Origin of the sequence: Streptomyces albireticuli (assembly GCF_002192455.1) — a bacterium.
GTDB lineage: Bacteria > Actinomycetota > Actinomycetes > Streptomycetales > Streptomycetaceae > Streptomyces > Streptomyces albireticuli_B.
Genome location: NZ_CP021744.1, coordinates 342,265 through 397,831, shown reverse-complemented (window position 1 = coordinate 397,831; position 55,567 = coordinate 342,265). Strand labels below are relative to the sequence as shown.

General features: G+C 72.7%; 52 protein-coding genes and 1 pseudogene (1 of these 53 cut by a window edge). 24 read left to right on the top strand and 29 right to left on the bottom strand.

What is annotated here, in order from left to right; genetic code table 11:
* The 4 genes and pseudogenes from SMD11_RS01750 to SMD11_RS01735 all read right to left on the bottom strand — a co-directional run.
* Positions 1-624, bottom strand: the 5' portion of a protein-coding gene (locus tag SMD11_RS01750; protein ID WP_087924705.1) for a DUF5825 family protein. 48 nt of this gene lie to the left of the window's left edge; 624 of the gene's 672 nt are visible here — the first part of the coding sequence; the start codon lies at positions 622-624; the stop codon falls past the left edge of the window.
* A 31-nt stretch (positions 625-655) separates the two neighbouring features.
* Positions 656-2,607: pseudogene (locus tag SMD11_RS01745) on the bottom strand (RiPP maturation radical SAM C-methyltransferase).
* A gap of 435 nt (positions 2,608-3,042) precedes the next feature.
* A complete protein-coding gene (locus tag SMD11_RS01740; protein ID WP_087924704.1) occupies positions 3,043-3,570 on the bottom strand; it encodes a GNAT family N-acetyltransferase in 528 nt (175 codons plus the stop codon).
* Between the two features lie 165 nt (positions 3,571-3,735).
* A complete protein-coding gene (locus tag SMD11_RS01735) occupies positions 3,736-4,467 on the bottom strand; it encodes a TetR/AcrR family transcriptional regulator (RefSeq protein WP_418952401.1) in 732 nt (243 codons plus the stop codon).
* Positions 4,468-4,623: 156 nt separating this feature from the next.
* Here SMD11_RS01735 and SMD11_RS01730 point away from each other — a divergent pair, with 156 nt between their 5' ends.
* Both SMD11_RS01730 and SMD11_RS01725 read left to right on the top strand, forming a co-directional pair.
* Positions 4,624-5,829, top strand: a complete 1,206-nt coding sequence (locus SMD11_RS01730; protein ID WP_234365846.1) for a cytochrome P450 family protein — start codon at positions 4,624-4,626, stop codon at positions 5,827-5,829.
* A gap of 150 nt (positions 5,830-5,979) precedes the next feature.
* Positions 5,980-6,438, top strand: coding sequence for a cupin domain-containing protein (locus tag SMD11_RS01725; RefSeq protein WP_087930231.1), 459 nt, complete (start codon positions 5,980-5,982; stop codon positions 6,436-6,438).
* Between the two features lie 52 nt (positions 6,439-6,490).
* On the opposite strand, the gene SMD11_RS01720 is transcribed toward SMD11_RS01725, so the two are convergent.
* Positions 6,491-7,105, bottom strand: a complete 615-nt coding sequence (locus tag SMD11_RS01720) for a DUF4291 domain-containing protein (protein ID WP_087924703.1) — start codon at positions 7,103-7,105, stop codon at positions 6,491-6,493.
* A 318-nt stretch (positions 7,106-7,423) separates the two neighbouring features.
* Here SMD11_RS01720 and SMD11_RS01715 point away from each other — a divergent pair, with 318 nt between their 5' ends.
* The gene (locus tag SMD11_RS01715) at positions 7,424-7,840 is read left to right on the top strand and encodes a hypothetical protein (protein ID WP_087924702.1); all 417 of its coding nucleotides are present in this window, start codon (positions 7,424-7,426) and stop codon (positions 7,838-7,840) included.
* A gap of 133 nt (positions 7,841-7,973) precedes the next feature.
* Here the strand turns inward: SMD11_RS01715 and SMD11_RS01710 are convergent, their stop codons facing one another.
* Positions 7,974-8,909 (bottom strand): LysR family transcriptional regulator, encoded by a 936-nt coding sequence (locus SMD11_RS01710; protein WP_087924701.1) that lies wholly within the window; start codon positions 8,907-8,909, stop codon positions 7,974-7,976.
* 207 nt (positions 8,910-9,116) lie between these two features.
* Between SMD11_RS01710 and SMD11_RS01705 the strand changes: the two genes are divergently transcribed.
* Both SMD11_RS01705 and SMD11_RS01700 read left to right on the top strand, forming a co-directional pair.
* Positions 9,117-10,250, top strand: coding sequence for an FAD-dependent oxidoreductase (locus SMD11_RS01705; protein ID WP_087924700.1), 1,134 nt, complete (start codon positions 9,117-9,119; stop codon positions 10,248-10,250).
* An 82-nt stretch (positions 10,251-10,332) separates the two neighbouring features.
* Positions 10,333-11,265, top strand: a complete 933-nt coding sequence (locus SMD11_RS01700) for a VOC family protein (RefSeq protein ID WP_087924699.1) — start codon at positions 10,333-10,335, stop codon at positions 11,263-11,265.
* 89 nt (positions 11,266-11,354) lie between these two features.
* Here SMD11_RS01700 and SMD11_RS01695 read toward each other — a convergent pair whose 3' ends face one another.
* Both SMD11_RS01695 and SMD11_RS01690 read right to left on the bottom strand, forming a co-directional pair.
* Positions 11,355-12,176 carry a MerR family transcriptional regulator gene (locus SMD11_RS01695; RefSeq protein WP_087924698.1) on the bottom strand — a complete coding sequence of 274 codons (822 nt, stop codon included), beginning with the start codon at positions 12,174-12,176 and terminating at the stop codon, positions 11,355-11,357.
* 144 nt (positions 12,177-12,320) lie between these two features.
* The gene (locus SMD11_RS01690) at positions 12,321-13,199 is read right to left on the bottom strand and encodes a YwqG family protein (protein WP_087924697.1); all 879 of its coding nucleotides are present in this window, start codon (positions 13,197-13,199) and stop codon (positions 12,321-12,323) included.
* A gap of 250 nt (positions 13,200-13,449) precedes the next feature.
* On the opposite strand from SMD11_RS01690, the gene SMD11_RS01685 reads away from it, so the two are divergent.
* Both SMD11_RS01685 and SMD11_RS01680 read left to right on the top strand, forming a co-directional pair.
* Positions 13,450-14,271 carry an SDR family NAD(P)-dependent oxidoreductase gene (locus tag SMD11_RS01685; protein ID WP_087924696.1) on the top strand — a complete coding sequence of 274 codons (822 nt, stop codon included), beginning with the start codon at positions 13,450-13,452 and terminating at the stop codon, positions 14,269-14,271.
* 292 nt (positions 14,272-14,563) lie between these two features.
* On the top strand, positions 14,564-14,998 hold the full coding sequence (locus tag SMD11_RS01680) for a VOC family protein (RefSeq protein WP_087924695.1): 435 nt from the start codon (positions 14,564-14,566) through the stop codon (positions 14,996-14,998).
* 90 nt (positions 14,999-15,088) lie between these two features.
* Here SMD11_RS01680 and SMD11_RS01675 read toward each other — a convergent pair whose 3' ends face one another.
* Positions 15,089-16,729, bottom strand: coding sequence for a trypsin-like peptidase domain-containing protein (locus tag SMD11_RS01675; RefSeq protein WP_159395182.1), 1,641 nt, complete (start codon positions 16,727-16,729; stop codon positions 15,089-15,091).
* Between the two features lie 601 nt (positions 16,730-17,330).
* Here SMD11_RS01675 and SMD11_RS01670 point away from each other — a divergent pair.
* Positions 17,331-18,440, top strand: coding sequence for an FAD-dependent monooxygenase (locus tag SMD11_RS01670; RefSeq protein WP_087924693.1), 1,110 nt, complete (start codon positions 17,331-17,333; stop codon positions 18,438-18,440).
* A gap of 37 nt (positions 18,441-18,477) precedes the next feature.
* On the opposite strand, the gene SMD11_RS01665 is transcribed toward SMD11_RS01670, so the two are convergent.
* The gene (locus SMD11_RS01665) at positions 18,478-19,035 is read right to left on the bottom strand and encodes a hypothetical protein (protein WP_087924692.1); all 558 of its coding nucleotides are present in this window, start codon (positions 19,033-19,035) and stop codon (positions 18,478-18,480) included.
* A gap of 131 nt (positions 19,036-19,166) precedes the next feature.
* On the opposite strand from SMD11_RS01665, the gene SMD11_RS01660 reads away from it, so the two are divergent.
* The 5 genes from SMD11_RS01660 to SMD11_RS01640 all read left to right on the top strand — a co-directional run bounded on the left by SMD11_RS01660 (position 19,167) and on the right by SMD11_RS01640 (position 23,135).
* A complete protein-coding gene (locus SMD11_RS01660; protein WP_087924691.1) occupies positions 19,167-19,436 on the top strand; it encodes a cupredoxin domain-containing protein in 270 nt (89 codons plus the stop codon).
* A 514-nt stretch (positions 19,437-19,950) separates the two neighbouring features.
* Complete coding sequence (locus SMD11_RS01650; protein ID WP_087924689.1) at positions 19,951-20,514, top strand: GNAT family N-acetyltransferase; 564 nt, start codon at positions 19,951-19,953, stop codon at positions 20,512-20,514.
* A 318-nt stretch (positions 20,515-20,832) separates the two neighbouring features.
* The gene (locus SMD11_RS36785; protein WP_267896794.1) at positions 20,833-20,967 is read left to right on the top strand and encodes a hypothetical protein; all 135 of its coding nucleotides are present in this window, start codon (positions 20,833-20,835) and stop codon (positions 20,965-20,967) included.
* A 150-nt stretch (positions 20,968-21,117) separates the two neighbouring features.
* Complete coding sequence (locus SMD11_RS01645; protein WP_087924688.1) at positions 21,118-22,563, top strand: glyceraldehyde-3-phosphate dehydrogenase; 1,446 nt, start codon at positions 21,118-21,120, stop codon at positions 22,561-22,563.
* A 203-nt stretch (positions 22,564-22,766) separates the two neighbouring features.
* A complete protein-coding gene (locus SMD11_RS01640) occupies positions 22,767-23,135 on the top strand; it encodes a bleomycin resistance protein (RefSeq protein ID WP_087924687.1) in 369 nt (122 codons plus the stop codon).
* A gap of 174 nt (positions 23,136-23,309) precedes the next feature.
* Here the strand turns inward: SMD11_RS01640 and SMD11_RS01635 are convergent, their stop codons facing one another.
* Entirely contained in the window at positions 23,310-24,209 is a 900-nt protein-coding gene (locus SMD11_RS01635; RefSeq protein WP_087924686.1) for a hypothetical protein, read from the bottom strand.
* A gap of 29 nt (positions 24,210-24,238) precedes the next feature.
* A complete protein-coding gene (locus tag SMD11_RS01630; RefSeq protein WP_087924685.1) occupies positions 24,239-24,607 on the bottom strand; it encodes a hypothetical protein in 369 nt (122 codons plus the stop codon).
* Positions 24,608-24,682: 75 nt separating this feature from the next.
* Between SMD11_RS01630 and SMD11_RS01625 the strand changes: the two genes are divergently transcribed.
* From SMD11_RS01625 to SMD11_RS01610, 4 genes are all read left to right on the top strand, one after another.
* Positions 24,683-29,530: a CHAT domain-containing protein gene (locus SMD11_RS01625; protein WP_107421919.1), complete on the top strand. Its 4,848-nt coding sequence runs from the start codon at positions 24,683-24,685 to the stop codon at positions 29,528-29,530.
* 53 nt (positions 29,531-29,583) lie between these two features.
* Positions 29,584-30,183 carry a hypothetical protein gene (locus tag SMD11_RS01620; RefSeq protein ID WP_087924683.1) on the top strand — a complete coding sequence of 200 codons (600 nt, stop codon included), beginning with the start codon at positions 29,584-29,586 and terminating at the stop codon, positions 30,181-30,183.
* 207 nt (positions 30,184-30,390) lie between these two features.
* Positions 30,391-30,837, top strand: a complete 447-nt coding sequence (locus SMD11_RS01615; protein ID WP_087924682.1) for a hypothetical protein — start codon at positions 30,391-30,393, stop codon at positions 30,835-30,837.
* 150 nt (positions 30,838-30,987) lie between these two features.
* Positions 30,988-31,725, top strand: coding sequence for an SDR family NAD(P)-dependent oxidoreductase (locus tag SMD11_RS01610; protein WP_087924681.1), 738 nt, complete (start codon positions 30,988-30,990; stop codon positions 31,723-31,725).
* A 69-nt stretch (positions 31,726-31,794) separates the two neighbouring features.
* On the opposite strand, the gene SMD11_RS01605 is transcribed toward SMD11_RS01610, so the two are convergent.
* The 3 genes from SMD11_RS01605 to SMD11_RS01595 all read right to left on the bottom strand — a co-directional run bounded on the left by SMD11_RS01605 (position 31,795) and on the right by SMD11_RS01595 (position 34,852).
* Positions 31,795-33,276 carry a glycoside hydrolase family 47 protein gene (locus tag SMD11_RS01605; RefSeq protein ID WP_087924680.1) on the bottom strand — a complete coding sequence of 494 codons (1,482 nt, stop codon included), beginning with the start codon at positions 33,274-33,276 and terminating at the stop codon, positions 31,795-31,797.
* A 170-nt stretch (positions 33,277-33,446) separates the two neighbouring features.
* Positions 33,447-34,547 carry an ACR3 family arsenite efflux transporter gene (gene arsB, locus SMD11_RS01600; protein ID WP_087924679.1) on the bottom strand — a complete coding sequence of 367 codons (1,101 nt, stop codon included), beginning with the start codon at positions 34,545-34,547 and terminating at the stop codon, positions 33,447-33,449.
* Complete coding sequence (locus tag SMD11_RS01595) at positions 34,544-34,852, bottom strand: ArsR/SmtB family transcription factor (protein WP_087924678.1); 309 nt, start codon at positions 34,850-34,852, stop codon at positions 34,544-34,546. The genes arsB and SMD11_RS01595 overlap by 4 nt, the downstream gene beginning before the upstream one ends.
* A gap of 131 nt (positions 34,853-34,983) precedes the next feature.
* On the opposite strand from SMD11_RS01595, the gene SMD11_RS01590 reads away from it, so the two are divergent.
* Positions 34,984-35,397 carry an arsenate reductase ArsC gene (locus tag SMD11_RS01590; RefSeq protein WP_087924677.1) on the top strand — a complete coding sequence of 138 codons (414 nt, stop codon included), beginning with the start codon at positions 34,984-34,986 and terminating at the stop codon, positions 35,395-35,397.
* A gap of 25 nt (positions 35,398-35,422) precedes the next feature.
* Here the strand turns inward: SMD11_RS01590 and SMD11_RS01585 are convergent, their stop codons facing one another.
* From SMD11_RS01585 to SMD11_RS01555, 8 genes are all read right to left on the bottom strand, one after another.
* A complete protein-coding gene (locus SMD11_RS01585) occupies positions 35,423-36,367 on the bottom strand; it encodes a GNAT family N-acetyltransferase (RefSeq protein ID WP_087924676.1) in 945 nt (314 codons plus the stop codon).
* Positions 36,368-36,505: 138 nt separating this feature from the next.
* Positions 36,506-36,682 carry a hypothetical protein gene (locus tag SMD11_RS35255; RefSeq protein WP_159395181.1) on the bottom strand — a complete coding sequence of 59 codons (177 nt, stop codon included), beginning with the start codon at positions 36,680-36,682 and terminating at the stop codon, positions 36,506-36,508.
* Positions 36,683-36,888: 206 nt separating this feature from the next.
* Positions 36,889-37,659 (bottom strand): alpha/beta fold hydrolase, encoded by a 771-nt coding sequence (locus tag SMD11_RS01580; protein WP_087924675.1) that lies wholly within the window; start codon positions 37,657-37,659, stop codon positions 36,889-36,891.
* Positions 37,660-37,830: 171 nt separating this feature from the next.
* Entirely contained in the window at positions 37,831-38,436 is a 606-nt protein-coding gene (locus SMD11_RS01575) for a signal protein (RefSeq protein ID WP_087924674.1), read from the bottom strand.
* Between the two features lie 117 nt (positions 38,437-38,553).
* Entirely contained in the window at positions 38,554-38,994 is a 441-nt protein-coding gene (locus SMD11_RS01570) for a hypothetical protein (RefSeq protein ID WP_234365845.1), read from the bottom strand.
* 215 nt (positions 38,995-39,209) lie between these two features.
* Entirely contained in the window at positions 39,210-40,439 is a 1,230-nt protein-coding gene (locus tag SMD11_RS01565; RefSeq protein WP_159395180.1) for a hypothetical protein, read from the bottom strand.
* 263 nt (positions 40,440-40,702) lie between these two features.
* Positions 40,703-41,173 carry a hypothetical protein gene (locus SMD11_RS01560; protein WP_087924672.1) on the bottom strand — a complete coding sequence of 157 codons (471 nt, stop codon included), beginning with the start codon at positions 41,171-41,173 and terminating at the stop codon, positions 40,703-40,705.
* A 109-nt stretch (positions 41,174-41,282) separates the two neighbouring features.
* Positions 41,283-42,008 (bottom strand): tyrosine-protein phosphatase, encoded by a 726-nt coding sequence (locus tag SMD11_RS01555; protein WP_087924671.1) that lies wholly within the window; start codon positions 42,006-42,008, stop codon positions 41,283-41,285.
* A 115-nt stretch (positions 42,009-42,123) separates the two neighbouring features.
* Here SMD11_RS01555 and gshB point away from each other — a divergent pair, with 115 nt between their 5' ends.
* Positions 42,124-43,059, top strand: coding sequence for a glutathione synthase (gshB, locus tag SMD11_RS01550; protein ID WP_087924670.1), 936 nt, complete (start codon positions 42,124-42,126; stop codon positions 43,057-43,059).
* Positions 43,060-43,093: 34 nt separating this feature from the next.
* Here gshB and SMD11_RS01545 read toward each other — a convergent pair whose 3' ends face one another.
* Complete coding sequence (locus tag SMD11_RS01545) at positions 43,094-43,495, bottom strand: hypothetical protein (protein WP_087924669.1); 402 nt, start codon at positions 43,493-43,495, stop codon at positions 43,094-43,096.
* A 3-nt stretch (positions 43,496-43,498) separates the two neighbouring features.
* Positions 43,499-44,146: a DUF6545 domain-containing protein gene (locus SMD11_RS37185; protein ID WP_087924668.1), complete on the bottom strand. Its 648-nt coding sequence runs from the start codon at positions 44,144-44,146 to the stop codon at positions 43,499-43,501.
* A gap of 239 nt (positions 44,147-44,385) precedes the next feature.
* Between SMD11_RS37185 and SMD11_RS37180 the strand changes: the two genes are divergently transcribed.
* Positions 44,386-44,787, top strand: a complete 402-nt coding sequence (locus tag SMD11_RS37180) for a hypothetical protein (RefSeq protein WP_418952400.1) — start codon at positions 44,386-44,388, stop codon at positions 44,785-44,787.
* On the opposite strand, the gene SMD11_RS01530 is transcribed toward SMD11_RS37180, so the two are convergent.
* Both SMD11_RS01530 and SMD11_RS01525 read right to left on the bottom strand, forming a co-directional pair.
* Positions 44,771-45,415, bottom strand: a complete 645-nt coding sequence (locus SMD11_RS01530; RefSeq protein ID WP_087924666.1) for a hypothetical protein — start codon at positions 45,413-45,415, stop codon at positions 44,771-44,773. The two genes, SMD11_RS37180 and SMD11_RS01530, sit on opposite strands and share 17 nt — an antisense overlap.
* Positions 45,416-45,599: 184 nt before the next feature.
* A complete protein-coding gene (locus SMD11_RS01525; RefSeq protein WP_199843780.1) occupies positions 45,600-46,082 on the bottom strand; it encodes a hypothetical protein in 483 nt (160 codons plus the stop codon).
* Positions 46,083-46,737: 655 nt separating this feature from the next.
* On the opposite strand from SMD11_RS01525, the gene SMD11_RS35245 reads away from it, so the two are divergent.
* Positions 46,738-47,070: a hypothetical protein gene (locus SMD11_RS35245; protein WP_159395178.1), complete on the top strand. Its 333-nt coding sequence runs from the start codon at positions 46,738-46,740 to the stop codon at positions 47,068-47,070.
* A gap of 110 nt (positions 47,071-47,180) precedes the next feature.
* Here the strand turns inward: SMD11_RS35245 and helR are convergent, their stop codons facing one another.
* Positions 47,181-49,352 carry an RNA polymerase recycling motor ATPase HelR gene (helR, locus tag SMD11_RS01515; protein ID WP_087924664.1) on the bottom strand — a complete coding sequence of 724 codons (2,172 nt, stop codon included), beginning with the start codon at positions 49,350-49,352 and terminating at the stop codon, positions 47,181-47,183.
* A 775-nt stretch (positions 49,353-50,127) separates the two neighbouring features.
* A complete protein-coding gene (locus SMD11_RS01510; protein ID WP_087930228.1) occupies positions 50,128-52,608 on the bottom strand; it encodes a helix-turn-helix domain-containing protein in 2,481 nt (826 codons plus the stop codon).
* Positions 52,609-52,821: 213 nt separating this feature from the next.
* On the opposite strand from SMD11_RS01510, the gene SMD11_RS01505 reads away from it, so the two are divergent.
* The 3 genes from SMD11_RS01505 to SMD11_RS01495 all read left to right on the top strand — a co-directional run bounded on the left by SMD11_RS01505 (position 52,822) and on the right by SMD11_RS01495 (position 55,543).
* Positions 52,822-53,892: a BTAD domain-containing putative transcriptional regulator gene (locus SMD11_RS01505; RefSeq protein WP_087924663.1), complete on the top strand. Its 1,071-nt coding sequence runs from the start codon at positions 52,822-52,824 to the stop codon at positions 53,890-53,892.
* Positions 53,889-54,605, top strand: a complete 717-nt coding sequence (locus tag SMD11_RS01500; protein WP_234365844.1) for a DUF6585 family protein — start codon at positions 53,889-53,891, stop codon at positions 54,603-54,605. The genes SMD11_RS01505 and SMD11_RS01500 overlap by 4 nt, the downstream gene beginning before the upstream one ends.
* Before the next feature lie 182 nt (positions 54,606-54,787).
* A complete protein-coding gene (locus tag SMD11_RS01495; protein WP_087924662.1) occupies positions 54,788-55,543 on the top strand; it encodes a PE-PPE domain-containing protein in 756 nt (251 codons plus the stop codon).
* Positions 55,544-55,567: the final 24 nt, after the last annotated feature.

Below are 55,567 nucleotides of genomic sequence, written 5' to 3'. Positions count from 1 at the left end.
CCACCAGACGTGGTCGCCCACCTCGATCGCGAGCTCCTCCTGGAGGAGATCGGCCAGCACGGCGCGCGGCACGGCGGTGGCCTGTGCCCCGTCGGCAAGAGAGGCGATCGCCTGCCGGTAGCCCGGGTCGTCGATCGTGAACCGGCGCAGCTGCCTGCGGCGCCGGTCGCGGACCTGGAGGAAACCGGGCCCCCTGCGGTAGGCGCACTTGCAGAGGTAGAAGCTGTCGTGCCACTGGCTCAGAGCACCCTCCGCGTCCGCGGGTCCGGACAGGGCGCCGGGAGGGTGGAGATGGCTCAGCGGTATCCAGGCGTCCGGGTCGTCGGAGGCGATACGGGCCTGCCAGTCGACCGCGACGGCCAGGCCGGTGAGCGCGCCGATCAGGCTCAGCGCGCGGACGGCCCACGCGGGATCCGTCGCGCCGGTCACGTCCACCGGCCGGGGGAGGGCCACCCGCCGGGCGCCGGCGTCGAAGAGCGCGTTCGCGCCGTCGACGACGGGTCCGGAGGGCACCTCCAAGGTGCCCAGCTCCATGCCGGGCACCCGGCACACCGAGCGGTCGTGGTCACGCCACGCGGTCACCGCGAACGCGGTGGCGGATCCGGGTCCGGCGCTCGTGGTCATCGTCCTCCTCCGGGCCGGTGGCCGGCCGCCGTCATGCGGGCGCCGACTGGAGCCGCGCCGCGAGGTCCGTGGCCTCCCGGGCGTCGTTCTCCTTGAGGTAGCCGAGGCGCAGCAGCTCCTGGTTGACGGAGGCCGGCGCCACGTGCACGTACTGGCCGCCGTCCTCGTAGACCAGCCCGAGGCTCCGCCAGTGCCGCAGGGTCTCCCGCACCCGGGCCTCGGCCTGCCTGTCGGGGCCGGGGGCGGCCCCGGGGGCGGCCCGCTCGGTCCCGGCACGTAGTTTGCGCGCGGCGGCGGCGACCGTGTGCGGCTGGTCGAGCAGGCGGAACAGCGCCGTCTCCTCCGGGCCGGTCAGCTCCAGCACGGTCCAGTCGAACGCGCGCCGCCTGCTGACCAGAACGATCCGGTCGCCGAAGTCGCTGTGGGTCAGGCGGCTGCCCGCGTAGGCCTGCTGCCAGGCGGTGATGGCGGCGTTGAGCCGTTCGACGACCTCGTCGGCGATGCCGCGGGGCGGTACGTCGAAGATGTACGCCAGGTCGAACATCTCCGCTTCGGGCAGGTCGTAGATGAATCGATACTGCTGGGCCGGCCGGAGGTCGGAGAAGCCGAGGCCGGGGTTGTTGAAGTACGGGCTGAACCGTTCGATGGCGATCCGGGCGGACTGGCTCGCGGGTGGGTTGAGGTGTTCCAGGGCCGGCATCTGGGCGACGGCGTCGTCGTAGTCCCCGGCCTCCTCGCCGGGGAAGCCGTGCAGGTAGTTCCAGGCGACGGTGAGACCGACCGTGGCGGCGTCGCGCAGCATGCGGACGTTCTGGCAGCCGGTGACCCCCTTGTCCATCAGGGCGAGCACCTTGCTGTTGAGGTTCTCGATCCCGGGCTGGACGTAGACGACCCCCGCCTCGACGAGCGTGCGCAATTGGTTCCGCCGCATATTGGACTTGATCTCGTACTGGAGCCTGAGGTCGTAGCCGCTCTCCTTCAGCCGGGGAAGCAGCGACTTCAGATAGTTCATGTCGAGGATGTTGTCGACCACGTACATGTCCAGGACACGGTGTCTGCGGGCCAGTTCCACGATCTCCTCGAAGAACACGGCCGGGTTCTTGCTGCGGAACTGCATGGAGGAGCCGTTCAGACCGCAGAACGTGCAGTGGTGCTTCTCCCCCACCAGCAGCCGCGGGCCCCTTCCACGACGAGCTTGGGCTCGACCCAGGAGCGGGCGGCGGAGGACGCGAGGCGTTCGAAGTAACCGGTGTAGTCGGGCGGCAGGATCGCAGCGGGCGGCAGCGGCCTGGTGTTCATGGGATTGACGACGGAGCGCCCCCGCCCGTCCCGCCAGCAGACCCCCTGCACATCGGTGGGCTCCTCCTTACGGCCGATCGCGGCGAGCAGGGCCGGGAACGACTCCTCCGCCTCACCCCGCACCACATGGTCGACAAAGGTGAAGTTGCGGTGGAGCGCTTCGCCCTGCTCGCCGTCGCAGTTCGCGCCGCCCAGGACGGTGACGATGCCGGGGGCGAGCAGTTTGACGTGCCGCGCGGCCGCCAGCGCGGCGGTGTTCTGCTGGAAGGTGGAGGTGAACCCGACGACGTCCGGCGCCAGGTCCACGATGCGCCGGGCGGTGTCCCGGACGAACTCCTCGGCCACGGTGTGCAGTATCCGGGCCTGTTCCAGCCGTTCCCCGGAGAGCCGTTCGCGTGTCGCCTCGGCGAACTCCTCGACCCGCCATCCGGGGTCGCCGTACAGGGCCGAGGAGAACACCCAGTCGCCACACCCGAGGAAGTACGAGGCGAGGGAGTAGTACTCGTAGTCGCGAAGTGTGAATTCGGTACGCCTGGTCACCCAGTCGACATAGTCGATGTTGGCGTGCATCACATCGGCGTGGGCGTCCGGGACACGCTCGTCGACACTGCGTTTCAGGATTCCGAGGGCCAGCGACGGGAGGTCGATGGAGGCCCACGGCATGTTCACCAGGAGTATGTGCACGATCGACCTCTTTCACGGGTCGTCGGTGATCCGGGAAACGTGCGGTGGCGGGGCGTGGCAGGGCCTCAAGGCGGAAGGCCAGGGGGCGGCAACGCGGAGGGGCGGGCCAGGATCGCCTGGCCCGCCCCGGCCCGCGTTACTCCCGAACCGCGGGAATCGGGATGTCGATGAGGCGCATACCGGTCTGGTACTCGCCGTCCTCGGCCTCTTCGAGTGGATCGTTGTGGATGATGTCCTTCTCCATGCCGTCCCCTTTCGCTCGGCGGGCAGAGGCGGTGCCGGGGGATCCGGCCCAGTGCGTAGGGTGCGCCCCGGCCCGTGTTTTTTGAAGGGGCGTCACATACGGAACACAGGTGAAGAGTGGAGGGCCGACGTCCGTCTGGACGGGCCGCGCCCGGCGCCGGCCGTGGGACCCGGGGACGGCACCGGGCCGTTTCAGGCCAGCGGGAGCCACATCATGATGTCGTCGCGGTAGTCACCCTCGCCGAGGCGCAGTCCGCCGGGCACCCGGCCGACCTCCTTGAAGCCGTAGCGCGCGTAGAAGTCCTCGATGCCCTCGCCGCCGCGCACCTCCAGCCGCAGCGCCTCCAGGCCGAGCGAGCGGGCGAACGCGATCGTCTCCGTCAGCAGCGCCCCGCCCATGCCGGTGCCCTGGAGCGACGGGTGGATCATGACGAGGACCACCATGGCCCAGTGCCTCATCTTGAAGTCGGAGTTGAGCTTGAGGAAGGTGGTGCCGACGAGGCGTCCGTCCGCGCCGCCCTCGTAGGCGCCCAGCATCCGCTGCTCGCCGGAGCCCACGACCCCGGCGACGCGCGCGGTGGCCGAGCGGACGGCCCCGGGGTCGACGGGGGGAACGAACCCTACGGCGCCACCCGCTTCGGAGACCTCGAACCACAGCCGGAAGAACGCCTCGCGAGCCTCGGGGGTGAGCTGCGGGTCACGGAGAAAGGTAAGCGTCATGCGTGCGATGCAAGCATTACGGGCGAGGGGTGCGCAACCGAGGACGCAGATGAGACGGAAGGCCCCGGCGCGGCCGTGACGCGCGGGTGGTCCGTGGCCAACCCCGCCACGGGCGAAGGTGGTTGAGGGCGTCCTGCACGGGCCGGTCCGCTCTCCGCGCGGTTGTCAGGCGTCGGCCGGGCGGCCCTGGGAGGCGAGGGCCTGGAGCGCCCCCGTGAGCTGTCCGGGGGTGAGCGGCGGTACGGGCAGCGGGCGGGCGGCCCCGGCCCGCAGGCCGTCCAGGAGGAGATGGAGGTGACGCCGCCAGGCGCCGGGGACGACGGCCTCGGAGGCGGGCACGACCCGGCCGAGGGCGGCCAGCGCGAAGAGCAGGTCCTCCACGACGACGTCACCGCGCAGCGTGCCCTGGTCCTGGGCGCGGCGGAGCAGCAGGGCGACCGTCTCGTGGTGATGGGCCTTGAGCGCCTCCAGGGAGGGGATGCCCTGAATGCCGGTGGTCATCAGATCGTTGGCGCCCCGGTCCTCCGCCAGGCCCGCGAAGATGTACTCGAGGTAGCCTGTCAGGCCCGCCCAGGGGTCCTCGGCGTGCCGGGCGTCCTCGCCCCGGCGCAGGGTGTCGGTCAGCCCCTCGCCGAAGACCGCCTCGATGAGCGCGCCCCGGGTGGGGAAGCGCCGGTAGAGGGTGGCGTTGCCGACGCCGGCGCGGCGGGCGATGTCGTCCAGCGGGGCGTCCACGCCCTGCTCGGCGTAGAGCTCCCGGGCGGCGGCGATGAGCAGTTCGCGGTTGCGCCGGGCGTCGCGGCGCAGGGGGGCCGGGCGCTCGCTCCCGGCTGATGCCGCGTCGTTCCGTGTGCCGTCACCGCTCACTGTCGTGCCCCGCCCCATGTCGCGTCCCATGCCGTCCCCGCTGTTGTGGACAGCACCTTAGCAAGAAAGCGTGGACCACTCCCCGTTTCGTTGCTAGCGTTTCGACCGTCAAACGGGGAGTGCTCCCCGTTTGGCGGGTCGTGGCCTGCCCGGGGTCGCGACCGGACGACGAAAGGGCGGCAACTCATGTCCACCATGCCCGCGTTCGAGGCCCTCGCCCCGGCAGGAACGGACTTCACCACCGACCCGTATCCCGTCTACGCCCACCTCCGCGAGAAGGGTCCTGTGCACCGCGTGGCCACCGAAGGCGCCGGGGACATCTGGGTGATCCTGGGATACGACGAGGCGCGGGCCGCGCTCACCGACGACCGGCTGAGCAACGACGTACGCCACTCCTCCCGCTGGGCGGACGACGGCGGCCACGCCATCGGCCGCAACATGCTCCAGACCGACCCGCCCCACCACACCCGGCTGCGCCGCATGGTCGCGGGGGAGTTCACCGCGCGCCGCATGGAAGCCCTGCGACCGCGCGTGCGACAGCTGACCGACGAACTCCTGGACGCCATCGCCCCGCTGGGCGGCGCCGACCTCGTGGAGTCCTTCGCACGGCCGCTGCCCATCGCGGTCATCTGCGAGCTCCTCGGCGTGCCGGCCGAGGACCGCAAGGCGTTCCACGAGTGGTCCCACGAGATGATCTTCCCCGCGACCGCGGAGGCGGGGGCCGCCGCGGCCGGGGCGATGACCGACTACCTCACCGGCCTCCTCCGCGCCAAGGACCGGTCACCCGGCGACGACCTGCTGAGCGCGCTGGTCCGGGCCCGGGACACCGACCACGGCCGGCTCTCCCCGGAAGAACTCCTCGGCATGGCGTTCCTGCTGCTCGTCGCGGGCCACGAGACCACCGTCAACCTTCTGGCCAACGGGGCGTACGCCCTGCTCACACACCCCGGACAGCTCGCGGCCCTGCGCGCCGAACCGGCGCTGCTCGACGGCGCGATCGAGGAGATGCTGCGCCACGAGGGCCCGGTGACGTCCGCGGCGTACCGCTGGACCACCGAACCCGTGGAGATCGCCGGCGTGACCGTCCCGGCCGGCGAGGCCGTCCTGATCCTGCTGGGATCGGCCTCCCGGGACCCGCGCCGCTTCCCCGAGCCGGACCGCTTCGACATCCGCCGCCCCCGCGCGGGCGGCGGCCACCTCGCCTTCGGCCACGGCCTCCACCACTGCCTGGGCGCCCCACTGGCCCGCCTGGAGGCGGCGGTCGCCTTCCCCGCCCTGCTCACCCGCTTCCCGGACCTCGCCCTCGCCGTCCCTCCTGAGGAGGTCCCCTGGCGCCCCGGCCTGATCCGGGGGCTGTCCCGCCTCCCGGTCCGCTACCGCCCGCACGCCTGACGGACCGGCAGGCGGCCAGGACGCGTCCGGCCGGTGGCGGGCCGGCACGTCGGGGCCCGGGCACGAGGGGTCCCGGGCCCCGGCGCGAATCGGCCGGATTACTCGCGGGAGAGACGGCGCGGAACGAGAGCCGTGCGCCAGACTTGCGACATGACTGCCGACAACGCGGAGCCATCGGAGCTGGTGGAGACTCTCGGCCTTCGGCCCCATCCTGAGGGCGGGTGGTTCCGGGAGACGTGGAGGACCACGGCGGAGGCGCTTCCCGACGGGTACGACGGGGTGCGGGCCTTCGCCACCGGCATCTATTACCTTCTGCACCCCGGGGAGACCTCGCGGTGGCACCGGGTCCGTTCCGACGAGCTGTGGCTGTGGCACGGCGGCGGGCCGCTCCGGATGCGGCTGGGAGGGGACGGCGGGGCACCGCGCGCGGCGGGCGCCGTCGAGGTGACGGTGGGAGGCGCCGTCGGCAAGGGCGAGCGGCCGCAGTTCCTCGTCCCCGGACGCTGCTGGCAGACGGCCGAACCCGCTGGGCACGAGCCGGTACTGGTGACGTGCGTGGTCGCCCCGGGCTTCGACGACGCGGACTACGAGGAGATTCCGGCGGAGTGACCGCGCGGCCGGCGTCCGCGGCCCGGTGCCGTCGCGCGACCGGGGCGGGCTGTTACGCGCGGGGGCCCGGGGCATCACCCCGGAGGTGGGCGAGGAGTTCGTCCCCGCTCTCGTACGGGCGCTCCTCCGGGAGCAGCCGCCGCGCCGCCGCCAGGTCGCCGGCGGTCACCAGGGAGTGGATCTCGCGGGCGAGCGGGGTGACGTCCGTGATGGACACGGTCCATTCTTCGGCGTAGCGGCGCGACGCCTCGCCGGCGAGGCCGAGCTGGAGGGAGCGGTGGGGCAGCGCCCGCAGGCGCAGGTCGCGCTCGGGGTCCCACTGCACCCTGGCGGGCGCCGACTTGAGGGCGTGCTTCCAGGCGTCGTGGCCGGCGTGCACGGTGCGGTCGTAGTGCGAGAGGCAGGCGTTGCCGAGCGCCCAGTCGAAGCCGGCGCGGTCGATCTCGACGGCCAGCACGCACTCCTGGTCGGCCTTGGTGGCCCAGCCGCAGCGGTACATCATCCACAGGAACGACGGCTTGATCCACGTCATCCGGTCGCGCTTCCAGGCGGCCGGGAAGCGGCCGTCGCGGGCGGCGGGAAGGCCGAGGCGGGGCGAGTACGCCTGGTAGACGGTGATCGTGGTGGGGGTGTGGGTCGCGCGGATACGGCGGTAGGGCTCTTGCATAGGGGCGAGTATCGGCCGTACGGGTGAGTGGGGAAAGCGAATTACACGGGTCGGGGAAAGGGCCCCCGCCGCACCCGGCGTCGGCCGGTTCCGCCGGTCAGGCGATCCGGCCGTGTTCGTCCGCCGGCTGTCGGGAGCTGTCCTCCGGACGGCTCCGGCGGCTCCGCCGAAAGGGTGGATTGCGATGAGCTTGTCGGGCAACAGGCTTTACCTACGGTCGGGCCGCCCCCTGAATCAGAGGTGGAGGACGGTGCACACGGCGGGGGCGCTCCGGTCCCCGCGGGCCCGCCCTCACGACCCCGCCGGGAGGCGACGAGTATGGACGCGCACCACGAGAGCCGAGCCCACCGCCCCACCCTCCTCGACCGCTCCGTCCGCCGCAGACGTTCCGGCGTCCTGCCGGGCGCGCTGGCGCTCGCCGCGGCGGCCGCCCTCCTGGGGACGTACGCCGCGGCCGCACCCGCGTCCGCCGCGCCGGTGCCCGCGGCCGACCTGTGCCCGGCGGGGAACCTCTGTCTCTACGTCGGCGGCATCGGCGTCCCCGAGCCGCTCCAGATCCGCCAGTGCCAGAGCCGGAAGTTCGACCAGCCGTTCCGGGCCAGGAAGGTCGAGAACAACACCCGGGTGAACGCGAGGATTTCGACGGGCGGAGGCGAAACCGTCATGGTGCAGCCCGGCCAGGCGGTGAACTTCGCGCCGGACCTGCGGGTCGCCTCGGCGGGGACGCCCTGCTGAGACCGGTCGCCGAAGGCAGGGAAGAGGCCGGGACACTTCCGTGCGCGTGAAGGGCGCCGGCGTCGGCCGCGGTGACCGGCCGGCGCCGGCGGACGACCGGGCCTCACCAGGGCGTGCACCCCGGACGAACAGGTCAACGCGCCCGGCCACGAGGCGTGTCCGCCGTGCCGGCGACCTGCGCCCCGACACGGGCGACGAGATCCCGCAGCCAGATGTGCGCCGCGTCCCGCGTGTGCACGGGGTGCCACCACATCGCCTCCCGGAGCGGCACCGCCTCGAAGGGGCACGGCAGCACCCGTACGGCGGCCAGGCCGGCCACGCGCCGGGCCAGCCGTTCCTGGAGCATCGCGACCCGGCGGGTGCCCTCCACCAGATAGGGCAGCAGCTGGAAGTACTCGGCGGACACCTCCACCCGGGGACTGACGCCGATCATGCTGAGCTGGCGGGCCGCGGGCGCGTCGTACGGGCGCTTGTAGACGGCCCAGGGCAGGCGGGCCAGGTCGTCGAGGGTGAGTTCGTCGCCCACGTCGGGGTGGTCGTCGGCGACGACGCACACCCAGCGGTCCTGGAGCAGCTCCACGGAGGGGAATCCGTCGATGATGCCGTGCGGCATCACCAGGCCGTCGACGGTGCTCAGCGCGGTGGCGGGGTTCTCGACGACGGCCGGACCGCACTGCTGGAAGGTGACGCGGATGCCCGGTGCCTCCTCGTGCAGGACGCGGGAGAGCGCGGCGCCGAAGACGGCCGCGCCGTAGTCGGAGCCGAGGAAGGTGAACTCGCGGCTCTCGGCGGCCGGGTCGAACGCGGCCTGGCTGGTGAAGACCCGGTCCAGCAGGTCGCAGGCGGTGGCGCTGCGGTCGCGCAGGACGACACCGAGCGGCGTGAGCACGTAGGTGTTCCCGACGCGGGTGAGCAGTTCGTCGCCGAAGTGCCGCCGCAGCCGGGACAGCGCGGCGCTCATCGCGGGCTGGCTCAGGCCCACACGCTCACCGGCCCTGGTGACGTTGCGTTCGTCGAGCAGCGCGCGCAGGGCGACGACGAGGTTGAGGTCGAGCCGGGAGAGGTTCACCGGGGAGCACCTGCCCTTCCTGCGGATATCCACGGCATGGATCTCCACCATAGAGAAGATTGATTTCCCGGATCACACGGGGGAGGCGAGAGTGGTCCCGAGACCCCGGTAGAGGAAACCTCACCGCGGGGCGACCGCCCACCACGGGAGCCGTCGCCGGCTCTCCGGCCGGCCCGACAGCCGTGACGTAGCCAGGAGGCACCTGACATGACCGAAACCCGCCGCACCGTCCTCGTCATAGGCGGCGGCACCTCCGGCTGCGTACTCGCCGTACTGCTCCGCGGAGCCGGCATCACCGTCGAACTCGTCGAAGCCCGGGCCGACTGGAACGCCACCGCAGGTTCCGGCATCACGCTCCAGGGCAACGCCTTGCGCGTCATGCGGGAGGCCGGCCTCTGGGAGCGGGTGCGCGAGCACGGCCACAGCGTCGACGGTGTCACCGTCACCGACCCGGACGGCACCGAGGTCTTCACCCGGCGGGACCTGCGCACCGGCGGCGACGACCTCCCGGCCGGCCTCGGACTGGGGCGCCCCGCGCTCCAGAGGATCCTCATCGAGGCCGTACGCGCGTCGGGCACCCGGGTCGGGCTCGGCCGCACCGTCGCCGGGCAGACACAGGACGCGACGGGCGTCGACGTCTCCTTCACCGACGGCACGACGGGCCGCTACGACCTCGTGGTCGCGGCCGACGGCCTGAACTCCCGTACCCGCGAGCTCATCGGCATCAGCGACAAGCCCGCGCCCACCGGCCTGGCGGTCTGGCGGACCTCCGTGCCGCGCCCGGCGGACGTCGACCGTACGCACCTCGCCTTCGGCGGCCCCGCCTGCATCGCGGGGTTCTCCCCGACCAGTGACACCACGATGTACGCCTATCTGGTCGAGCCGAGCCGCGACCGCGCGGCCGTCGACCCCGCTTCGTACGCCGACGAGGTGCGCCGCCTCGCCGCGGGCTACGGCGGCCACTGGGAGGGGATACGCGCGTCGGTCACCGACCCGGCACAGGTCAACTACACCTGGTGCGACAGGCACCTGGTGGAGGGCGCCTGGCACCGCGGCCGTGTCGTGCTCGTCGGGGACGCCGCCCACGCCTGTCCGCCGACCCTCGCGCAGGGCGCGGCCATGTCCCTGGAGGACGCCGCCGTCCTGGCCGAACTGCTGGGCACGCACGACGCCTGGGACGACGACCTGCTGACCGCCTACCGCGACCGCCGCATGCCGCGCGTGCGCATGGTCGTCGACGCCTCCGTGCGGATCGGCCAGTGGCAGCTCGACGGGGCGCGCGACGCCGACGTGTCCGGTCTCATGGGCCGCACCATGACCGCCCTGACGGAACTCCCGTAGTCATCGGCGTCCGGCCGGACCGCCGCCGGCTTCCACGCCGTACGCGGCACCGGCGCGACAGCTCTCCTCCGGAAGGAACGACATGCGTCTGCTCACCCACTTACGGCACGTCGACCTCGCCGTGCCCGACCACGACAAGCAACTCGACTTCTACGCCGGCGTCTGGGGCCTGACCAAGGTCGCCGGGGACTCCGGCATCTCCTTCCTGGCCGCCGAAGGCTCCCCCGAGCAGTACGTCGTACGGCTGCGCGCAGCCGCCGAGAAGCGTCTCGACCTGATCTCGTACGGCGCCGCGACCCCCGCCGACGTCGACACCCTCGCCGAACGGCTGCTCGCCGGCGGCGTTCCTCTGATCTCCCGGCCGGGGAAGGCCGACACCCCCGGCGGCGGCTACGCCTTCCGCTTCTTCGACGTCGACGGCCGCACCATCGAGGTCTCCGCCGACGTGGCCGCCCGGCGGCACCGGCGGATCGAGGAGAGGGAGGCGATTCCGGTCCGGCTCTCGCACGTCGTCCTCAACTCCACCGACCCGGGTCGGACAAGGCGGTGGTACGAGCGGCACCTGGGCTTCGCGCTGTCCGACACGCTCCGCTCCCCGCACCTGGGCGAGATCATGCACTTCATGCGCATCAGCGGCCAGCACCACTCCATGGGCTTCGCCCGGGGGCCGCACACCTCGCTCCACCACGTCTCCTTCGAGATGCGCGGCCTGGACGAGTGCATGCGCGGCTCCGGGCGGGTGATGCGCGCCGGGTTCCGCAAGATCTGGGGCCCCGGCCGGCACCTCGCGGGCGACAACGCCTTCACCTATTTCCACGACCCGCACGGCAACGTCGTCGAGTACACCACCGAGATGGAGGAGCTCGACGAGGACACCTGGCACCCGCACGTCTACGACGTGTCGAAGCCCGAGGTCACCGACCAGTGGGGCACCGCCGGCGTCCTGAACGAACTGGTCGCCGAGGAGTCGTTCAACGACGTCGACCCCGGCGTCTTCGTCGCCCCGCCGGTCTGACGTCCCCCGAGCCCCGGGCGGGAAGCTCGCGAACCCCCGGCCGGGCAGCCGCGGATCGGACCGTCACCGCGGACTGCCCGGCCGTAGCGTCAGGGCTTGGTCACCGGCACCTGGAGTTCGGTCACCCAGTCGTCGCGGTCGGCCGGGCACTCCAGGCTGATCTCCCGGGGGTATCCCATCGACCGGTACCCGTTCTCGTCGGTCCACAGAGCCAGGGCCTGGGCCGTGGGCAGCACTGTGTCCATCGAGCCGCGGTGCACGATGGTCGCCGCCTGCTCGACGGGCGGCAGGTCGAGCACCCGGAAGGCACCGTCCTGGAGCGGGGCCGCGACCTGGACGCCGGCGTGGACGCTGATCCTCCCGGCGCCCTCCGGGGAGTCCTCGTAATAGGCGACACCGGGACCCGTGGGCGTGACGCCCGCCGCGTCCAGGCGCCGGAACAGCTCGTCGTAGAGCGGCCCGATGACCGGGCCGATGTCCTCGGGCCCGAAGCTCGCGGCTGTCGAGGTCAGCTCCGCCACCCGGATCGCCGGGACGCTCTTGATGACGACATCATTCGTGGGCATGTGCCCCTCGCTCTCGATCGACCGGAGCCTCGCCTCGACCTGGACCAGCCGCGCCGCCCCCGCCGCCATGGCGGCCTCCAGTTCGGCCCGCCGCAGCCGCAGCATGGCGCGCAGTTCCTCGGTGGTGACCTTCTCGTCCAGGATCCGCCGGACCTGCTGGAGGGTCAGACCGAGGTTCTTCAGCGCGATGACGCGGTTGAGGCGGGCGAGCTGGGCGGCCGAGTAGTACCGGTAGCCCGTGACGGGGTCGACATGGGCCGGGCGCAGCAGTCCGGTGGCGTCGTAGTGACGCAGCATGCGGACCGATACGCGGCCGTGCCGGGCGAAGTCTCCGATGGTGAACATGATGTCTCCGAGTTCAGCGCCTGACACGGTGTGAGGGTCAACAACCGTCTCCGCCCGGATCGCGTCCAGGAACCGTCGAGAGCGCTCACAAGGCCGCGGATCCGGTCGCGTGCGTACGTACGGCCCGGTGGCCGGACCCTCGGATCAGCAGCACTGCCAGGTGAACATGGCCGCCTCGAAGCGGCGTGCGGCGAGGTCCTCCGGGCGTATGAGCCAGTACAGCGCGCCGCAGTCGCCCCACATCATGTCGGCGTCGTCGTCGCTGTCGAACTGGGCCAGCAGCGTCCAGCCGCGGGCCTCCTCGTCCAGGCGGGGGTCGTCCCAGGCCGTACCGCTGCCGAGGACGCCGTGGGCGACCTCCGCCTCGACCGGGTTCTGCACGGGGTCGGCGTGCCCGCCGATGCGGTGGCCGGCGCCCTCGTCCGCCTCCGCGAGGGCGTCCAGGAACTCCTCCCCGTACACCGGGTGGTCACGGTGGCCCGTGTGGGCGAAGGCCGCCTCGATCAGGGGGTGGTACGGGTCGGGCGCGGTCTCCTCCACCCGGGCGGTGAGCGGCACCACGGGGTAGGGGTCGAGCTCCGGCGGCGTGGTCCGCTCGGCGGTGGGCGTACCCGCCGGGGTGTAGAGCACGCGTGCTCCGGCCCAGCTCTCCCGGTCGTCGGGGAGGACCAGGGCGTCGCCGTCGTCGATCTGGCCGTCGAAGTAGAAGAACGAGAGCGTGCCGTCGGTGGGCAGGGGGATGTCCAGGGCGTCGGAAGGCAGCGCGGCGCAGTCCACGGCCGCGACGAAGGACAGCGGGCCGTTCCCCTCCCACGTCGGCCACCGGACGTCGGCCGGGAGTTCCGGCGCCCCGCCCAGCCGCCCCACGACCGCCTCCGAGCCCTTCGCCGCGGTCAGCCCCACGCCCGGCCGCAGCAGGCCGATCCAGCGCTCGGCCATCTCGGCGGGGAGGTGCTCGCGGGCGAGGGCGCGCAGGGAAGTGGTGGCGGGGCCGGCGGCCTCGGAGTGTGTCGTCTCGTTCATGGCTTGATCATGCACGTCCCCACTGACAATCCCCGTCCGCCGGGTCCGCCGCGCCTATATTCGTCAGGGCTCACGGGCGGGTGACCCGCCGTGGAAGGTGAACTGGCGCCCCGTCACCGGACGGGCCCGGTTCGCGGTGCCGACCGGCCGCGCTTCGTCCGGTTGTCATCGGGAGGACCGGGGGCCTGGTGAGCGGGTCCGCGCAGTGGATGTAGTGTGCATGTGGTCGACGTTCGGGGAGGGTGTGACTGTGACGGATCAGCGTGTGGTGATCGTGACGGGTGGGGGTACCGGCATCGGTGCCGCCACGGCCCGGCTGCTGCGTGCGGCGGGACATCAGGTGGTCGTCTCGGGGCGCCGGCCCGAACCGCTGGAGCGGTTGGCCGAGGAGACCGGGGCGCTGGCCCACCCCTCCGACGCCGGCGACCCCGACGCCGTCCAGGAACTCGTCGACGCCACCCTCGCCGCCTACGGCCGCATCGACGGCCTGGTGCTGAACGCCGGGATCGCCCGCCCCGGCACGGTCGGTGACCTGGCGCTCGAGGACTGGGAGACGGTGATGCGGACCAACGTCACCGGCCCGTTCCTGCTCCAGCGCGCCGCGCTGCCGCACCTCTTGGAGTCCCGTGGCTCCGTCGTCGCCGTCGCCTCCGTCTCGGCGCTGCGCAACGGCCCGGCGAACGCCGCCTACGCCACCTCCAAGGCGGCGCTGCTCCAGCTGTGCCGCTCCCTGGCGGTGGACTACGGGTCCCAGGGCCTGCGCGCCAACATCGTGTGCCCGAGCTGGGTCCGCACGGACATGGCCGAGGGGCGGATGGAGCGCTTCGCCCGTGAGGCGGGGCTGGGGGAGGGCGGTGCCGACGCCGCGTACGAGGCGGCCACCCGCCTGCTCCCGGCCGGGCGTCCCGGCCGGCCCGAGGAGGTGGCCGAGGCGATCGCGTGGCTGCTGTCCCCGGCGGCCTCGTTCGTCAACGGCGCGACGCTCACCGTGGACGGCGGCGTGACGGCGGTGGACCCGGGCATGGCCGCGTTCACCTTCCGCGTCGAGCCCCGGGAGCCGGCGGAAGGCTGACCCGCCTCCCGCCCACCGCTCCACCCCTTGTCTCCCGTTCCCAGGTGCGCCCACCCCTCGCGGCCCTTGGGAACGGGCGGTTCCGTCGCGGTCCTGACCCCCTCCTGGCCGCCTCGGGACCTTCCCCCGTGCCAGGAGCGGCTCTTCCCCTGGAGCCTCCTCCTGGCCGGGGGCCCTGTTCGTCCGGTCCACCCGTCCTCGTCGCCCGCGCCGCAGGCCTCGGTCGCGGCCTCCGGGCACGACCGGACGCGGCTTCCTGGGCGCCCCGGTGACCGCTGAGTAGGGTCTGGTCATGGCATACACATTTCAGGTGACGATCGATTCGGCCGACCCGCACACCCTCGCCGACTGGTGGGCCGACGCGCTCGGCTGGGAGGTCGAGCCGAGCGACGAGGCGTTCATCCGCCGGATGGTCGACGAGGGCCACGCGAGCGAGGACGACACCACCACCCACCACGGCACCCTGGTGTGGAAGGCCGGCGCGGCGGTCCGCCACCCGGAAGGGCTGGAACGCGCGCCGCGTGTCCTCTTCCAGCTGGTGCCGGAGCCCAAGACCGTCAAGAACCGGGTCCACCTGGACGTGCGTGCCGGCTCCGACGACCCCCGGGCCGTGGTCGAACGGCTGATCGCCAAGGGCGCCACCCACCTGCACGAGGGCAGGCAAGGGCCCTACACCTGGACCACGCTCGCCGACCCGGAGGGCAACGAACTCTGCGTGTCGCAATGAGCCGGGGTACCAGGGAGGCGTGACACGCGTCGTGCCGGCCGCGCCCGGAAGGGCGCGGCCGGCGAAGGCGTGCGGGCGTCGGCGGGGTCGTCAGCGGGACTGCGAACCCCCCTGGGCCCGCGCGCCCTGCGGTGAAAGGGCGAATGCGGCGGGCGGAGTGGCGTTGCCGGCGTTGTCGTAGCCGATGGCGCAGTACGTCCACGGGCCCTCGGCGGCCTTCAGGGACGCGGGGATGCCCAGGTGATCGCGGTAGCCCGCGGTGTCCGCGCAGTCGGTCGTGGCGCGCGGGCCGTACTTCACCTTGTACCCGGTGATCTCCCACGGCGCGTACACCGGGTAGACCCAGTACGAGGCGTCCTCGCCCTCGCCGAAGAGCTGGCTGTCGATCGTCGGGGCGACGGTGGGCGCGGTGTTGTCGACGCGGGCGTAGGCGTACGCCGGGTGGGCGAGGGAGGCCGCCCAGGCGGTGCCCTTGAGCGTGCTGTCAGGGCCTGCGGCCACGCACAGGACGTAGAGGTTGTCCTTCGCCGGCAGGACCTCCTTGTGGTCCACGCCCGCCTCGGTCAGCCGCCGGGGCTTGCCGTAGCCCTCGGGCCTGGTGCAGTCGACGGCGCCGAAGGGCCCGCTCTTGAAGGCGACGTGGGTCTGGCGCCCGGCCGTTCCGGGAGTGACGTGCGCGTCCCAGCGGGCGGGCCCGGCGGGAGTCCCGCTCCGGGTGTACAGGCCGCCGCCGGTGACCTTCGCCTGTTCGCCGCGGTCCAGGCGGCAGCCCTTCTTCCGCAACTGGAGCCCCTTCGCGTCGAGGCAGGACGCGACGGTGTCGACGGGCGTGACGTAGGCCGCGTCGTCCTCGGGCACGATCAGGCCGTTGTCGCCGCCCTCGCAGGGGCGGCCGGGGCCGCAGCCCAGATAGCCGGGGGTGGCGATGGTGTTGAGCATCCCGACGAGCCGGCCCGGGTCCGCGGCGGTGGTGACGGCGCCGCCGGACGAGCCGCCGCTGATGCCGAGGCAGTCGGTGCGGGTGGCGCCCTTCCACAGCCAGGTGTTCTCGTGCAGGGCGACGCCCGAGGCCGTGGCCTCGCACTTCGACAGGCGCAGGAACCGCTGGTCGGGCTCGACACCGTCGGTCGGGGCGTGGGCGGCGCGCAGGGCGGTACCGGGCGCGGGGCGGTCGGTCGCGAGCGTCCGCGGGGTCACGTCCAGCGCGGCGAGGTCCGCGTAGGTGGCCGAGAGCCGGAGGACCGAGACGTCGACGTCCTTCATCGTCGCGTAGACGACGCGTTCGACGGAGAACTTCTTGTGCTCCACGACGTTGTCGTGGAAGTAGGCCGGGGTGTAGCTCCAGTCGGCCGGCGCGGGCTTGTCGACGACGACGTCGTTGGTTCCCATGGCGTCGTCGGCGCAGTGGCCGTTGCTCAGGACGAGGGCCTTGGCGCCGGGGTCCGGCTTGCCGGTCGCGTGGACGAGCGTGGCGGTGCAGGTCGTGCCGCCACCGCCGACCAGGCGCCCGGAGGCCCGGAACCGCTTCCCGTCGGGGGAGCCGGCGTCGAGCAGCGGTGCGGGCTCCGCGACGGCCGCGGAGCCCGCGGCGGGCGCGATCAAGGAGCCTGCCGGGTGCGGCGGTTGTACCGCCTGCGCCGGAGCGGCTCCCCATATCAGCCCCGTGGCGACGCACCCGGACGCGCACGCCGCCAGCGTGGTGCGTAACCGGGTCCGGACGGCACTGTTCACAGCGCATCCCTCCATTTCGGTGAATTCATGGGTGTGCACACGTGGTTCACGGTGCGGCACGCCCCGACCTTGGCAGAGTCCCGGAGGGGCGGCGAGACTGCCGATCTTGTTCCGGACGATCACATTCAGTGACGGGTGAGGGGTGGGGGTGCGGTGGGGCCGTGGTCGTGCGGGTGACGGGTGACGCTGCGTCGTGCGAGGCCTGGGCCGGGACTCGGGACTCGCAAGGGAGCTTGCGCCGGGGCCTTCAATATCGTCCTGAAACAGCCCCTGTGCCTATGAGACCGAGGGGAAATGGTGTCGAAGTTGCCGGATTGGGTGGGTGGTGCTGTGGGGTGGGGTTGTCGTCGGGCGCGGCGGTGCGGTCGCCCGGCTGCTTGTCGGGAAAGCGGCAGACGTTTCCCACTTTGTTAAGAGGATTGGTCCTTAAGGTGCTGAAGGAGCGGGCGCGAGGATGTATGCCGGTCGGCGGGGTATGCAGCCACTCCGCTGACGGCGTGGACCCGCCGGCCACCGCCCGGGCGCGGCACCGCAGACCGCCCTGGACGGGCCGCGCGCGACTCGTACGTCCACACGCGCGCACCAGAACGTGGGAGACACCATGAAGACCGTGCTCATCTCCGGCGCCAGCGTCGCCGGTCTCACCACCGCCTACTGGCTGCGGAGCAAGGGGTACGCGCCGACCGTGGTCGAGCGTGCTCCGGCGCTGCGCCCGGGTGGGCAGGCGCTCGATGTCCGGGGCGTCGCGCTCGGCGTCCTCGACAGGATGGGGCTGCTGGAGGAGGCCCGGAGCGTGCGCACCCGGATGCGCGGCATGACGATGCTCGACGCCGAGGGCAACGAGCTCTGGCGCTCCACCGAGATGACCCTCAGCAGCGGCCGGCTCGACAACGACGACATCGAGCTGCTCCGCGACGACCTCGTCCGGCTGCTGCACGGGCGGGCCGGTGACGGCGTCGAGTACGTCTTCGGCGACTCCCTCAGCGCCTTGACGCAGGACGAGGACGGCGTCCACGCCGAATTCGAGCAGGGCGGGCCCCGGACGTTCGACCTCGTCGTCGGAGCGGACGGCCTGCACTCCAAGGTGCGGCAGCTGGCCTTCGGCGCGGAGCGGCAGTTCGTCCACTACCTGGGCCGTCACCTCGCGGTCTTCAGTGCCGAGAACTTCCTGGGCCTGGACAACTGGCAGGTGTGGATGCGGGACGAGACCGCGCGCTACTGCCTCTACCCGGCCCGCGACAACACCGAGATGCGCGCCACCCTGGGCTTCGCCTCGGGGCCCCTCGACTACGACCACCGCGACCTGGACCACCAGAAGTCCCTCATCGCCGAGCATCTGTCCCACCTGCGCTGGGAGACCCCGAAGCTGCTGGCCGCCATGCGGACGGCACCGGACTTCTACTTCGACGCGATGGCCCAGGTCCGCATGCGCGGCTGGTCCGCCGGCCGGGCCGTGCTGGTCGGGGACGCGGGTTACTGCCCCTCACCGATGTCCGGCCAGGGCACCAGCCTGGCGATGGTCGGCGCCTATGTGCTGGCCGACGAACTCGGCAGGGCGGAAGACGACCACCGCGCCGCACTCGCCCGCTACGAGACACGCATGCGCCCCTACGCGGCGCTCAATCAGGCGCTCGCGACGGAGAACCGTGGTGGACCGGCCCCGGAGGAGTCCCTGGACCGCGCCAAGAACGCGATCGCGCTCGACGCGTGACGGGGGTACGGACGGGCAGCCGGGGCCCGTCCGGAGCTCATCCGCCCTGCCGGCGCGACCTGCGCCACTCCACTTCCTCGGGCGTCGTCGGGGCGCTGATGCTGTACACATCACCGATCCGCAGATCGTCCGGCGTGAGGAACTCCTCGTGGGCGCTGAGGACGCTGATCGACACCAGCGAATCGGGCTGCCAGAACGTGCGGTAGTTCGGCGCGTTCGACGGGTCCGGGATCTCCAGCAGGGGCGTGCCGCGCCGCTCCAGGAGCCTTCGCAGCTTCTCGTGGCGCAGCCTGCGGTCGAAGCGTCCGTAGCGGTCCCGGACCGACCGGTTGACGGTCTTCCCTCCGCCGCCCGCCAGCCGGTGCACCTGAAGGGTGAAGTGGTGGCCCGACCACTGGTCGTCGGCGGACGCACGGCTCCAGAAGAACTCGACCAGGCCGTAATCGCGCCACATGCCGTGCACGTCGAAGGAATTCTCGGCGAAGTCCGGGCCCAGGGCCTCGGCGACCTGGTCGGGGGTGTCCGTCGGCTTCGCGCCGAGAACGGTGCCGGTGGCCACGACGTCCATGTAGAACGCGAGGGAATAGGGGGTCAAGTGCGATTCCTTGAGCGAGGAAAACCATGCGTGGATCAGTAGCGACGGTGCACGCTACATGAGCCTCGGGCGGCCACCAAGCGGGTTACGGCGGGGCATTACGGGTTCCCCCACGGGCGCCCCGGCAGTGGATGGTCGCCTTCCGGCGCGCCGCCGAGGTCATCGTGGTGATCGAGGGTTTCAAGTTCGTTCCCCAGTCCGTGACGATCCGGCCCGGGGACACGGTCCGGTGGACCAACAACGACAGCGCCACGCACACTTCGACCTCGGACACGGGTCTGTGGAATTCCCCGCACCTCACCCCCGGCACCAGCTTCCGCCACACATTCCCGAGCGCCGGGACCTTCGGGTACCACTGCGCTGTTCACCCTTCGATGACCGGCAGCGTCACGGTGCGGTAGCCATGGCGTAAGGACCGCCGTCGTAAGGCAGGTCGAGCCGGCGCGGCGTTCCCGGAACTTCAGGTGTCCAGCCCTCCGCGCGAGCGGCCCGGATGGTGTCCGCGACTTCGGAGGGGAGTACGGGCGAGGTGGGTTCGCCTGTCCAGTTACCGGGATGCGGTCGGTCCGTACCGACCACGAGCGTGGTGCCCGGGGATTCGGCGTGCTCGACTGCGTAGGTCAAGGGCGACCAGCACATCCCCTGGTCGTAGGTCGGCCTCCCCCGTACCTTCCATCGGTAGGTGACGCCATCGACCACGATGAGTCGTGAGCCCTTCCGGGGCAATGCCATGACCGGCTCCCTTCCGCCCTGAAAGGATAAGGAACACCTGACGCCCGGGCGTCGGATTTTTCCTGCCCGGTGAGCCGGATCCGGCGAAACGGCGATACACCCGGCCGGCGGCGCGCAAGGGAACAGGCGTCGCCGCGGCGGAGTTGTCCCCTGCGTTACGTGTACCGCCATGTAAGGAGCAGGATGTTCGCCATATCGCTGGGTGACGACGGTGCCGAGCTGCGGCCGCTGGAGCCGTGGAACGCCGGGGAGTACCTCGCCCACATCGACCGTTCCCGGGAGTACATCGGCCGTTTCATCGGGCTCGCGGACCGTGCCACCGACCTGGCGTCGGCGACCGGATTCCTTCAGGCGTACGCGGAGAAGCAGGCCACCGACACCGGGCGGATATACGGCATCTGGGTGGAGGGCACGCTCGTCGGAGGAGTCCTCTTCCGTTCCTTCGACGTCGCGCAGGGGAACTGCGAGGTCGGTTGCTGGCTGGAGGAGCCGGCCGTCGGGCGGGGGCTGATCAGCCGTGCGATGCGGGTGCTCATCGACTGGGCGGTGGACGAGCGCGGGATGCACCGTGTGACGTGGGAGGCCTCGTCCGCCAACACCGCGAGCATCAACGTCGCCAAGCGGCTCGGCATGGAGCGGGAGGCCGTGCACCGGGAGAGTTCCCTGCACCGAGGCGTACGCCACGACGCGGAGATCTGGTCGGTCCTGGCTCCTGAGTGGGTCAAGCAGAGGGAAGCGGCTCAGTGATTCCCGTGGACATGAAGGCCACCGCACCGATCACTTAGAGGCACCCTGGGCCGGCGGCGGCGAACCCCACCGCCGTCGGCCTCGGGCGGTTACCGCTCGGACAGGGATTCCGACATACCTGACCACGCTCCGTTACCGGATCGGACCGGTTCCGCAGAGCGACTCGAAGCCTGGCGGTCAGGGACTGAGCGGCCTGAAGGGGGGCCTCCCCCCCGTAGCCGTCATGCTCGCCATCGGGACGATCTTCGGCAGCGTCCACCTCGCCGCCCTTCCACGCACCGCGGCCCATGGCTTTCCGGCAGCACCAGCGGCGGCGTCATGCCCGCCCCCTACCCGCCCGGCCGGCCGCGCCCGCTCGCGGACGTCCTGGCCGTCTGGATCATCGCCTGCGGTGGCCTGCTGTACGTGCGGGACGCGCGCGGGGCCCGGGGGTGGAGCGTCTCGGTGTCCTGACCCGCCGGAGCGGCCGCGTCGCGGAGGCCCGGCCGTGCGGGCCGTATCCGCCCAGGTGGCACCCCCCGACCGGCCGGAACGACATGGGGTTAGCATATGAGCGCCAGCTAGCTCGAAAGATAAGCGCCGCCTAGCTCGAAAGATAAACCTGTGACTGTCAATGACGACTCGTTCACGAACTGGAAGAACCGCGAGGAGATCGCGGAGTCGATGATCCCGATAGTCGGGAAGCTGCACCGGGAGCGGGACGTCACGATCCTGCTGCACAGCCGCTCCCTGGTGAACAAGTCGGTGGTCAGCATCCTCAAGACCCACCGGTTCGCCCGCCAGATCGCCGGTGAGGAGCTCTCGGTCACCGAGACGCTGCCCTTCCTCCAGGCCCTCACCACTCTCGATCTCGGTCCTTCGCAGATCGACATCGGCATGCTGGCCGCGACGTACAAGGCCGACGACCGCGGTCTCTCGGTGGAGGAGTTCACCGCCGAGTCCGTCGCCGGCGCCACGGGCGCCAACAAGATCGAGTGCCGTGAGCCGCGCGACGTCGTCCTCTACGGTTTCGGCCGCATCGGCCGCCTCGTCGCCCGCCTGCTGATCGAGAAGTCCGGCTCCGGCAACGGTCTGCGCCTGCGCGCCATCGTGGTCCGTCAGGGCGGCGACCAGGACATCGTCAAGCGCGCCTCCCTGCTGCGCCGCGACTCCATCCACGGCCAGTTCCAGGGCACGATCACGGTCGACGAGGCGGACAGCACGATCACCGCCAACGGCAACGAGATCAAGGTGATCTACGCCAACGACCCGTCCGAGGTCGACTACACGGCGTACGGCATCAAGAACGCCATCCTCATCGACAACACCGGCAAGTGGCGCGACCGCGCCGGTCTGTCGAAGCACCTGCGCCCCGGTATCGACAAGGTCGTCCTTACCGCCCCGGGCAAGGGCGACGTCCCCAACATCGTGCACGGCGTCAACCACGACACGATCAAGCCGGACGAGCAGATCCTGTCCTGCGCGTCCTGCACCACCAACGCGATCGTCCCGCCGCTGAAGGCGATGGCGGACGAGTACGGTGTGCTCCGCGGCCACGTGGAGACCGTCCACTCGTTCACCAACGACCAGAACCTGCTGGACAACTACCACAGCTCGGACCGCCGTGGGCGCTCGGCGCCGCTCAACATGGTCATCACCGAGACCGGTGCCGCCTCCGCCGTCGCCAAGGCGCTGCCCGACCTGAAGGCGCCGATCACCGGCAGCTCGATCCGGGTGCCGGTGCCGGACGTCTCGATCGCGATCCTGAGCCTGCGGCTCGGGCGCGAGACCGACCGCGAGGAGGTCCTCGACTACCTCCGCAACGTGTCGCTGACCTCGCCGCTCAAGCGCCAGATCGACTTCACCACCGCTCCCGACGCGGTGTCGAGCGACTTCATCGGCTCGCGCCACGCCTCGATCGTCGACGCCGGCGCCACCAAGGTCGACGGCGACAACGCCATCCTGTACCTCTGGTACGACAACGAGTTCGGCTACTCCTGCCAGGTCATCCGCGTCGTCCAGCACGTCTCCGGGGTGGAGTACCCGACCTACCCGGCCCCGGTGGCCTGACCCCTTAGGTCCGCCCGGTCCGATGTCCCGGTGCGCGGGGCGGCGGCGGGCGGCGACGGGTCCTTCCGACGGACCCGGCCGCCCTCCCGCCGCCCCGCCACCGAGTTGACCGCGACCCGGATATGCTGCCGCGCGAGTCGTTTCCGGGAACGAAAGCACGATTCCCGACCCGCGGTCCGAAGAAATTCCGAAAGGGATCCGCCATGGTGAAGTTCACGGGCGCCGTACCGGTCCTGACCGCCGTCGACGTGGCGGCGGACGTCGCCTTCTGGGTCGGCACCCTGGGGTTCGAGGAAGACTTCGCGGAACCCGACTTCGCGGGTGTCCACCGCGGTGACGTCCACCTCTTCATCAGCCGTACGGAACACCAGATCGTCGCGGACAACACCTCGGCGTGGGTGGAGGTCACGGACGTCGACGCATTGTTCGCGGAATGGTCGCGTGTGGTCTCCACCGACTACAGGGACACCTCGGGCCCGGCGATGACCGCGGTGGGGGAATCCCCCGCGGGCCGGGAGTTCGCGGTCCGCGACCCCGCCGGGAACTGCGTCCACTTCGCCAACGAGAGCTGAGACACCCCGGCGCGTTCGCTCGTCCCGCCTCGCCGGGGGAACCCCCGTTCCCGACCGGCGGGAGCGCGGAGCCGGAGCCCGCGCCGCGCCGTGCGGATCCGCCCGGTCGGTTCGACGCCGGCGGTCTCGGCCCACAGCGTGGCGTCGGCTTCCGCACCAGCCCCCCGTCAGCTCTTACACGTGCTTCCGCAGGTGCGCCGTGACCTGCGCGCCGGTGTCCGGGGACAGGCGCCCCTCCGGCACGTCGAAGCCCAGCTCCCGCGCGAGCACGGCGGCGCGCAGGTCGAAGGCCGCCTCCGTGAGATGCGCCAGCGTGTCCACGGCGGCGCGCGTGCGGCGCAGGCCGACCGCGAAGACGGCCGCCGCGACGAGCGGCGCCGGCCACCACCAGACGGCGGGCAGCAGGCACAGTACGCCCCAGCCCGCCAGGGTCACCGCCGTGTCGAGCTCCGCGCGGGCGGCCCGCAGCGCGTTCTGCTCGGACTCCTCCAGCACCAGCCACAGCCGTGGCCACGCGAAGACGACGTCGAGCCGGTACCAGGCCCAGACGCGGGCACCGACCGCGCCCAGCCGGTCGCCCGTCCAGACGGGATGGGCCGGGGGCCCCAGCGCGACGGCGTTGCGCCGGGCCGCCAGCGCGTCGATCCGCGCCCGGACCTCGGCCGACGGCCGCGCCCCCGTGCCGTCCACCTCGGTCCGGTACGCGCGGTCGGCCGCCCGCCACCGCTCGGCGCGGGCCGCCGTCAGCCGTCGCGCGAGCCGTCGCAGACCGAAGGGCCAGGGCTCGAACCACAGCCGCCCCAGCGCCGCGGCGGCACCGCGGGCGGCCAGCCCGGCGGCGGCCGAGAGCACGGGCAGCACCGCGAACACGAGCACCCACAGGGAAGTACGGCCACCGTCGAGCGGGCCACCGGGATCCAGCAGACCGGCCAGCCGGCCGGCGTCGGCCCAGTGGGCGTGGCCCAGCCGGTGGGCCGCCACCGCGCCCGCCACGTAGAGCAGCCCGGGCAGGACCAGCACGGCCACCCACCGCTCCACGTACTTGCGGCCCAGCTCCGCCAGCACCGTGTTCATCCCACCCCGCCCCCGCCCCGGCCGCGCGGTCAGCCGAACCGCAGCGGCCGGGCGTGTAGGGCGCAGACCGGCAGGTCCTCGCCCGGACTCGGCTGTTCCGCCCGGCGGCAGGCGCCGGCCGGGCAGCGGTAGCGGCCGAGCGCCACATGCCCGACGCGGTCACCGGGCAGGGAGACCAGGCCGGCCGCCTGCTCGCCGCCCGCCGGCGCGGCACGGGTCGTCGAGGACTCCAGCAGACGCAGCAGCCCCAGGGCCCGCAGTCGTTCGTCGACCGGCTCCCCGCGCCGCGCCGCCGCCAGGACCTCCTCCAGGCCGTCACCGTCACCGGTCTCCTCGGCGACCGCCCGCAGCTCGGGGAGTTCCCGGCACAGCACACCCAGCAGCTCCGAGGTCTCCACAATCCGCCCCCTCCGCGACGAAGTTGATGGAGCATCATGTCATGCGGGGGAGACGGGACAAGACTGCGGGGGCGGATGATGCGGAACGACACCACCGGGAACGACGGCACCGGGACCGGCGCCACCCGGAACGAACCGGGCCTGACCGGACCTGACCGGACCGAGCCCGACTGGACCGGGATCGAGCGGATCGCCGCCCGCCTGGAGGAACGGCTGGGCGCCTTCTGGAACCAAGGCAACCGGGAGGCCGTGACGGAACCGGACGCCCTGGCCGAGGCCACCGCGCTGCGCCTGGGCGTCCTGCGCGTCCCGGAGAGCCCCGCCGGGCCCCATCAGCCGCTCTACCTTCTCGACCGGTCCGCTCTGTACGCGGTCGCCTGCCTGCACTACGCCCGGTGCGTGGCCCTCGGCCCGGGCACCGAGGAGGCCCTGCCCGACGCGCGGCTGACGTTCGGGCTGTTCGCCCTGGTCATCCGGTTCGCGCCGGAGGAGGTGCCCGAGGACATACGGGAGGCCGTCGCCACGATGGACGTGCCCGAGCCACGGGACCTGGCCGCCCTGTGGGAGCGTGCCCTGGAGCTGTTCGGCCGCTGGCAGACCAGGGGCGACGGCCAGGCACTGGAGGACGCGATCGCCCTCTGGCGGGAGCTGCGGAGCGTCCTGCCCGCGTCGCACCCCGTCCGCCCGATGCTCCTCGCGAACCTGTGCGGCGCGCTGCGCAACCGCTGCGCGGTGCTGGGTGACGCCACGGACCTGGAGGAGGCCGTCGACATGGGCCGGCAGGCCGTACGGCTCGCCCCCGCTGACGACCCGGACCGCGGGCTGTACCTCTCCAACCTCTCCGCCGCGCTGTTCGTCCGGTTCGGTGTCCACCAGACCCAGGAGGACCTGGACGACGCCGTCACCCACGGCACCGCGTCCGTACGGGCCACGCCGGAGCCCCAGGCCCTCTTCCACTCCAACGCGGGCATGGCCCTCCTGGCCCGGTACGAACGGGACGCCGCCGTGCCGGACCTGGAGGCCGCGGTCGACGCCCTCAGGCACGCCGATCGCCGGTCCGCCCCGGACGACCCCCTGCGGGCGATGTACCTGACGAACCTCGGGCTCGCACTGGACCAGCGGTTCCTGCGCCTCGGCGACCCGGCCGACCTCGACGCCGCCGTCGACGCGGTGACGCGCGCCGTGGCGGCCTGCCCGCCCGGCCACGCGGAACACCGCAGATGCCTGGCCAACCTCAGCGGCGTCCTGCGCTCGAAGGCCGAGCGCTCCGGGGCGGCGGCCGACCTGGACGCCGCCGTGGACGCGGCGCGGCGGGCCCTGGCCGACACCCCCGCCGACGCCGCGGATCCGCACCGGGACCTGTACCTCGGAGTCCTGGGCAAGGCCCTGCGGCTGCGGTTCACCCGCCTGGGCAGGCCGGCGGACATCGACGAGTCCGTGGAGCTCCTCCGGCGGGCTGTGCCCCGCCCCGGCGACGACAGCGCCCCCGCGGCCGTAAGCCTGTACGACCTGGGTGGCGCCCTGCTGGCCCGCTTCCGCCGCACCGGCGATCCCGCCGACGCCGACGCCGCGGTCGAGGCGGCCCGGCGCAGCGTCCGCGCCACCCCCGCCGCACAGGCGGACCGAGGGGTACCGCTCAGCCTGCTGGGCGAGGCCCTGCTGGAACGGGCCGGGTGGGCCCGCTCGTCCGCCGACGAGGAGGAGGCGGCCACCGTCCTGGAGGAGGCCCGCGGGCTCCTCACCGGCTTCCAGCCCGTCGCCCTGCGCAAGTGCCTGTCCGAGCTGGGACGTGCCCGGATGCGCCGCTTCGACCGCACCGCGTCCCTCACCGACCTGGACGCGGCGCTCGACACCTTCCGGGAGGCCGTCCGGCAGGGCCCCGACGACCCGGACCGGGCCGTCGACGAGTCGCACATCGGCGGCCTCCTGCTGGACCGGTTCGCGCTCACCGGGGACCAGGGCGATCTCACCGAGGCGCTGGACCGGCACCGCGCCGCCGCCCGGTCACTCGTGGGCGGCCCCGCCGACCGCAACGCGCCCCAGGTGCTGTTCAACCTCGGCCGGGCACTCCAGGCCGCGTACGAGCGGAACGGCGACCTCGCCCTGCTGGACGAGGCCGTACAGCGGATGGAGGAAGCCGGACGGTCCACCCCACGGTCCGGCCCGGACCGGGCGATGCACCTGTCCAACCTCGGCGCGACGTTACGCGTCCGGGCCGAACGCCTCGGCACGGCGGCCGATCTGGACCGGGCCGTGGAGCTGAGCCGGCAGTCGGTGGACGCCCTGCCCACGGAGCACCCGCGGCGCGCCACCTATCTCTCCAACCTCAGCACCACCCTGCTCGCCCGTTACATCCGCTCCGGGGCCCAGGCGGACCTGGAGGAGTCGGTACGGGCGAGCAGACAGGCGGTCGAGGCCACTCCCGTCACCGACGCCCCCGAGCGCGTGGTCCACCTGGCCAACCTGGGCATCGCCCTGCGCCGGCGGTACGAGTGGTCGGGCGCGCTCGCCGACCTCGACGAGGCGATCGAAGTGGCGGGCGCCGCCGTCCGAGGACTGCCCGCAGGCCATGTGACGGACCATCTGCTCCTCACCAACCTCTCCACCGCCCTCACGACCCGGTACGAGCGGACGGGCGACCCCGCCCACCTCGACGAGGCGATCGACGCCTCCCGCGCCGCCGTCCGGGCCGTACCCGAAGGCCACCCGGCCCGCGTCGTCCACCTGTCCAACCTCGGCAACTCGCTGCGCCACCGCCATGGAAGCGCGGGGCGACGGCCGGCGGACGCCGACGAGGCCGTCGCCTGCCTGCGGGAAGCCGTGCGCGCCTGTCCCGACGGCCACCCGTCCCGCGCCGTGGGCCTGTCCAACCTCAGCGGAGCCCTTCTCGCCCGTATCGACGAGCGGCGGCTGCTCGCCGACACGGCCGAGGCGTCCGACGCCGCCGACGCGGACGAGGCGGCGGGTGCCGCGCGGGCGGCCGTCCGCGCGGCACCCGACGGCCACCCGCAGCGCGCCAAGTACTTGTCCAACCTCGGCGCGGCGCTCCTGGTCCGCGCGTCACTGGGCGGGAGCCTGGGCGACATCGAGCTGGCCTTCGACCTGTTCCGCCAGGCCACGGGCATCACCACCGCGCCCGCCCTGGTGAGGTACCGCGCCGCGCGGGCCTGGGGAAGGGCCGCCGCGGGCCTCGGGGACTGGCGGGAGGCGCTGGACGCCCACCGGGCCGCCGTCGCCGAACTGCCCCTGCTCGCCTGGCACGGACTGGCCCGGGAGGACCGGCTCGACGCGCTCGGCCGCGCGGCGGGACTGGCCGGCGACGCCGCCGCCGTGGCCCTGAACGCCGGGCGCCCGCAGGAGGCCGTCCAGCTGCTGGAACAGGGCCGGGGCGTACTCCTGGCACAGGCCCTCGACGCCCGCGACGACATGACGGCGCTACGGGAGCGGGCGCCCGGACTGGCCGCCCGCATCCGGGAGGTGCGGGCACTGCTGGACGCGGACCCGGACACCCGATCCGCGTCCGACCCTGACCAGGCGGCGATCGGGACCGACCCCGCCAGGGCCGTCCGGGAACAGCGGGCGGCGGCGGAACGGCACCGCGAACTCGCCCGCGAGATGGACGAGCTGGTGCGCCGGGCCCGGGAACTCCCCGGGCTGGAGGACTTCCTGCGGCTGCCCTCCGCCGAGCGGCTGCGCGCGGCCGCCGCGAACGGGCCGGTCGTGGTCGTCAACACCAGCGCCCTGCGCTGCGACGCGCTCGTCGTCACCCGGGACGGGCTGCGCGCGGTGCCACTGCCGGAGCTCGCGCTGAAGGGGCCCGGCGGCCTGGAGGAACGGACCGGGGCCCTGCTCGACGCGCTCGCCTCGGCCGGCGGCTCACCGGCGGGCGCCTGGCGGGCCCAGCGGATGCTGGTCCGCACCCTGGGCTGGCTGTGGGACGCCGTGGCCGCGCCGGTCCTGGCCGAGCTGGGCGAGGCCCCGAAGCGCGCGGGGGTGCGGCTGCCGCGGCTGTGGTGGTGCCCCACCGGCCTGCTGTCCCTGCTGCCCCTGCACGCGGCCGGGCACTACGGCCCCGGGGCCGATGCGATCGACGGGACCGATGAGACCGGCGGGGCGGGCGGCGGGCCGAGGGCGCTGCCGGACCGGTACGTGTGCTCGTACACGACCACGCTGCGCGCCCTCGCGGCGCAGACGGCGCCCGGTAGCGGCACGGCCTGGGCGGAAGGGACCGGCGGGAACGGCAGCACGGGCGGGCACGGGAGCGCGCGGGCGGAGAGTGACAGAGGCGCCTCCGAGCCGGGCCGGATGCTCGCCGTCGACCAGTCCGACACCCCCGGCCTGCCCCCGCTGCCCCACGCGCGGGCCGAAGTGCGCCTGCTGTCCGGCCGGGTGCCGCGCACCACGATCCTGGCGGGCCGCCGGGCCTCCCGGACGGCGGTGCTGGACGCCCTCCCCGCCCACTCCTTCCTGCACTTCTCGGGCCACGGCAGCCAGAACCCGGAGGACTCGGCCGGCGGCGCCCTGTACTGCCACGACCACGAGCGGTCCGGCCCGCTGACGGTCGCGGACATCTCACGGCTGCGCCTGAGCCACGCGCGGCTGGCGTTCCTGTCGGCCTGCGAGACCGCGCGGGGCGCCGCCGGGCTGCCCGACGAGGCGGTCCACCTGGCGGGAGCCCTGCAACTGGCGGGGTTCACCCATGTGGTGGCCGCCCAGTGGGCCGTCGACGACGAGTCCGCCCTGCGGGCGGCGGAGGACTTCTACGCCGGTCTCACCCGGCCGCGCTCTCCCGGCGGCCCGGGCGACCCCGGCGACCTCGATCCGGACCGCGCCGCGACCGCCCTGCACAGTGCCGTCCAGCGGTTGCGGGCACGGGACGACGACCCGCTGTGGTGGGCGGCCTACGTCCACACCGGGCCGTGAAGGACGGCCGGCGAATTCGCCCGGGACGCAGGGCACCTGCGAGGGTGTCGGCCATGAACACCGAACCGAGCGGCCCGGCACGCCACCACGACCGGGGGACATGGCTGGTGGGGTTCACCGACCGCATAGCGGTGGTCTGCCCAGGGTGCGGCGGCCGCGCGCTCGTCGTGCCCAGGCCCGGCCTGGCCGAGCCCAAGTACTTCAGCGAGCTCCTCTTCCGGCCGCGCCGCCTGGCCTGCGCGGGCTGCGGCGCCGTCGACACCTGGGAAGCCGGGACGCGCGGCGCCGGCCTGGTCGGCGCGGCCCCGGGCGGCACCGAGGACCCGTTCTTCCGGCGCCCGCTGTGGCTCCAGACGCGCTGCGCCGGGCGGATCCTGTGGGCGTACAACACGCGGCACGTCGACGAGCTGGCCGCCTACGTCGGCGCCCATCTGCGCGAGCGCGGCGGCGCGAGCCCGACGATGGCGATGATCCCGCGGCTGCCGGCGTGGCTGAAGAGGGCCGAGAACCGCCCCAAGGTCCTCGCCGGCCTGGAGACCCTCCGGGCCCTGGACCGGCGGTCGACCGCGGCGGACCGGTCCGCGGCCGCGCACGAACGAGGCGACCGCCCGCGGCCGTACGGCAGCCTGTACTTCCGGGGCGGGGCGTACTAGAGCGCGTACCCGGCGCGGTGCCCGGGGTTCCGGATCCCTGAGGGGACCCTGGCGGTATCGGGTCAGATCCATTACGGGCGGCCCCGGCAGACCCCTGAAACCGGCAGGGGTCATGTCTCGTTCAGGTGAACGATGAACGAAGCGCGGGCGGGCCGGATCCTGGAACGGCCGCCGAGAGCGGCGGCGCAGGAGAGAGAAAGGATCCCCATGAGCCCGCGCAGGACGCACCCCGCCGACCGTTCCCCCCATGCGAGCCTCGACCATCCGCGCACCCGGAAGGCGTTCCGCGGCGCCAAGTTACTCGTCGGCTCCTACGCCGGCCTCAGCCTGCTGACACTCGTCGCCATCATCCTGCTGCGCAAGCACCACGACATCGTGACCGACGCCGTCCGGGTCCGGGCGGGCGTCGTCGTGGCCACCTCCCTGCTCATGGCCTCCTTCGTCACCCGGGCGGCCCGCGGCCACAGCCGCTCCTACCTCCGGCTGCGGCTGGCCTCGGGCGTCATGCTGGTGGTCATCGCGGCCGTCATCGCGCTGCCCGGCGCGTTCCCGGTGTGGCTGAAGATCGAACAGGGCGTGTGCGGGGTGCTGCTGGCCGGTGTCGTCCTGATCGTGAACAGCAAGCGGGTGCGATCGGCGTTCGCCTCCCGATAGGGGCGCCCCCGCGGGCCTTTGGGGGTGCCGCTGCCGAGGCGGGTGTCCCGGACCTGTACGTTCGGACGGCCCGCACCCGGACTGTCCGTCGGTGACAAGGCGGGGGAGGGACGGGGGTCACGTCCGAGAAGGCAGAGCGTGGAGGGGCCGATGGGTGGGGCAGGACGCATCGTGGTGGTCAGCGGTGGCGGTATCGGCATCGGCCGGGCCGTCGCCGAAAGGTTCGCCCGGCAGGGCGACAGGGTGACCGTACTCGGACGCCGGGCGGAGGTCCTGCGCGCGGCGGCACGGGAGATCGAGGGCGCCCACCCCGTACGGGCCGTCGCGGTCGACCTGTCGGTGCCGGCGGAGGTCGAGCGGGCGCGCGACGACCTCCCGGCGGAGGTCGACGTGCTGGTGCACAACGCGGGCGGCCGGGGCGGCCCCGCCCCGGCCGGGGGCCTCAAGGAGGTCGCCGAGCACTGGCGGCGGGTCTTCGACAGCAACGTCATGCCCGCGGTCCTGCTCACCGAGGCCCTGCTGCCCCGCCTCGCCCGGCCCGGCGGCCGCGTGGTCACCGTCGGCTCCGCAGCCGCCCTGCGGGGCGGCGGCGCGTACGGCGCCGCCAAGGCGGCCCTGCTGGCCTGGAACCACACGCTCGCGCGGCAACTGGGGCCGCGCGGTGCCACGGCCAACGTCGTGGTGCCGGGGTTCGTCGCGGGCACCGGCTTCTCCGGCGGCCCCGCCGACGAGGCGGAGCTCGCCGGGCGGCGGGCGCGGACCCTCGTCGGTGACGTGGGCGAGCCCGCGGACATCGCCGAGGCCGTCGCCTTCCTGGCCTCACCCGAGGCCCGTCACATCACGGGCGAGTTCCTCGACAGCAACGGCGGTGCTGTCCTCGGACGGTGACAGAGAGCCGGGAGGTGTCTTGAGGAGCCGGCTTTCCGGCGTGGCCCGGCCCCCGGACGCCGCGAAGGCTCAGTCGTCCCCCGTGGCCCCGTTCCGCCGCAGTCCCTCCAGGACCTTCCCCTCCGTGCTGAGGTACCCGTGGGCGTAGTCGAAGCGCGGGGTGCTGGAGAAGGTGAGGTAGAGCCATTTGAAGTTCTCGGCGAAGACGTACGCCGGGCAGTGGTCGCCCTTCCGCATCGGGCGCCGGGTGACGTCGGTGACGACGGTGTAGCCGTCCCGCACACGGTGGTACTCCTTGAGGTTCTGGAAGTAGCGCCAGGCCGTCGTGCGGTAGTAGGAGTCGCCGGTCTCCCAGTACAGCTGGAAGGCGCAGTTCGCGTACTCGGGGCGCAGCGCGTTGCCGGGGCTCACGGCCGTGAGCCGCCGGTAGTCGATCTCCTCGGGGATGACGTCGTACTTGTCGAGGACCGCCGTCCACGACTTGTAGTAGTCCGCCGCCAGCTCGTCGTCCCCGCCGACCGGCAGGACGGCGACGGACAGCGCGGACTGGCGCCTGTTGAGCAGGGCTCCGGTACGGAAGTCGACGTGCTTGAACCACAGCAGCCCGTCGACCCACTCCACCTGGTGCTTCTTCATCGCGGCGGCGAACATCCGGAACCAGTCCCGGCAGTCCTCGTCGCGGAACATCACCCACGCGCCCCACAGGTACTCGTAGAACGAGTCCGCCGGAGGGTCCACGGCGATGCCCGCCCGGTCGGCCCACTGGCCGCTCTCGACGTTGATGCGCGAGGCGAGCAGGTCGAGCGACGACCGCCGCTCGACGACGGCCCGCAGGGCGCGCTTGGCGGCCCGCTCGTACCGGAGGTCGCCGGTGAGCCGGGACAGGGTGCCGAACTCCAGGATGTTCGTGCCGACCTCGGCCAGCGGCAGCGTGGCGCCCGAGACCCGGCCCGTACGCAGGTTGACGTACCGGTAGGGCATGCCGGTGCGGGACGAGGTGAAGGCGGGCAGCAGCCGGTCCGCCAGGTCGGCGCAGCGGTCGAGCAGGGCTTTCTCCCCGGTCGCGAGGTAGCCCGAGAGGAGGCCCCCGACCAGCCGGATGGTGGTCTCGAAGACCTGGAAGTCGGCGTTGATGTCGAAGCGGAGGTAGTCCTTGATCCAGGAGACGCAGCGGTCGACCTCGGTGTCGAGCTCCATGAGGTGGAGCGTGTCGAGCGCTTCGACGATCGACAGGCCGACCGGGTGGCCCTTGGCGAAGAAGTCGCGGTGTCGGCCCGAGACCGGGAGCACTTCGTCGTAGCCCCACGCGAGCCGCTTGTAGCCCTCCCAGGCGTGGACGAACTCGTCCCGGATCTCGTCCGCCTTGGCGCGGTCCGGCCGGAGCGTCCTCGGCCGTACGGGCGCCGCCCGGGCGGGCGTCACGGCCCGCGCGTCCGCCGCGGCGTGGCGGACGCCGCCGAGTCCGCCGCTCACGGTGAGTCCGCCCGTGGCGGCGAGCACGTACAGCAGGCGTCGACGGGTCGTGCGCGCGGGGAGCGAGTCGTACGTCATGACGGGCAAGGCCTCCTGGCCACCTGTTCCGCCCCCGGACACTGATCGCAGTATGCGTCGGACCGGCCGCTCCGGGCGGAAGGCGCGACGGCAGATTGTCACACCGGCTTTCGGCCGACCGCGGGAACCGGGTGGGACGGTCCGGCCCGGCCCCGGGCGGTACGGGCGGTTCACCCCGCGGTCGATGCGCGCGCGGGCGCGGTGAACCTCCGGCGCCAGGCCAGGGAGACGTGGACGAGGGCGACGAGGACGGGCACCTCGATGAGGGGGCCGACGACGCCGGAGAGGGCCTGGCCGCTGGTCACGCCGAAGGTGGCGATGGCGACCGCGATGGCCAGCTCGAAGTTGTTGCCCGCCGCGGTGAACGCGAGGGTGGCGGTGCGGTCGTAGGCGAGGCCGATGGCCTTGCCCAGGGCGAAGGTGCCGAACCACATGATCGCGAAGTAGGCCAGGAGCGGCAGCGCGATGCGGGCCACGTCGCCGGGCCGGGAGGTGATCGTCTTCCCTTGGAGGGCGAAGAGGACCACGATCGTGAACAGCAGCCCGTACAGGGCGAACGGGCCGATCCTCGGCAGGAACCGCCGCTCGTAGCCCTCGCGGCCCATCCGCTTCTCGCCGGCGCGCCGGGTGAGGAAGCCGGCCAGCAGGGGCACCCCGAGGAAGACGACGACGTTCAAGGCGATCTTCCACATGGAGATGTCGAGGTGCTCGCCGTCGCCGAGGCCCAGCCATCCCGGCAGCAGGTCGAGGTAGAGCCAGCCCAGCAGGCCGAAGGCGATGACCTGGAAGACCGAGTTCAGGGCCACGAGGACGGCGGCGGCCTCGCGGTCGCCGCGGGCGAGGTCGTTCCAGATGACGACCATCGCGATGCAGCGCGCGAGGCCGACGACGATCAGGCCCGTGCGGTACTCCGGCAGGTCCGACAGGAAGATCCACGCGAGTGCGAACATCACCGCGGGCCCGAGGAGCCAGTTGACGACCAGCGAGGACGCCATCAGCTTCCGGTCGCCCGTGACGGCGTCGAGCCTGTCGTAGCGGACCTTGGCCAGCACCGGATACATCATGATCAGCAGGCCCGCGGCGATCGGCAGGGAGATGCCGCCGATCTCGACCGCCGCCAGGGCGTCGGCCAGGCCGGGGACCAGACGCCCCAGACCCAGCCCGAGGCCCATGGCGGCGAGGATCCACACGGCGAGGAAGCGGTCCAGCGTGGAGAGCTTCGCGACGACCGAGGCGTCTCCCGTGGTGGCGGGGACCTCGGCGCGGGTCACGGGCAGGACCTCTTCCGCTCGGCGCCGCCGCGGGCGCGCTCCGCCAGTTCGGTGAACTGCCCGGCGAGAGCGGCGATGACTTCGGGCTTGAGCCTGTAATAGGTGAACCGGCCGCAGGGCTCGGTCTCGACGACCCCGGCCTCCCGCAGCACCTTGAGGTGGTTGGAGAGGTTGGTCTGCTTGGCGCCGGTCTCCTCGACCAGGTGTGTGGTGCACAGGGTCTCGTCGGCGAGCAGGGTCACGATCCTCAGCCTGAGCGGGTCCGCGAGAACCCGGATCAGATCAGTGTCGACTGATGTCATCATGGACTGATACTTTCATATCAGTGATGGCTGATGCCAGTGAACGCTGATGCCGTGCTTGCCGTCCCTCCACCGGATACGAGGCTGCCGCGCGCGGCTCGTCGCCGTCCCTCCGCGAGACAAGAGAGACCCCGATGCCCGAGAAGCCCTCCGTTCTCTTCGTCTGTGTCCACAACGCCGGCCGCTCCCAGATGGCCGCCGCGTGGCTGACCCACCTGGCGGGCGACCGCGTCGAGGTCCGCTCCGCGGGTTCCGCGCCGGCCGGAAGCGTCAACCCGGCGGTCGTCGAGGCCATGCGCGAGGTCGGCGTCGACATCGCCGGCGAGACCCCGAAGGTCCTGACCACCGACGCCGTCCGGGCCTCCGACGTCTGCATCACCATGGGCTGCGGCGACGTGTGCCCGGTCTTCCCCGGCAAGAGGTACCTGGACTGGAAGCTGGAGGACCCGGCGGGCCAGGGCGTCGACGCCGTCCGTCCGATCCGCGACCGGATCAGGTCCCTGGTCGAGGATCTGATCGCGGAGATCGCGCCGGAACGGACTGCGTGACTCCGTTCGCCTCGTCGTGGGGGTGTCACACGGCGGGGGCCTCGAAGACCAGCCGGATCTCGGTGTTCCGGTAACCGGCCCGCTCGAAGGCCGCGGCCATCGGCGTGTTCACCGTGTCCGTGGTGGCGGTGATGCGCAGGGCGCCGTTGCCGTGGTGAATGCGGGTGATCTCGGCGAGGATCTCGTCGATGTACCCCTGACCGCGCAGCTCCGGCACCACGCCGAGGTACCCGACGTTGGGGTGGTACGGCGTGCGGGAGGGGACGGCCATTCCGGCGAGGGTGCCGTCGGGCGTGCGGGCGAGGCGCCACCACTCACGCTTTCCCGGGCAGCCGAGATAGAAGGCCATGTCCTCGCGGGCCTGCCGGTCGGCGTCCATGGTGGCGAGCTCGCGCCGCGTGGCGACGTCGAGACTGCCGGCCGCGATGCGCCGGAACACCTCCACGAACCGCTCGTCGTCCGGCTCGGGCGAGAAGACGAGCCTTCCGGTGGACTCCGGCACTCCGGCGTCGGGCGTCCATTCGTAGCGGAGCCGTTCGACCTCTTCCGTCAGTCCCGCCCGCCCCACGGCCGCCTTGCGCCATGCCACGGCGGCCGCGGCCGCGGGATCCTCCCGCCAGTCACCCGGCAGCGAGATGTTGTACTGGGGCTTCTCCGTGGCGCCGTTCGCCTCGAAAGCCCGGTGCCCCGCGCCGAGGAGCCCGGCGGCGACACCGGCACGGTCGTCCACCGAATCCCGCACGTGCAGGCAGTCCAGCGCGACCGGATGCTCGCTGTCGCTCCTGCCCCACCACAGCGCCCGCGCGAGGATCTCCCCGTCCTCCTCGGCCACCCATGTCCACTCGGCACGGAACCGGCGGTCCGCCCACTCCCCGCGAAAGCGCTCCTCGGGTATCCAGCTGACGGGACCGTCGGCCGGGTAGGCGGCGACACGGTCCATGTCGGCGTCGGTGACGGGACGAAACAGCATTCTGCCTCCGGAAGGTGTGATCGACCTGGGCGATGATCACACCTTGAGCCGGGTACGGCCACCGGTTTCCGGGCTGTGCGCAGGTGCGCCTTCGGGCACTTCTTGCTGAGGGCTGTACGTGCGGAGCTACGGAACCGCTCAGTGCCGGCGACGCCCGCGCAGGACCACGAGCAGGAGAAGGAACGAGACCGCCGCGGCCGCCGCCCACGGGCTGGGGCCGTCATTCCAGCTCAGTGCGGCGGCCGTCGCGGTGAGAACGGTGTTGAACGCCGCGATTCCCACCGCCGGCCCGGACGCGGATCGCGGGTCGCTCATGCGTGCCTTCTCCTGTGCGCGGTCTCTCCGTCGTGATCACGTCGACACTACGGGCCGCGAGGAACATGTCTCAAGCGCTTCCCGAGGGCCGGTGCGACGGGCGCCGGCGAGGAACCGGCGAAGGAGACCGGAAGGGCGGCCGGCGTGCCGTCACGGCGGTGCCCGCCACGCGCCCGTCCTCGCCGGCGGCAGTGCCGACGCCCCCGTCAGCGGCCGAGGAACCGCTCGACCACCGCGGCGAGGGCCTCGGGGGCCTCCTCCGGCGCGTAGTGGCCCGCGTCCTGGAGCACCTCGAGTTCGGCGTTCGGGTACCACTGCAACCAGGTGGCTTGCATGGCCTCGGCGCCCAGCGCCGGGTCGTGCGCGCCGACGACCAGGAGCACCGGGGCCGGGTTGCCCCGCACCCGCTCGTGGAAGTCGTCGCCGGACCAGGAGTCCAGGTACGCGCGGAACGCGGTCGCCGACGAGCGTTCCACCGAGTGGCTCACCATGGTGTCCAGCCAGGCCTTGTCGTACCGCCCGCCGGAGGTGTGCTCGATGATGGCCCCGCGGTTGCCGGGGTTCTCCGCGGCGCCGGTGAACAGCTTCCGGCCCTCGGCGTCGAGGGGGAAGCCGGACGCGGCCACCGGCGAGATACCGATGACCGACGTGACGCGCTCCGGGGCCTCCAGCAGCATCAGTTGCGCCGCCTTGCCGCCCATGGAGTGGCCGACGACGGAGAACGTCTCCCAGCCGAGGTGGTCGGCCACGGCGAAGGCGTCCGCGGCGACCTCCTCCATCGTGAAGGCGCCGTCGAGCTCCTTCGCCTCGCCGTATCCGCGGCAGTCGAGGAACGCGTAGCTGAAGGCGTCCCCGTTCAGGTGCGCGCGCAGCGGGTCGTAGCTCGTGCGGTCGCCGAACCAGTTGTGGAGCAGCAGGGCGTGTACCGGTCCCGTGCCCTGTACCTCGTGCGGAATGACCTGTCCTGTCGCCACCATGCCCCCTGGTAATGAGCCGGCCGCCGCCCGGAACGGATGCCGGGGGTCTCCGGCGACAGAGTCTCGCGACCTCGACCCGGCCGGGTCAACATGGCACGCGGGCCCCGTCCCGGGCGCCTGCGGCTGCGGCCGTACGACGAAGGGGGCGGCCAAGTCCCTCCGAAGTCGGCGTCAGCGGCCGCCGGCTTCGAGCCGGTAGTCCACCGAGGTGGAGAACGTGCCCGAGGACCCCTCGAAGCTCAACGTGTGCTCCCCCGGGGACAGGGGGCCCAACCGCACCCACAGACCGCACGCCATGGCGCCGGGGCCGTTGTCCTTGATGGGCGTGGCGTCGAGGCGTTGGGGCTCGACGGCCTTGCCGTCGAGGGTGGCGCTTCCCTTCGCGGACGTCATGAACGTCTCGCAATCGCTCTTCGTCGCGATGCGGTTCACCAGTGGGAACGCCACCAGGATTCCGGAGGGCAGCTTGCAGGTCCGGGTCGCGGGCCCGCCGTGCGTGCCGGCCAGGAACCAGACGTCGGACGCCTGCCGGTCACCGCACAGGTGGCCGTCCTCGTCGTCGACGGGGTTCGCGCTCCCGGGCGCCGTACCCGCCCAGTTCCACCAACGCTCCTGAAGCTCCGCCGCCCCGAGCCCGGCGGAGGCGGCACCGGACGCCGCGGTCTTCGACGGTGCGCCGTCGCCCTTGCCGGAGTCCGGAGAGGAGGACGAGCACGCGCTGGTGAGGGCCAGCGCACCGGCGCCGAGCAGGAGGGCTATGGATCTTCCGAATTGCATGAGCAAATGACATGGGGTGGGTGGGGGTGCTTCGGCTGTGCACGCCGACGGCGTGGTCCGGCTGTCCGGTCACAGCGGCCCGGAGCCGGGGCGGGTGTCCGGCCGGGCCCGGCCCCTTCACCCCTCCGGCAGGGTGAACACCATCAGGATCACGAACAGCGGAGGCAGCGGCGCGCACCACGCCACGACCCTGCGCGCGGTCGCGAACCGCATACGCCGGGGCAGGAGCCAGGCCGTCAGGAGCAGCGCGGGTGTTGCGGCGAACATCGCGTACATCCCGCCCATGACGGCCGCGAGTGCCGCGTCCAGTTCCCGTGAGCAGTTGTCGGGCCCGCAGCCGTCCGTCGCCATCGGCGCGAGCCCGCCGAACAACAGGGCCACGGGGGCGAGCAGCAGAGCGAACAACGTGGCCCAGCCCGGAGCCGCCCCGGCCTTCTCGTCGCGGTCGTCGGGCCCGAGAGGACGTACGGCACGCGCGCCCGCGGCGGCGTCCGCGGCGTTGGCGGCGGCCCACGCGTGCCGCAGTTCGTCGTCCGCGCGCGCTTCTTGATCGTTCATGACGCCAGTGAACCCTTCGGCATGACGGACGCGCCTCGGGCCGGGTACTCAGACGGTCCTGGTACAGGTACTCAGTCTGCCTTTTGCCCTCGGGCGTCAGTGTGGGACGGGAGCCGTGCTGATGAACAAGCCCGGCAGTTCGGCCCCCGGCGGTCGGGACCCGTGAGCCTCGGCCGTGCCGGGTGTCCGCCGAGGCCGAGGAGACGGGGGCCCGGTCAGCGTCGCCCTGCCGCGATGCGTGCTCCCGCGGCGGCCCTGACCTCGCGTTCCTCCATCGGGTCGGCCCGCAGCTCGGCGAGCCGCCGGTGTACGTGCGGCAGGTCGGGCGCGGAGGCGACCCCCAGCAGGCGGGCCTCCGCTTCGCAGTCCCACAGGGACTCGGTGTACGCGAGGCCGAGGCCGGCGGGGGCGATGGCGGCCAGCGCCTTGAGGAGGGCCGGCCGTTCGTAGGAGTGCGGTGTGCGCAGCCAGAGGCGGTGGAGCACCGGCGCGGCCTCCGAGGCCGCCGGTCCGAAGCGGGCGAGCCCGGAGGCCAGCAGCCCGGGACCGCACCACTGGCGCGCCTTCTCGTGAGAGGCGAGCTCCCCGATCAGCGTGGGCAGGTCGCGGTCCTCGCCGTGTTCGGCGAGGACCCGGACGCCGGTCCAGGACAGCCACTCCCGCTCGTCCGCCGCCCACGCCCGCGCCTCCGGCACGGCCAGGGCTCCGAGCCGCTCGACCGCGCGCCCGAGCCAGGGCAGGGGCCGCTCGCCGTCCGCCGTCCCGAGCCCGGGCACCAGAGCGAGCAGACCGGGCTCCGGCGGTCGCCCGGCCAGGGCGTACAGGGCTTGCGCCTTGGCGCCGTCGGCCGAACCGGCGTCGGCGAGTACGGACAGCAGCCGACGGCCGTCGGGACCCACCTCCGCGGTGTGTGCCCGTCCCGGGCGGCGGGGCGAGGCGGCCGGAACCTCCATGCCCCACCGCGCCCAGGGGCGGGAGCCGCCCGGCAGAAGCTGCTCATCGGCCAGCCGGGTACGCGCGACGTAGGCCAGGTCGTCCCACCACTCCACCGGCCAGGCGTCCGCCACCGACTCCAGGACGTCCACCCAGTGCTCGCCGTCCCGGACGTAGGCGCGCAGTGCCGTGCGGGCGTCGGCCGACCCCGCGACGGCCAGCAGCTCCAGCACGCGGGTGGCCCGCTCGCACTCGTCCTCGTCGCCGGCCAGCAGGCCGAGCAGGGGATCCAGCGGCAGCCTCAGGTCGTGGACCAGGCGCGCCAGGTAGAGGTGGCGGTCGTCCACCGCGTCCCAGCGCCAGTCCTGCCGGAGGACATCGCGTACAGCCCCGGTCGCCCCGGGTTCGTCCAGCACCCGCAACGCGCCCGCGCCCCGACCGCGTTGCAGCAGCCCATGGAGGGAGTCGGCCGGCGCATAGGCCTGATCGTTCGGATCGAATCGTTCCGTCACCGGTTCGGCACGCCTTCGTGCGGGCGGCGTCCCAGGGGACGGCCGGTGCGGGGACTGCTGTCGTTCTCGGCGGAGGGGGTGACGCGCGGACGGCCCGCGAACACCGCCCGGCCGGGGGAGTCGCCGCCGGTCCCGCCGGGGTCACGGATGAGTTTCACAAGTGGAGGCCCCTAAGGAGGAGGTGGGGGACGAGAGCGTCCTCGTCGTGAACCCCGGGCTGAGCGACGACACCGTCCACGGCTTCAGCTGTTCCGGCCGGGGTGTCAGGCCCGGCGGTAGCTGTCGACGGGGCCGCCCCAGCCGCCCTCGGGGCCGTCCCAGTCGAGGACGAGGGCCGAGCCGTCGGGCTTCACCGTCAGGTGACCGAGGCCGCGGCCGCCGTCCTTGCCGCCCTCGCAGGTGAGCGTCAGGGAAGCGGTCTCCTTGCCGTCCTTCTCCCCGCCGGGCACGAGGGTGCCCGTGCACGAGAGCTTGGCGCCTCGGGAGGTGACCTTGCCGTCGGCGACGGTGAGGGTGTCGAGCGTGTCGTCCCCCGGGGTGCCGATCGACTTCCAGGAGCCGGTGGCCCGCTGGACGAGCGTGCCCTTGGCCGGGGCCTGCGCCGGCTTCCCGGCGCCCGCGGTGCTCGCCCCGGCCTCCGGCCTCTTCTCGGGCGCGCCGCCGTCGCCGCCGCATCCGGTGACCGACACGATGACGGCGAACGACGCGGCCGCCATCCACGCTGCCTTGCGCACGACTTTCCCTTTCCTCGCCCTTCCCGGCCCTTGCTTTTGCCGGGACACGTCAACCTAACAGGTGGGCCGGTCGGTAAGGCGCGGCGGTGGTGAGCGGCGGCGCGGTCGCTCAGTCCAGGAGCCGCGCGCGCAGCCGGGCGATCAGGGCCTCGTCCACGCCCACGTGCTTGACCGCGTAGTCGCGCACGGAACCGTAGGTCTCGGCGAGGTCGGACAGGAACAGCCGGATGACCTGCTCCGGGGCCCGGCCGTAGGCGGGCCACGTCAAGGTCCGGTCAGGGTTGGCGGCCTTCCAGTCCGCGACCAGCCGGTCCGTGGCCAGCTCGGTGAGCGCGAAGTCCGCGGCGATGTCGTCCTCGTCCACGCCCAGGAGCGACAGCACCAGGGCGGCCAGCAGCCCGGTGCGGTCCTTGCCCGAAGCGCAGTGGAAGACCTGCGGGGCGTCACCGGCCGCGAGGACCTCCAGCGCCTGCCGCAGTTCCTCGGCGCCGTCCAGGGCGACTTCGGCGTAACGGTCGGCGAGGTACCGCCACGGGTCGACGTCCGGGTCGATCTCGGCCTGGTCGTAAGGGCGGTGCTCCACACTGAGGTTCACGTAGGCCAGCTCGTCGGCCTCGGGCACCCGGCCCCTGGCCTCGATCTCCCACGGGTAGCGCAGATCGATGACGGTGCGTATGCCCAGGGAACGGAAGGCGTCCCAGTCGGCCCCTCGCAGCTTGGAAAGCGCGTCGGACCGGTACAGCCGGCCCCAGCGCACCGTACGGCCGTCCTGGGTGCGATAGCCGCCCAGATCGCGGAAGTTGTGCAGGCGCTCGAATGCGATGTGTCGTCTCACCCGCACACCTTAAACGCGCCTTTGGCCTGTTCCCTGGGCGGGGGATGGACGCCGGCCCGTGGCGAGAGGATGCTCCAGGGCGGCTGTCCGAGGGCTTCGAGAACGGAGGAGGCGCGTGTTCGTCTTCATCATGGACCCGCTCGGTGACGGGCGTGAGCACAGCGCCACCGTCACCATGATGCGTGCCGCCACCGAACGGGGGCACGCTGTCTGGCACTGCACGGCCACCGGCCTCTCCCTGATCGGCGCCCGCGTCCACGCTGTCGCCCGGCAGGTCGCCTTCGACGGCGACCGGCCGGTGCTCGGCGCACCGACCGAACTGGACCCGCACCGGGCCACGGCGGTACTGGTGCGTATCGACCCGCCGTACGACATCCTGACCGTCACGCTCCTGCTGGAACATCTGCGGGGCGACACCGTGCTGATGAACGACCCCCGGGGGCTGCGGGAGGCGAACGAGAAGCTGTACGCCTGCCGGTTCCCCGACCTGATGCCACCGACCATGGTGTCCGCGGACCCCGGACGGTTGCTCGCCTTCGCCGCCGGACAGCCCTACGGCGCGGTGCTCAAGCCGCTGTCCGACTTCAAGGGCCGGGGCATCCTGTCCGTCGCCCACGGGGATCGCAACGCCCGCTCGATCGCGGAGACCACGACCGCGCTCGGCAGCCGCCCGGCGATGGCCCAGGCGTTCCTTCCCGAAGTCGCCGAAGGGGACAAGAGGATCCTCCTCCTCGACGGGGAGCCGCTCGGCGGCTTCCTGCGCCGCCCGGCGGGCGATGACTTCCGCGCCAACATGGCCGTCGGCGGCACCGTCCACGCCGCCGGCCTCGACGAGGACGACCTGCGGATCGTACGGCGGATCGCCCCGAGCCTGCGCGCCGACGGGCTGCACCTCGCGGGCATCGACGTCATCGGCGGCCGGCTCACCGAGGTCAACGTCACCAGCATGGCGGGTCTGCCTCAGCTCGTGGAACTGACCGGCGGCCGGCACGATCTGCGGATCATCCGCTGGCTGGAGGACAGGGCGGAGCGGCCGGGCAAGGGCGAGTAGCCGGTTCGCAGCGCGCCCGCGCGGCCCGGGGCCGTCACGGCAGGTCGGTGCGGCCCAGCCACGCCGGTGTCACCGGCACGCCGTCGTCGTCACGCTCGTCCGGCGGCGCCGGCACCTCGTCCGCTGGCTCCGGCTCCTCGTACGGGACCGGTGGTTCGGGTGCGGCGCTGTCCGCCAGCAGTTCCCCGACCGTGAACCGCACGCTGAAGGAAATCGATGAGCAGTCGATGACCAGCAGGAAGCCGTCGCCGTGCCGGATGAGCCGCCGGCGCTTCGGGCGTCTGGGGTATTCCGGCGCGTAGCTCCGGGCATGTCTCTCCAGCTCCGCGAGGGCCTCCTCGCGCGTGCCCTCCACATGCGCCAGCACACGGGCGTCGGCCTGCCTGCGCTCGCCTATCTGCTCGGACGTCTCGAGGACCAGTCCCCATGTCGTCACGCGTCACCCCTTCCGGTTCGGTCTGGGGCACAGCCTATTGAGGTGCCCGGGGCCTTCCCGGCCGGTCGGTCGCGCCGTCGCACCGGCATCCTGGACGCCCGTTTCCGCTCGCGCCCGGGACCGGTAGTGGCGGGCGAGGGCGAGGAGGAAGTGGGTTTCGGCCGTGAGGGTGGTGGGCGGCGTGGGGTGCGGGGCTTCCGGGCGGGTGGTGGGAGGCAACCCCGCGAGCTTGGCCCGGCGCGCGTGCGCGAGGGCACGTGCGAGGGCGAGGGCGGCGCACTCGGTGCAGCTGTCACCGGTCCCGGCTCCCGAGGGCGTACCGGCGGGGGCGGCATGGAGGCAGGCACCCTCGGCCGGGGCATCCGTCAGGCCCGGTGCACCGGGTGGGGTGTGGGGGTGGAGGGCCAGGATGGCGTCGTGGGTCTCGATGATCTTTCGGTAGGCGAGGAGGTGGTAGGGGAGCGGGGGATTGAGGATTTCGAGGAGGCGGGGGCGGGGCGTGGTGAAGGCGACATGGGGAGCGGCTTCGATGAGGTCGCGCCAAAGAGGATGAAGACGCCAGATCGTCGTGATGTCGGTAAGGGTTTGACGGGAGGTGGCCAGGGTGGGGGTGAGGAGAGCGGTGGCGCGGAGGATGGCGTGGAAGGCCATGAGGAACGGGAGGTAGGGGAGGGGGCTTCCGTGCCGGTCAGAAGATGGGCCAGATGGCCCGTCCAGAAGAGCCCGGCGAAGGCGGTGCCGGTGCCGAAGGTACTCAGACTGACCTTCAGTGAGCGGCTGTCCGCCTGCCTGCCGTAACGCCAGCACAGGTGAGCGCACGAGATGTTCGCGGCGAGATGGCTGGCGATCATCACGAGCCAGTAGGCGGTGGAGGGGACGGGGGCGCCGCTGTGGGGGATGGTGTGTTCCTGGTGCGGCGGCGCGGCCAGGTCGAGGACGACGAGGACGGCGAGGACGCCGCCGGTGGCGAGGGACAGGCGGTTCCGGAGCCGGCGGCTGCCGGTGGTGGCGGTGACGAAGTAGAGGACGGCCCCGGCGGACAGCACCCCGCAGAGGTTACGGACGAGCGCGGTGGTGTGGGCGGAGCCGGTGACCCGCTGGGCGAGGCGGGCGGCCTCGGGCAGGTTGAGGGTCATGGCCACGGCGGCCGTGGCGACCGCGAGCCACAGTCCACGGCGTTCGGGGGAGCGCAAGGAGGGGCCGGCGCGCAGGGCGACGGCGAGCCAGAGCATGCCGGTGCCGGCGTACTGGAGCTCCTGGCCGGCGGTGGCGAGATCAGCGGACATCGGTGACCGGTGCTCCCAGGGCCGCGCCGAGACGTCCCAGCACGCCCTGGGGTGTGCCGGTCTCGGGCAGGGTGGAGGCGCGGATGCGGAGGAGGGTGGCGAGCATTTCGGCTTCTTGTTCCTGGCGGGTGGTGTAGCTGGCGCGGCCGAGGAGCCGTCGGATCAGCTGAGGGCTGAGATCGGGCAGCAGCGCTTGGACCCCGCTGTGCTCGTCGGCCGCCGTTCCTTCGCCACGGGCTTCGGTGCCCGCTTCCGCGGCGGCGGTGGATCTCGTACCGGCGGCGGTCGGGGCTCTCGGGTCCGTACTCGTGAGCACACCGGGTGGTGGGGTGGTGGGGCGGATTCCGTGGTGGTCGAACAGCATGTGTCCGATCTCGTGGAGGATGATGTGTTCCTGGTGGATCTGGGTGGTGCGTTGTTCGTAGAAGATGTGGTCGTCCGTGGGGGTGGCGAGCCACAGTCCGCAGATGTTGCCGTCGGCGGCCTGGTCGGGCAGGGCATGCAGATGGAGGGGGCGGTCGCGGCTGCGGGAGAGTTCCTGGCAGAGGGCGTCGATGGAGAAAGGGCGCGGTAGCGTCAGCTGGTCCAGCACGGCCTGGCAACGCCGGTGCAGCTGGGTGTACTTGGTAATCATGTATCTCCCATAGCCTGCCGTGGAGGGAAGAAACGACCGTGCACCCCCGTGCGTCGACCGTACGACGACCCTGGACCCCTGGCGCGGTGCCGGCCCCGCCCACCCGGGACCCCCGACGGCAGCCGGAGATACGGGCGGACGGGGCCGGGTGCCGGAGCCAAGGGTCCTGCCCCGCCCCGGGAGTTCAGTCCCGGGGGTGAGGGACGGTGTGGTCCGGGTCGTCGACGTTCGAGAGGTTCTGTAGTTTGCGGGCTTCGGTGACCATGGTGAGGAGGGCGTCGAGGCTGGCGGAGGAGAGTCCTTCCGCGCGGAGCGCGAGGTTGCGGATCTTGGAGTCGCGGAGCGCGGTGGCGAGGGCGAGCTGGGTGTTGACGCGTTCGCAGACCTCGTCGCTGAGGAAGTACTCCAGCGGGACGCCGAAGAACTGGGCGAGGATGTCGAGCTGTTCCAGCGTCACATTGCGCTTTTTGCCGGTGGCCAGTTCCCACAGGTAGGTGGCGGAGATGGCGCCGCCGGTGCTCTCGCGGATCTCCTTGGCCAGACGGGCGTATCCCGGGCGGGTGCGCTCGTCGGGGTAGAGCGTCTCGATCAGCTGTCTCAGCCGCCGCTCCAGTTGCAGCAGCAGAGGCCTGTCGACCTCTTCGCGCGCCGATTCGGTACTGCTCATCCGTTGTCCTTCCCCACGGAGATGGAACCCACCGCGGCCGTCCGCCGGGACACCCGGAATTCTAACGCCGGTGGCCAGGCCCCTTCCCGTGAACCGGTCACCGCATGATCCAAGAGCGGGGCGTCGACCGGTCTTCCAGCAGTTCAGTGAAGCGCGGCCGCAGGTCACCGATCTCCACGCCGACGGGGGGCGGGGGCAGCGCCCCTCGGGTGATCGTTTCCGGTGAGTGTGATCCCCTAAGGCCCGTCTTCGCCGCTGGAGCGGAGGGTTTGGAGAAGGTTAGTTGCTTTGGGTTCGGAGGAAGCCGCCCAGCGGTGCGTGGGTGCTTCTCGCGGTGTGTGCGGTGGGCTTGGCCTCGGCCGGGTGCGGAGGTGGCCCGGCGGAGCCCCACAAGGAGGCCCGCCCGGCGAGCGCCGACGCGGCACAGCGGGACAAGCGCCCTGATCCGGATACGGTCCTCGATGCCGGAGGCTTGCGGAAAGCGCTGCCGGACCTGCGGAGCATGCCGACGGGCTGGACGACGGGGGTACAGCCGCTGGACGCCCGGGACGTTCCGGAGGAGAAACGGTGCCAGGAGGATAAGGAATCCCGGGACTGCTACCGGCACCGGAGCTCGGGTCAGGTGCAGTACAAGGCTCCGGGCGATTCCGGAAGCGTGTACATATCGCTGCTCGCGTATGCCGACCGGCAGCGGGCCACCACGGCATTCAAGGACTGGTCCCGCGGCTCGGTGGGCAGCCGCCCGATGTCCGTGCCGGCCGTCGGCAACGAGAGCGCGGCCGTCGCTCAGCCCGGGGCCGCGTACGCGACGCCGAGCACCGAGATGACGGTGCGGGTGGGCACCGTCATCGTTCGGATGACCTATCAGGACGCGCGCAAGAACGAGAACAGCGCGCAGGTGCTGCTGGCCCTGGCCCGGATGCAGGCGCAGCGGCTGTGGCAAGCGGAGGAGGGGCAGGATCCGAGCGCGACGGCGGCGCTCGGGTAGGCTGCGGCGGTGGCCCCTCATTTCATGAGGGTGATTCCGTGGGAGAGCCGGTAGGCCTCTTCCCGGGCGTCACCGGGAAGAGGCCTACCGGGCGGGCGGACAGCCGGGGCTCAGGAGCTCGTGAGGACGACGAGCCGCTGAGTGGCACGGGTCATCGCGACATAGCGGTCGACGGCTCCTTCGACGCCCTCGCCGAACGCCTCCGGGTCGATGACGACGACCAGGTCGAATTCGAGCCCCTTCGACAGTTCCGGCGTCAGCGACCGTACGCGGGACGTCGCCGGGAACCCAGGATCGCCGATGACGCAGGCGATTCCCTCGGCGTGTGCGGCGAGCCAGGTGTCGAGGACCGAGTCCAGATCCGCGACGGATCCGTGGACGACGGGGATGCCGCTGCTGCGGATGGAGGCCGGCACGTTGGCGTCCGGCAGCGCGTCGCGGATGGCGAGCTCGGCCTCCGCCATGACCTCTTCCGGCGTGCGGTAGTTGACGCTCAGGGAGGCCACGGTGATCCGGTCGAGTCCGGCCCGTTCGAGCCGCTCCTGCCACGACTCCGTGAACCCGTGCCTGGCCTGGGCGCGGTCACCGACGATGGTGAAGCTCCGGGACGGGCAGCGGGCCAGCAGCATCTGCCACTCGGCGTCGGTGAGTTCCTGGGCCTCGTCGACGACGATGTGCGCGAACGGCCCGGCGAGCAGGTCAGGTTCGGCGCCGGGCAGCGCGCTCTCGTCGATCAGGGTGTCCTGAAGGTCCTGCCCGTGCAGCATCCCCACCGCGCCCTCGCTCTCGTCGAGCACGACGTTCTGGAGCAGGCTGTCGATGGCGTCGGCCCTGCGCGCGCGTTCGGCGGCGACGGAGGCGTCGTGCCGGCGCTTGCGCACGGACGCCTCCGGGTCGCCGAGCCGCTGCCGTGCCGCGTCCAGGAGCGGCAGGTCGGACACCGTCCAGGCCCGGGCGTCCGCGCGCTGGAGCTTGCGCACCTCCTCGGGAGCGAGCCAGGGAGCGCACCTGCGCAGGTAGGCGGGGACCGTCCACAGGTCTCCGACGAGGTCGGTCGGCTCCAGCATCGGCCACGCGCGGTTGAGCGTCCCGATCAGCTCCCGGTTCTGGAGCAGCGACCTGCGGAGCAGCTGGGGCGAGACCTCGTCGTCGTCCTCGTGGTCCTCGGCGTGCTTGTCCGCGAGGATGGTGAGCAGTTCCTCGCGGATCTGGTCGCGCGCCTCGTTGTGCGGGGTGCCCGGTTCCACGGCCGCGAAGGCCGAGGCCCAGTCGTCGGCGCTCAGCCAGACGTCGGACCAGTGGGTCGAGACCGTCATCCCCTCCGTGGGCGGCTCCTCGTAGAGGGCGACGGCCGGCTCGATCGCCCTCACCATGTCCGCGGACGACTTCAGCCGGGCCACGTCCGGGTCCGTCTCGGTCGCCGCTCCGGCTCCCTCGGCGACGAGGTCGCGCACGATGCAGGTCTGCACGCCCTCCTCGCCGAGGCTGGGCAGGACGTCTTCCACGTAGGCCAGGTACGGCCGGCTCGGACCGACGAACAGCACGCCGCCCCGGCGGTGCCCGAGGCGGGGGTCGGAGTAGAGGAGGTGGGCGGCGCGGTGCAGGGCGACGACCGTCTTGCCCGTACCCGGACCGCCGTCGACGACGAGAGCGCCGCGGGAACCCGCCCGGATGACGGCGTCCTGGTCGGCCTGGATGGTGGAGAGGACGTCCCGCATCCGCTCCGACCGATTGCCGCCCAGGCTGGCGATGAACGCGGACTGGTCGTCGAGCGCGGCGTGCCCCTCGAGCCCGTCGGCGGTGAACACCTCGTCCCAGTAGTCGCTGATCCGGCCGCGGGTCCAGCGGTACCTGCGGCGGCTCGCCATCCCCATCGGGTTGGCGTGGGTCGCGGCGAAGAACGGCTCGGCCGCGGGGGAGCGCCAGTCGAGCAGCAGCCGGCGTCCCGTGCTGTCGGTGAGGCCGAGGCGCCCGATGTACACGGGTTCGGGGCTGTCCGCGGGGACGATGTGCCCCAGGCACAGGTCCAGGCCGAAGCGACGCAGGGTGCGCAGGCGCCCGGTCAGGCGGTGGATCTCCATGTCCCGGTCCATCGCCTCGCGGCCGATTCCGCCGGGGGCCTTGCGCGCGGCTTCGAGGCGGTCGGACAGCTCGCCGATCGACTGCTCGAGGCTCTCCGATATGGCCGCGAAGTGCTTCTCGTCGCTGTCGATCAGCGCCGGGTCCGCCTTGGGAGAAAGGTGGTGGGGAAGGTCGAAAGCGCTGGTGATCAGAGGGCTCATGTCATCAGCTCCGATCCGAGGTCGCCGCCGCGACGGCCGACGGCACGCACACCCGCGTCCCGGCGCCGAGCGTCCGCACGCGCGGTGCGCACCCCGCCGCCGACTCGACGTCACCGCACGACCCATGAACCGACAACAACACACGCACTGAGTGATTCTCCAATTTCGGCAGGTTCTGGCCTAGGCCGGTGATTCTGACCCATGACCAGGGCCTTGCCGCAAGCCCCCTGGTGCGCTATACATTAAGAGTGGCGAGGAGTGAGTACTCCTCCTTTTTTGATCAACGCCTTGATCATCGCCCTGATCGTCCGCTCCGGACGGGGGCCGGCATGATCTCCCTGACCCGGTCCACATACTTCGGCACACCCGCCGCCTCCGCCGTGTCCGGCATGTTGACCACCAGGTCACCCGGTCCGGGAACCAGTTGATCCACAGGGACACGCCCCTGGCGTTGTCGGGGCCCACCAGTACGGTCGCGTCCGCGCTCAGGTAGTCGCGGGAGCCGGGGGCGGACCGGCCGTCCAGGTAGGAGACCATGCGCGAGAAGTACGTGCCGCCCACCGCGAACCTGGACCACCCGGACCCGGCTGCGACTTGGGCTGCACCCCGGTCGTGGGGCGCCCCGCCGCGATCGGCGTCGCCGTCAAGCAGAACTTCGGATTCGGCGGCCAGAACTCGGCGGTCGTGTTCGGGTCCGCGTGACCGCGACGGGCGCCGCCGCGCTGCCCGGGCGTACCCACGCGGGGGCTCGGCGCGGCGCGGCGGGGGACCGCCTTCACCGGGTGGGCGCGGTGTCCTTCGGCCCGGCCGGCTCCCGGGGAGCGAGGGACGCCCGGTAGGTACGGGCGAGGTGGTCCTGGAGGCGGGCGTGGCGGAACTGGTAGACCGCGCCCGCCTGGCGCAGCACGCCCCGCTGGTAGGCGTCCTCCAGGAAGGCGACGACGGCCCAGGGCAGCCGGCCGGTCAGCGGCAGCCAGATCCGGGCGAAGACCATCCACTGCCCCCAGGCGGTCAGCCCGAGCACATAGCCGAGGGCGCCGCCGAGCCCGCTGATGACACCGAGCTTGATCGAGGCCGTGAGGTTCCAGACGAGCGGGCCCAGCAACACCGACATGGGCCGGATCGCCATCGCGGACGCGACCCCGACGAGCACCCCGAAGACGGTCGCCCAGACGAGGAACTGGGCGAGGACCGTCCGGCGGTTCGTGCGCAGCAGGCTGACCGGGTTGACCGCGGACCGGATGTCGAGAGGCGTTTCGAGGAGGACCAGGAGCACGAGCGTGGGGCCGGCTCCCAGCGCGAACACGACCCCGTAGAGCGTGGCGTTGTCGAGGCCGATCTGCAAGGAGGCCGGGAGGCCGACGCGGCGGAGGAAGCCGACGAGCACTCCTTGCATGAAGCCGTAGCCGCTGCCGAAGACGAGCCCGAAAAGCGACCCGATCAGGAAGCGGGTGGCGGTTCCCCGTCCGGCCTTCCGTGCCTTGCTGAACATCTTCATGCCCACGTTGGCCGGCGGCACCGCCACGTCCTTGGCCGCGACCATGAACCAGTAAGCGACGCCGAGGGTGAGTCCGGAGAGGAACCCCACCACGAGGCCGTCCGCGAGCTGGAATCCGAGAGGGCTGAAGAGGACACCGACGGCGCAGTCGACGAACCCTATGGTCAGGCAGATCACCAGCGCGATCACCAGCGTGCGCGTGGAGCGGCGCAGCCCCGAGCCGAACCGCCACCACTCCAGGTTGGGGGTGTCGAGCCGGGCCAGGTGGTGGGCGAGGTAGCCGAGCCAGTACCGGGCGCGCTCCGGGTCGAAGCCGCGGCGCGGCCCGCCCGCCGGGCGCTGCCCCGGACGGACGCGGTACGCGGTGGCGATGAAGTTGTCGAGAAGGTGGTCCTCCAGTTCCTCGGGGCCGCCGAACCGCCGGGTGTCCAGGAGCGAGGCCGGGTCGCGGTCGCGGGTGTCGCTGTAGACGGCGCGGGCGAGCGTGACCATCAGCGGGGTGGTCAGCACCGTGGCGAGGTGGGCACCGCCCGCGCTGTGCGGACGCTCGCGCAGTTCGCTCAGGACGGGGTCCCACGCGGTCGTCCCCGGGTCGCCGCCGCGGGCCTTGCGCGTGGTGCGCGGCAGGTAGTCGGCCAGGTCGCCCAGGGTGAGATCGGTCAGGTCCACCGCGGCCGCGGAGGTGAGCACGTCGGTCTCCGCCACGGCGGCCGCGTACTCCGCCGGACGGCTCGTCAGCAGCAGGGGAAGAGTGGTGGCGTTGAGCGCCTCCAGCGCCGGGCGGTTCAGACCGTCGGCGATCTCGTCGAAACCGTCCAGCACCGGGAGTATCCGGCCGGATTCGACCAGGGCGGCGGCCAGGCTCGGCCCGCCCGGTCCCGGGGCGGCGAGACCGGGATGATCCCGGGTCAGCTGCGCGGTCAGCCAGTCCCGGAACGTGACGGCGGTGGGATCCCACGCGCCGATACTGAAGATCACCGGTACGGGCTCGGCGCGGGCCCTCGACTTCAGGTAGTCCAGGACGAACCGCATGGTGAGGATCGTCTTCCCGGAACCGGGCCGGCCCAGCACCACCAGCCGCCCGGAGGGGATCCGCCGGTACACGCCCGCTACCTCGTCCAGGCGTCCGCTGAGGTCCAGCGGGCCGTGCGTACCCCCGGCGGGCAGGCGCCGGACGTTGGCCCAGTGGTCGGTGAGCTCCTCGGGCGCCGGCCGCCAGTGCACCGGCAGCGGGTACGGGTCGTGCACCTGCCGCTGCTCCTCCTCGCGCTGCCAGCGGGCGGCCACCGCGAGGGCGAGCTGCTCGGCGACGTCGGCCAGGATGTCGTGCGGCGCCGGAGCCGGTGGCCCGGGGGCCGGTCCGACGCGGTCGGCCGGGTCAGGGCGGATCGTGTACGCGGCCGGGTCGCCGGGCCGGACCGTACGCTCCGGTGGGGGATACGGGCCGAGCGTGTGCCGCCCGGCCCGGTCGCCCGGCCCGATCGTGTGCCCGGCCGGGTCGCCCGGCTCCGTCGTCCGCCCGGCCTGGCCGCCCGGCCGGATCGGGTCCTCGGCCGCGTCGTCCTTCGGCCGTACCGGGTGCCCGGTCCGGTGGACGGCGGCCGCCAGCAGGTCCTCGCGCTCGGCCGGTCTCAGCCCGAGCGCGTCGGCCAGGAGCCGCACCGTGGTCACCCTGGGGTCGGCGCGCTCGCCCGTCTCCAACCCGCGGATGGTGCGTACCCCCACGCCGGCGCGCTCCGCCAGGGTCTCCTGGGTCATTCCCGCGTTGTGCCGCAGCCGTCGTAACAGCGTGCTGAACTCACTGGCCACAGGTCACGGCCTCCCGCTCGGTATGTTGTTTTCCCAGGTGGGGAATCTAGCGTGGCCACCGGCCGGATACGGCCGGTCCCCCTGGCCTGTCCGTTTTCCGGCGCCGGGGCCAGCCTCGACGGCACGCGCCGCGGGAAGCGGCCCGGAGCCAGGGGAGCCACGATGCCGATCACCACGACCACCGGCCGGCCGGCCGCCACCACGCTCAGGCACCAGGAGCGCGAGGTGCTCTACGCGGTCGGCTGCGGCCTGAGGGACGACGAGATCGCCGCCGCCCTCGCCATCCCCGAGGACGCGGTGGCCGGACACCTCGCCCGGATCCTCGCCGAACTCGGGCTGCGCGACCGCGCCGCCGTCATCGTCCACGCCTTCGACTGCGGCCTGGTCGCCCCCGGCCGCGGCCCCCGCAGACAGGCGGCGGGCCCGCTGCCGCCGGCGGTGACCCGCCGCCCGCCCGGACCGCGCTGGGAGATATCGGTGCTCGGACCGCTGAGGGCACGGCGCGACGGGCAGCCCCTCGCCCTGGGGCACCTGCGCCAGCAGGCCGTGCTGACGGTGCTGGCGCTGTGCGCGGGCCGCACGGTCAGCCGGCAGGAACTGCTCGACGGCGTGTGGGGGGAGGAGCCGCCGAACACCAACGTCGTGCCGGTGTACATCTACCGGCTGCGCAAGATCCTGAGCGTGGGGGACGGCCCCGAGTCGGCGATCGAGCGCGATCAGTGCGGCTACCGGCTGCTCCCCGGCGCGGTCACCGTGGACGTGACGCGCATGGAGGAACTGGTCGCCGCGGCCGGCGCGGCCGAGCGGGCGGGCGAGCTGGCCGAGGCGGTCCGTGCCTGTTCCCAGGCGCTGGACCTGTTCCGGGGAGAGCCGCTGGCGGGCCAGCCCGGACCGTTCGCCGAGCTGGAGCGGCTGCGGCTCACCGAGCGCAGGACCGTCCTCGTGCAGCGGAAGCTCGACTGGCAGATGCGCCTGGGCCGGCACCGCGACGTCATCGACGAGCTGTCGGCCCTGACCGCGGCGCAGCCCCTGAACGAACCGGCCGCCGCGATGCTGATGCGCGCGCTGTACCTCAGCGGCCGGCAGGCCGACGCGCTGGCGGTGTTCGACCGCACCCGCCACCGGCTGGCGGACGAACTGGGGGTCTCTCCCGGCCGGCTGCTGCGGCGGACGCACCACTTGATCCTGCGTGGCGACGAGGCCCTCGCCGGCCTCACCGGAACCGCCCGGTGACGGGACCGGGGCCGCGTACGCCGGGCGACGAGCTGCTGCTGGCGAGGATCTCGGCGGCGGCCGGCCGCGAACGCCTCGGCAGGCGGTGCGCCACCTACAAGGGAGTCGCGCACACGCCCCACGCGAAGACCCCGCCGGTCCGGGCCGTCCGTCGGCTGCTGGCCCAGGTCCGCCACGGCGGTCCCGCCGCGGCGCGCGAGCGCGACGACGCCCGGCTGGACCTGTACGAGCGCGGCATGACGGTCGCCGTCAAGGGGCGGATCCATGTCGTCCGCTACGACACCACTTCCGTGTTCCGTACGAGCCCTCCGCGCCCGTACGACCCGTCCCGCGGCGGCGGCGCCTGCACGCTCACCGACGTCACCGGGCGGCGGGTCGTGCTGCGCGGCGGGCCGGAGCAGGGTGACGAGGCGCGGTGGTGGGAGGGGATCGAGCGGGGCGTCAGCCGCGCCCAGCTGCCCGCTGCGCTGGCCGCGCTCGACCGGGGCGAGCGCCTGACCTTCGGCGATGTGTGGCTGACCAGCGAGGAGCTGGGCCGCGGGGAGATCCGCGTGCCGTGGTCGCGGGTCCGGCGCGTCCGGCTCCGGGACGGATCCGTCGAGCTCGACGTGGACGGGACGTGGCACGGGCCGGGTTCCACGGCGTCCGAGGTCCCGAACCCCTTCGTCCTCCGGGCGCTCGTCGAGCACCTCGGGCCGGACGGCGCGCGCTGACCTCCGGCGTCCGGTGCGAGGGCCTGAGCGGTCCGGGGCGGAGACCGGCCGCTCGCGCGGGAGTTCGGCGGTCCGTTTCATCGCGATGTCAACGGCCGTGCCTAACGTCGAGACGTTCCCGGTAGTTGCCTGTTGCGTCGATCCGGGACCGGCTCACGACCTACCCGAGGAGGAGCAGAAGGATGGCCCTGATCCGCAGAGCGAGGAAAGCGATGTTCGCCGCCGCCGCGGTGGCGGCCATGGTGGCCGCCACCGCCGCCGTGCCCACCGCCGCCCACGCCGACCCCGTGCGTCACTACTACCTGGAGCTCGGCGGCACAGGATCGGCGGCGCCCGCACCCGACTGCACCAGCAGCTACGAATTCGCCAACAAGCACCTCAACGGGGGTATTCCGGTTCCGGTCTGTTACCCGGCGAGCGCCGGACCCTGGCTCAACGGCCGGAACGTCCCGGACCCCGGCGCGCCGAGCTACGACGTCAGCGTGCGGCAGGGATACCAGAACCTGCTGGCCGCCGCGGAGGCCACCCACCGCCGCGACCCGAGCGCCCGCCTCACGATCGTCGGCTACTCACAGGGCGCCCAGGCCGCCGACCAGGTGCTCCAGACGATCGCCGCCGGCGGCACCGGGATCCCCCGCTCGCAGGTGAACGGCATGCTCTACGCCGACCCGATGCAGCCGGGCACCGGCATCTGGGCCCTGCTGCCCAAGGGCTGGAGCGCCCTCGGGTTCACCTCCACCGGCGCCGGCCCCGCGAAACTCGACGGCGTCCCGGTGCGGCGCTTCTGCATCCGCACCGACGGGGTGTGCGACGCGACGTCGCTGAAGTCCCTCGGCGGCTTCCTGGTCCAGCACCCCAAGTACACGCGGGACGGTGACGTCATGACGAAGACCCTCGGCCACGACGGCGGCGAGGGAGTCGTCTGGTTCGATTCCTGACCGCCCCCGGCCCGGCTCCTGACC

Bases quoted from the DNA above. Each gene is read 5' to 3' on its own strand.
- SMD11_RS01590 (WP_087924677.1), top strand. From the start codon at position 34,984: ATGCCCGAGAAGCCCTCCGTTCTCTTCGTCTGTGTCCACAACGCCGGC.
- SMD11_RS01700 (WP_087924699.1), top strand. From the start codon at position 10,333: ATGCGTCTGCTCACCCACTTACGGCACGTCGACCTCGCCGTGCCCGAC.
- SMD11_RS01690 (WP_087924697.1), bottom strand. From the start codon at position 13,199: ATGAACGAGACGACACACTCCGAGGCCGCCGGCCCCGCCACCACTTCC.
- SMD11_RS01570 (WP_234365845.1), bottom strand. From the start codon at position 38,994: ATGAACGATCAAGAAGCGCGCGCGGACGACGAACTGCGGCACGCGTGG.
- SMD11_RS01640 (WP_087924687.1), top strand. From the start codon at position 22,767: ATGGTGAAGTTCACGGGCGCCGTACCGGTCCTGACCGCCGTCGACGTG.
- SMD11_RS01625 (WP_107421919.1), top strand. From the start codon at position 24,683: ATGATGCGGAACGACACCACCGGGAACGACGGCACCGGGACCGGCGCC.
- SMD11_RS01575 (WP_087924674.1), bottom strand. From the start codon at position 38,436: ATGCAATTCGGAAGATCCATAGCCCTCCTGCTCGGCGCCGGTGCGCTG.
- SMD11_RS01505 (WP_087924663.1), top strand. From the start codon at position 52,822: ATGCCGATCACCACGACCACCGGCCGGCCGGCCGCCACCACGCTCAGG.
- SMD11_RS01525 (WP_199843780.1), bottom strand. From the start codon at position 46,082: ATGAGCAGTACCGAATCGGCGCGCGAAGAGGTCGACAGGCCTCTGCTG.
- SMD11_RS01595 (WP_087924678.1), bottom strand. From the start codon at position 34,852: ATGATGACATCAGTCGACACTGATCTGATCCGGGTTCTCGCGGACCCG.
- SMD11_RS01610 (WP_087924681.1), top strand. From the start codon at position 30,988: ATGGGTGGGGCAGGACGCATCGTGGTGGTCAGCGGTGGCGGTATCGGC.
- SMD11_RS01695 (WP_087924698.1), bottom strand. From the start codon at position 12,176: ATGTTCACCATCGGAGACTTCGCCCGGCACGGCCGCGTATCGGTCCGC.
- SMD11_RS01620 (WP_087924683.1), top strand. From the start codon at position 29,584: ATGAACACCGAACCGAGCGGCCCGGCACGCCACCACGACCGGGGGACA.
- SMD11_RS01680 (WP_087924695.1), top strand. From the start codon at position 14,564: ATGGCATACACATTTCAGGTGACGATCGATTCGGCCGACCCGCACACC.
- SMD11_RS01705 (WP_087924700.1), top strand. From the start codon at position 9,117: ATGACCGAAACCCGCCGCACCGTCCTCGTCATAGGCGGCGGCACCTCC.
- SMD11_RS01670 (WP_087924693.1), top strand. From the start codon at position 17,331: ATGAAGACCGTGCTCATCTCCGGCGCCAGCGTCGCCGGTCTCACCACC.
- SMD11_RS36785 (WP_267896794.1), top strand. From the start codon at position 20,833: ATGCCCGCCCCCTACCCGCCCGGCCGGCCGCGCCCGCTCGCGGACGTC.
- SMD11_RS35255 (WP_159395181.1), bottom strand. From the start codon at position 36,682: ATGAGCGACCCGCGATCCGCGTCCGGGCCGGCGGTGGGAATCGCGGCG.
- SMD11_RS01735 (WP_418952401.1), bottom strand. From the start codon at position 4,467: ATGGGACGCGACATGGGGCGGGGCACGACAGTGAGCGGTGACGGCACA.
- SMD11_RS01715 (WP_087924702.1), top strand. From the start codon at position 7,424: ATGGACGCGCACCACGAGAGCCGAGCCCACCGCCCCACCCTCCTCGAC.
- SMD11_RS37185 (WP_087924668.1), bottom strand. From the start codon at position 44,146: ATGGCCTTCCACGCCATCCTCCGCGCCACCGCTCTCCTCACCCCCACC.
- SMD11_RS01730 (WP_234365846.1), top strand. From the start codon at position 4,624: ATGTCCACCATGCCCGCGTTCGAGGCCCTCGCCCCGGCAGGAACGGAC.
- SMD11_RS01615 (WP_087924682.1), top strand. From the start codon at position 30,391: ATGAGCCCGCGCAGGACGCACCCCGCCGACCGTTCCCCCCATGCGAGC.
- SMD11_RS01495 (WP_087924662.1), top strand. From the start codon at position 54,788: ATGGCCCTGATCCGCAGAGCGAGGAAAGCGATGTTCGCCGCCGCCGCG.
- SMD11_RS01650 (WP_087924689.1), top strand. From the start codon at position 19,951: ATGTTCGCCATATCGCTGGGTGACGACGGTGCCGAGCTGCGGCCGCTG.
- SMD11_RS01660 (WP_087924691.1), top strand. From the start codon at position 19,167: ATGGTCGCCTTCCGGCGCGCCGCCGAGGTCATCGTGGTGATCGAGGGT.
- SMD11_RS01605 (WP_087924680.1), bottom strand. From the start codon at position 33,276: ATGACGTACGACTCGCTCCCCGCGCGCACGACCCGTCGACGCCTGCTG.
- SMD11_RS01510 (WP_087930228.1), bottom strand. From the start codon at position 52,608: ATGACCCAGGAGACCCTGGCGGAGCGCGCCGGCGTGGGGGTACGCACC.
- SMD11_RS01580 (WP_087924675.1), bottom strand. From the start codon at position 37,659: ATGGTGGCGACAGGACAGGTCATTCCGCACGAGGTACAGGGCACGGGA.
- SMD11_RS01530 (WP_087924666.1), bottom strand. From the start codon at position 45,415: ATGATTACCAAGTACACCCAGCTGCACCGGCGTTGCCAGGCCGTGCTG.
- SMD11_RS01585 (WP_087924676.1), bottom strand. From the start codon at position 36,367: ATGCTGTTTCGTCCCGTCACCGACGCCGACATGGACCGTGTCGCCGCC.
- SMD11_RS01635 (WP_087924686.1), bottom strand. From the start codon at position 24,209: ATGAACACGGTGCTGGCGGAGCTGGGCCGCAAGTACGTGGAGCGGTGG.
- helR (WP_087924664.1), bottom strand. From the start codon at position 49,352: ATGAGCCCTCTGATCACCAGCGCTTTCGACCTTCCCCACCACCTTTCT.
- SMD11_RS01720 (WP_087924703.1), bottom strand. From the start codon at position 7,105: ATGCAAGAGCCCTACCGCCGTATCCGCGCGACCCACACCCCCACCACG.
- SMD11_RS01740 (WP_087924704.1), bottom strand. From the start codon at position 3,570: ATGACGCTTACCTTTCTCCGTGACCCGCAGCTCACCCCCGAGGCTCGC.
- SMD11_RS01725 (WP_087930231.1), top strand. From the start codon at position 5,980: ATGACTGCCGACAACGCGGAGCCATCGGAGCTGGTGGAGACTCTCGGC.